The sequence below is a fragment of the Streptosporangium sp. NPDC051023 genome (assembly GCF_040689595.1).
Taxonomy (GTDB): domain Bacteria; phylum Actinomycetota; class Actinomycetes; order Streptosporangiales; family Streptosporangiaceae; genus Streptosporangium.
Map to the genome: position 1 here is coordinate 55,016 of NZ_JBFBCE010000033.1, position 44,989 is coordinate 100,004.

General features: G+C 70.8%; 45 protein-coding genes (1 of these 45 only partly in view). 22 read left to right on the forward strand and 23 right to left on the reverse strand.

Annotated elements, in window-relative coordinates; translation table 11 throughout:
- The 4 genes from AB0395_RS22575 to AB0395_RS22590 all read left to right on the forward strand — a co-directional run.
- A protein-coding gene (locus AB0395_RS22575; protein ID WP_366283352.1) for a hypothetical protein crosses the window boundary here: on the forward strand, window positions 1-58 show its 3' portion. It extends 1,898 nt beyond the left edge of the window; only the last 58 of its 1,956 coding nucleotides appear in the window; its start codon lies beyond the left edge, outside the window; it ends in the stop codon at window positions 56-58.
- 172 nt (window positions 59-230) lie between these two features.
- The gene (locus tag AB0395_RS22580) at window positions 231-3,200 is read left to right on the forward strand and encodes an ATP-binding protein (RefSeq protein WP_366283354.1); all 2,970 of its coding nucleotides are present in this window, start codon (window positions 231-233) and stop codon (window positions 3,198-3,200) included.
- A 183-nt stretch (window positions 3,201-3,383) separates the two neighbouring features.
- Window positions 3,384-4,691 carry a MurT ligase domain-containing protein gene (locus AB0395_RS22585; protein WP_366283356.1) on the forward strand — a complete coding sequence of 436 codons (1,308 nt, stop codon included), beginning with the start codon at window positions 3,384-3,386 and terminating at the stop codon, window positions 4,689-4,691.
- Window positions 4,681-5,397: a glutamine amidotransferase gene (locus AB0395_RS22590; RefSeq protein ID WP_366283358.1), complete on the forward strand. Its 717-nt coding sequence runs from the start codon at window positions 4,681-4,683 to the stop codon at window positions 5,395-5,397. The genes AB0395_RS22585 and AB0395_RS22590 overlap by 11 nt, the downstream gene beginning before the upstream one ends.
- Before the next feature lie 142 nt (window positions 5,398-5,539).
- Here AB0395_RS22590 and AB0395_RS22595 read toward each other — a convergent pair whose 3' ends face one another.
- Entirely contained in the window at window positions 5,540-5,902 is a 363-nt protein-coding gene (locus tag AB0395_RS22595) for a DsrE family protein (protein WP_366283360.1), read from the reverse strand.
- A 68-nt stretch (window positions 5,903-5,970) separates the two neighbouring features.
- Here AB0395_RS22595 and AB0395_RS22600 point away from each other — a divergent pair, with 68 nt between their 5' ends.
- A complete protein-coding gene (locus tag AB0395_RS22600; protein WP_366283361.1) occupies window positions 5,971-6,480 on the forward strand; it encodes an FABP family protein in 510 nt (169 codons plus the stop codon).
- Between the two features lie 134 nt (window positions 6,481-6,614).
- Here the strand turns inward: AB0395_RS22600 and AB0395_RS22605 are convergent, their stop codons facing one another.
- The 5 genes from AB0395_RS22605 to AB0395_RS22625 form a co-directional block, all read right to left on the reverse strand.
- Window positions 6,615-7,145, reverse strand: a complete 531-nt coding sequence (locus AB0395_RS22605) for a peroxiredoxin family protein (protein WP_366283363.1) — start codon at window positions 7,143-7,145, stop codon at window positions 6,615-6,617.
- A gap of 64 nt (window positions 7,146-7,209) precedes the next feature.
- Complete coding sequence (locus tag AB0395_RS22610; protein WP_366283365.1) at window positions 7,210-7,785, reverse strand: RNA polymerase sigma factor; 576 nt, start codon at window positions 7,783-7,785, stop codon at window positions 7,210-7,212.
- Window positions 7,786-7,968: 183 nt separating this feature from the next.
- Window positions 7,969-8,241, reverse strand: coding sequence for a hypothetical protein (locus AB0395_RS22615; protein ID WP_366283367.1), 273 nt, complete (start codon window positions 8,239-8,241; stop codon window positions 7,969-7,971).
- Between the two features lie 229 nt (window positions 8,242-8,470).
- A complete protein-coding gene (locus AB0395_RS22620; RefSeq protein ID WP_366283369.1) occupies window positions 8,471-8,848 on the reverse strand; it encodes a hypothetical protein in 378 nt (125 codons plus the stop codon).
- Window positions 8,845-9,072: a hypothetical protein gene (locus tag AB0395_RS22625; RefSeq protein ID WP_366283370.1), complete on the reverse strand. Its 228-nt coding sequence runs from the start codon at window positions 9,070-9,072 to the stop codon at window positions 8,845-8,847. The genes AB0395_RS22620 and AB0395_RS22625 overlap by 4 nt, the downstream gene beginning before the upstream one ends.
- 173 nt (window positions 9,073-9,245) lie before the next feature.
- Between AB0395_RS22625 and AB0395_RS22630 the strand changes: the two genes are divergently transcribed.
- Complete coding sequence (locus tag AB0395_RS22630; RefSeq protein WP_366283372.1) at window positions 9,246-10,553, forward strand: helix-turn-helix transcriptional regulator; 1,308 nt, start codon at window positions 9,246-9,248, stop codon at window positions 10,551-10,553.
- A gap of 283 nt (window positions 10,554-10,836) precedes the next feature.
- Here the strand turns inward: AB0395_RS22630 and AB0395_RS22635 are convergent, their stop codons facing one another.
- A complete protein-coding gene (locus tag AB0395_RS22635; protein ID WP_366283374.1) occupies window positions 10,837-11,799 on the reverse strand; it encodes a hypothetical protein in 963 nt (320 codons plus the stop codon).
- A gap of 5 nt (window positions 11,800-11,804) precedes the next feature.
- Complete coding sequence (locus AB0395_RS22640) at window positions 11,805-12,035, reverse strand: hypothetical protein (protein ID WP_366283376.1); 231 nt, start codon at window positions 12,033-12,035, stop codon at window positions 11,805-11,807.
- 179 nt (window positions 12,036-12,214) lie between these two features.
- Here AB0395_RS22640 and AB0395_RS22645 point away from each other — a divergent pair, with 179 nt between their 5' ends.
- Window positions 12,215-13,444 (forward strand): histidine kinase, encoded by a 1,230-nt coding sequence (locus AB0395_RS22645; RefSeq protein WP_366283378.1) that lies wholly within the window; start codon window positions 12,215-12,217, stop codon window positions 13,442-13,444.
- Between the two features lie 176 nt (window positions 13,445-13,620).
- Window positions 13,621-13,926, forward strand: a complete 306-nt coding sequence (locus AB0395_RS22650) for a DUF2470 domain-containing protein (RefSeq protein ID WP_366283380.1) — start codon at window positions 13,621-13,623, stop codon at window positions 13,924-13,926.
- Between the two features lie 414 nt (window positions 13,927-14,340).
- On the opposite strand, the gene AB0395_RS22655 is transcribed toward AB0395_RS22650, so the two are convergent.
- Window positions 14,341-15,606: an MFS transporter gene (locus AB0395_RS22655; RefSeq protein WP_366283381.1), complete on the reverse strand. Its 1,266-nt coding sequence runs from the start codon at window positions 15,604-15,606 to the stop codon at window positions 14,341-14,343.
- Between the two features lie 495 nt (window positions 15,607-16,101).
- On the opposite strand from AB0395_RS22655, the gene AB0395_RS22660 reads away from it, so the two are divergent.
- The 8 genes from AB0395_RS22660 (at window position 16,102) to AB0395_RS22695 (ending at window position 24,533) form a co-directional block, all read left to right on the forward strand.
- Window positions 16,102-16,842 (forward strand): TauD/TfdA family dioxygenase, encoded by a 741-nt coding sequence (locus AB0395_RS22660; RefSeq protein WP_366283382.1) that lies wholly within the window; start codon window positions 16,102-16,104, stop codon window positions 16,840-16,842.
- A 74-nt stretch (window positions 16,843-16,916) separates the two neighbouring features.
- Window positions 16,917-17,354, forward strand: coding sequence for an aspartate 1-decarboxylase (gene panD, locus AB0395_RS22665; protein WP_366283383.1), 438 nt, complete (start codon window positions 16,917-16,919; stop codon window positions 17,352-17,354).
- Entirely contained in the window at window positions 17,351-18,715 is a 1,365-nt protein-coding gene (locus AB0395_RS22670) for a DUF6002 family protein (protein ID WP_366283385.1), read from the forward strand. The genes panD and AB0395_RS22670 overlap by 4 nt, the downstream gene beginning before the upstream one ends.
- 24 nt (window positions 18,716-18,739) lie before the next feature.
- Complete coding sequence (locus tag AB0395_RS22675) at window positions 18,740-19,972, forward strand: GNAT family N-acetyltransferase (protein ID WP_366283386.1); 1,233 nt, start codon at window positions 18,740-18,742, stop codon at window positions 19,970-19,972.
- Window positions 19,969-21,069: a hypothetical protein gene (locus AB0395_RS22680; RefSeq protein ID WP_366283387.1), complete on the forward strand. Its 1,101-nt coding sequence runs from the start codon at window positions 19,969-19,971 to the stop codon at window positions 21,067-21,069. The genes AB0395_RS22675 and AB0395_RS22680 overlap by 4 nt, the downstream gene beginning before the upstream one ends.
- A gap of 109 nt (window positions 21,070-21,178) precedes the next feature.
- Window positions 21,179-22,996: an asparagine synthase (glutamine-hydrolyzing) gene (gene asnB, locus AB0395_RS22685; RefSeq protein WP_366283428.1), complete on the forward strand. Its 1,818-nt coding sequence runs from the start codon at window positions 21,179-21,181 to the stop codon at window positions 22,994-22,996.
- 116 nt (window positions 22,997-23,112) lie between these two features.
- On the forward strand, window positions 23,113-23,526 hold the full coding sequence (locus AB0395_RS22690) for a Fur family transcriptional regulator (protein WP_366283389.1): 414 nt from the start codon (window positions 23,113-23,115) through the stop codon (window positions 23,524-23,526).
- A gap of 20 nt (window positions 23,527-23,546) precedes the next feature.
- A complete protein-coding gene (locus tag AB0395_RS22695) occupies window positions 23,547-24,533 on the forward strand; it encodes a glycine cleavage T C-terminal barrel domain-containing protein (protein WP_366283390.1) in 987 nt (328 codons plus the stop codon).
- 130 nt (window positions 24,534-24,663) lie between these two features.
- Here AB0395_RS22695 and AB0395_RS22700 read toward each other — a convergent pair whose 3' ends face one another.
- Window positions 24,664-25,485: a hypothetical protein gene (locus AB0395_RS22700; protein ID WP_366283392.1), complete on the reverse strand. Its 822-nt coding sequence runs from the start codon at window positions 25,483-25,485 to the stop codon at window positions 24,664-24,666.
- 149 nt (window positions 25,486-25,634) lie between these two features.
- Window positions 25,635-26,060, reverse strand: coding sequence for a D-aminoacyl-tRNA deacylase (gene dtd / locus AB0395_RS22705; RefSeq protein ID WP_366283394.1), 426 nt, complete (start codon window positions 26,058-26,060; stop codon window positions 25,635-25,637).
- An 82-nt stretch (window positions 26,061-26,142) separates the two neighbouring features.
- Here dtd and AB0395_RS22710 point away from each other — a divergent pair, with 82 nt between their 5' ends.
- Window positions 26,143-27,087: an asparaginase gene (locus AB0395_RS22710; RefSeq protein WP_366283395.1), complete on the forward strand. Its 945-nt coding sequence runs from the start codon at window positions 26,143-26,145 to the stop codon at window positions 27,085-27,087.
- A gap of 18 nt (window positions 27,088-27,105) precedes the next feature.
- Here AB0395_RS22710 and AB0395_RS22715 read toward each other — a convergent pair whose 3' ends face one another.
- The 3 genes from AB0395_RS22715 to AB0395_RS22725 all read right to left on the reverse strand — a co-directional run bounded on the left by AB0395_RS22715 (window position 27,106) and on the right by AB0395_RS22725 (window position 28,741).
- A complete protein-coding gene (locus AB0395_RS22715; RefSeq protein WP_366283396.1) occupies window positions 27,106-27,525 on the reverse strand; it encodes a hypothetical protein in 420 nt (139 codons plus the stop codon).
- A gap of 203 nt (window positions 27,526-27,728) precedes the next feature.
- Window positions 27,729-28,151 carry an ankyrin repeat domain-containing protein gene (locus AB0395_RS22720; protein ID WP_366283397.1) on the reverse strand — a complete coding sequence of 141 codons (423 nt, stop codon included), beginning with the start codon at window positions 28,149-28,151 and terminating at the stop codon, window positions 27,729-27,731.
- 14 nt (window positions 28,152-28,165) lie between these two features.
- On the reverse strand, window positions 28,166-28,741 hold the full coding sequence (locus tag AB0395_RS22725; RefSeq protein WP_366283399.1) for a heme-binding protein: 576 nt from the start codon (window positions 28,739-28,741) through the stop codon (window positions 28,166-28,168).
- A 406-nt stretch (window positions 28,742-29,147) separates the two neighbouring features.
- On the opposite strand from AB0395_RS22725, the gene AB0395_RS22730 reads away from it, so the two are divergent.
- Entirely contained in the window at window positions 29,148-30,455 is a 1,308-nt protein-coding gene (locus AB0395_RS22730) for a sensor histidine kinase (RefSeq protein WP_366283400.1), read from the forward strand.
- 19 nt (window positions 30,456-30,474) lie between these two features.
- Window positions 30,475-31,098: a response regulator transcription factor gene (locus tag AB0395_RS22735; RefSeq protein WP_366283402.1), complete on the forward strand. Its 624-nt coding sequence runs from the start codon at window positions 30,475-30,477 to the stop codon at window positions 31,096-31,098.
- Between the two features lie 44 nt (window positions 31,099-31,142).
- Here AB0395_RS22735 and AB0395_RS22740 read toward each other — a convergent pair whose 3' ends face one another.
- From AB0395_RS22740 to AB0395_RS22755, 4 genes are all read right to left on the reverse strand, one after another.
- Window positions 31,143-32,519: a serine hydrolase domain-containing protein gene (locus AB0395_RS22740; protein WP_366283403.1), complete on the reverse strand. Its 1,377-nt coding sequence runs from the start codon at window positions 32,517-32,519 to the stop codon at window positions 31,143-31,145.
- Between the two features lie 118 nt (window positions 32,520-32,637).
- On the reverse strand, window positions 32,638-33,573 hold the full coding sequence (locus AB0395_RS22745) for a putative protein N(5)-glutamine methyltransferase (protein WP_366283404.1): 936 nt from the start codon (window positions 33,571-33,573) through the stop codon (window positions 32,638-32,640).
- A gap of 309 nt (window positions 33,574-33,882) precedes the next feature.
- Window positions 33,883-34,584 carry a response regulator transcription factor gene (locus AB0395_RS22750; protein WP_366283406.1) on the reverse strand — a complete coding sequence of 234 codons (702 nt, stop codon included), beginning with the start codon at window positions 34,582-34,584 and terminating at the stop codon, window positions 33,883-33,885.
- Window positions 34,581-35,951: a histidine kinase gene (locus AB0395_RS22755; RefSeq protein ID WP_366283407.1), complete on the reverse strand. Its 1,371-nt coding sequence runs from the start codon at window positions 35,949-35,951 to the stop codon at window positions 34,581-34,583. Before AB0395_RS22755 ends, AB0395_RS22750 begins: the two co-directional genes overlap by 4 nt.
- A 300-nt stretch (window positions 35,952-36,251) precedes the next feature.
- On the opposite strand from AB0395_RS22755, the gene AB0395_RS22760 reads away from it, so the two are divergent.
- Complete coding sequence (locus AB0395_RS22760; RefSeq protein WP_366283408.1) at window positions 36,252-37,499, forward strand: serine hydrolase domain-containing protein; 1,248 nt, start codon at window positions 36,252-36,254, stop codon at window positions 37,497-37,499.
- 78 nt (window positions 37,500-37,577) lie between these two features.
- Here AB0395_RS22760 and erm read toward each other — a convergent pair whose 3' ends face one another.
- Window positions 37,578-38,414, reverse strand: a complete 837-nt coding sequence (gene erm, locus AB0395_RS22765; protein WP_366283410.1) for an ErmE/ErmH/ErmO/ErmR family 23S rRNA (adenine(2058)-N(6))-methyltransferase — start codon at window positions 38,412-38,414, stop codon at window positions 37,578-37,580.
- Window positions 38,415-38,609: 195 nt separating this feature from the next.
- Window positions 38,610-40,283, reverse strand: a complete 1,674-nt coding sequence (locus tag AB0395_RS22770) for a DUF2207 domain-containing protein (RefSeq protein ID WP_366283412.1) — start codon at window positions 40,281-40,283, stop codon at window positions 38,610-38,612.
- A 365-nt stretch (window positions 40,284-40,648) separates the two neighbouring features.
- Between AB0395_RS22770 and AB0395_RS22775 the strand changes: the two genes are divergently transcribed.
- Entirely contained in the window at window positions 40,649-41,638 is a 990-nt protein-coding gene (locus tag AB0395_RS22775; protein ID WP_366283413.1) for a neutral zinc metallopeptidase, read from the forward strand.
- Between the two features lie 337 nt (window positions 41,639-41,975).
- Here AB0395_RS22775 and AB0395_RS22780 read toward each other — a convergent pair whose 3' ends face one another.
- The gene (locus tag AB0395_RS22780; RefSeq protein ID WP_366283415.1) at window positions 41,976-42,122 is read right to left on the reverse strand and encodes a hypothetical protein; all 147 of its coding nucleotides are present in this window, start codon (window positions 42,120-42,122) and stop codon (window positions 41,976-41,978) included.
- A 228-nt stretch (window positions 42,123-42,350) separates the two neighbouring features.
- Between AB0395_RS22780 and AB0395_RS22785 the strand changes: the two genes are divergently transcribed.
- Window positions 42,351-42,983: an SGNH/GDSL hydrolase family protein gene (locus tag AB0395_RS22785; protein ID WP_366283417.1), complete on the forward strand. Its 633-nt coding sequence runs from the start codon at window positions 42,351-42,353 to the stop codon at window positions 42,981-42,983.
- Between the two features lie 135 nt (window positions 42,984-43,118).
- On the opposite strand, the gene AB0395_RS22790 is transcribed toward AB0395_RS22785, so the two are convergent.
- Window positions 43,119-44,054: an NAD-dependent epimerase/dehydratase family protein gene (locus AB0395_RS22790; protein WP_366283418.1), complete on the reverse strand. Its 936-nt coding sequence runs from the start codon at window positions 44,052-44,054 to the stop codon at window positions 43,119-43,121.
- A gap of 232 nt (window positions 44,055-44,286) precedes the next feature.
- Complete coding sequence (locus AB0395_RS22795; RefSeq protein WP_366283419.1) at window positions 44,287-44,895, reverse strand: TetR/AcrR family transcriptional regulator; 609 nt, start codon at window positions 44,893-44,895, stop codon at window positions 44,287-44,289.
- Window positions 44,896-44,989: the final 94 nt, after the last annotated feature.

Below are 44,989 nucleotides of genomic sequence, written 5' to 3' on the forward strand. Positions count from 1 at the left end.
CGCGCCGCCCAACCTCGGGCCGCCCCCGGCCAGGCTCGACTGGCGCAGACGCCAATGAATCGCTCGTTTCTGGTAATGACATCGTCAATGCGGAGGTGCGATCCCCGAGGGAGGTTCGACCTTGGTTGCCGGGGTACCCCGCCCCCGGGTCTCCGCCATCCCGTCCGGCGGAGCGATCCATGAAGCGTCGACCCCCCGGTCTAGAGCCGGGTCCCCCGGGTGGAGAGCAAATGCAACCGAGCGTGTCCCGTCCTCCCAACCCCCTGGCCGGTCCGTGGTACCGGATCCAGGCCATCACCGCCCCCTCGCGCAGCTCGTCGGCGGAGTGGGACTTCGTCACCGTCCTGCCCGCCGTGCTCTCCGCCGCCCAGCGCAACCGGCCCTTCGTGGTCGGCTGGCTCTCCCGGGGCTCCGGCGCCCCGCTGGAACTCATCACCAACGCGGGGCCGCTGACCCCGCCCCGCCCGCCCCGCAGGGCCGCGGCGGAGCCGGAACCGGTGCCCGCGAGCCCCGAGCCGCTGCTGTTCCCCAGCGGCGCGCGAGGCGTGCGGATCGGCGACGAGTGGCTGCGCGACCTGTCCGACCTGGCGTGGGCCGTCTGCCCAGGACGCCAGGCCCCGCCGCTCGGCGGGCGTCGCGAGCCGGACGCCGACGAGATCAAACGGCCGACGCTCTTCGAGTCGACCCTGGTCACGCTCATGTCCCGGCCGTTCGCCTGGCTGGTGATCGCCGAGCAGACCGACCTGCTCGACGCGGAGGTCGCGCACCTGCGGACCCAGCTCAACGTGCTGAGGCAGTACGGCGACGCCTCGGAACGCTCCCGCTACGACGCCGAGCGCGCCGAGCGGCGCATGCAGGAGCTGGACGCCTTCCGCGAGGCGGGGCTGTGGAGCGTGCGGGTGCTGGCCGGCGCCGCGGGACCCGAGGAGCTGCGCCAGATCGCCCCCGTGCTGGTCGGCTCCGCCGAGATGAGCCACCACCCGTACCGGCTGCGCAGCGCCCTGACGGGCCCGGTGCACGGCTTCGTCGAGGCGCTCTCGGTGACCCTGCAGGACCCGGCGGACGGCACCGCGGCCCCGTTCGCGGCCACCGCGGGCGCGCTGGCCGCTCTGGCGGGGCTGCCCCGCAGGGAGGTGCCGGGGGTCAGGGTGCTCGACGCCGGGTTCTTCGACGTGACCAGCGAGGCGGACGTCACACCGGGCGCGCTGACCGTCGAGCTCGGCTCGATCCTGGACGGCCAGGACAGGGCGGTCGGCTCGTTCAAGGTCCCGCTCGCCACCCTGAACCGGCACGCGTTCGTCACCGGAGCGACCGGCTCGGGCAAGTCACAGACCGTCAGGCACCTGCTGGAGCAGCTCACCGGCGCCGGGATCCCCTGGCTGGCCATCGAGCCCGCCAAGTCCGAGTACGCCGCGATGGGCGGCAGGGTCGAGCACCTCGCCCCGGTCACCGTGATCAACCCGTCGGCCCCCGACAGCGTGCCGTTCAGCGTCAACCCGCTGGCCCCCGAGCCCGGCTATCCGGTACAGGCCCACATCGACATGGTGCGGGCGCTGTTCATGGCGGCCTTCGACGCGGAGGAGCCGTTCCCGCAGATCATGTCGCTCGCGCTGCAACGGGTGTACGAGGCCAACGGCTGGGACGTGGTCACCGGGTGGGCCGCGCCCGGGGCGGCCGTGCGGCCCGCCGTACCGACTCTGGAGCAGTTGCAGCAGCACGCCATGGACGTGATCCAGGAGATCGGCTACGGCAAGGAGGTCCAGGCCGACGTCGAGGGCTTCATCTCGCTGCGGCTGCGGTCGCTGCGGGTCGGCTCAGCGGGCCGGTTCTTCGAGGGCGGCCACCCGGCCGACATCGGCGACCTGCTCCAGCGCAACGTGGTGTTCGCGATCGAGGACGTCGCCAACGACGAGGACAAGGCGTTCCTGATGGGCACGCTGATCATCCGGATCGTCGAGCACCTGCGGATGCGGGCGAGGAAGGAGCGCAGCAGCGGCCTGCGGCACGTCATCGTGATCGAGGAGGCGCACCGGCTGCTGCGCGACCGGGGCGCGGGGCGGGCCAGCACGCACGCCGTCGAGCTCCTGGCGGGCATGCTCGCCGAGATCCGCGCGTACGGCGAGGGCATCGTGGTCGCCGAGCAGATCCCCACCAAGCTCGTCTCCGACGTCGTGAAGAACACCGCGCTCAAGGTCGTGCACCGGCTCCCGGCCGAGGACGACCGCCAGCTCGTCGGGGCGGCGATGAACCTGAGCGAGGAGCAGTCCCGGCAGGTCGTCTCGCTCCAGCCGGGCGTCGCCGCGATCTTCGCCGACGGGATGGACCGGCCGCTGCGGGTGCAGGTGCCGCTGGGAGAGGGCCGAGAACGGCTGCTCCCCGGCCACATGCCGCCGATCTGCGGCCGCCGTTCCGCGGCGTGCGGCCAGGAGTGCAGGACGGGACGGGCGTGCACCCTCGTCGAGCTCCGCGAGGCGGACCTGCTCGCCGACGCGCCCGAGTGGGCCTGGCTGCGGATCTGGACCGACACCCTGGTGCTGGCGTTCTGCGCCAACCGTCCGGTGCCGGGGGTCCCCAGGGTGCTCGCCGACCTGTGGGCCGAGCTGCCGCTCAGGCGGCGCGAGTGCCTGCTGGCCACGGCGGTCGAGCGCAGCGTCGGGCGCAGGGCGTGGTCGCTGCGGACCATCGGCGACCCCGCGAAGCTGACCGAGCAGGTCGCGGCGACCGCGACCCGGCTGCTCGGCCCCGACAGGGAGCCGGGCGAGCGGCCGGGCCCCGCCTGGGTCATCCCCCAGGTCCGCTGGCTGCACGAGGTGGACAGACTTTTCCCGTACGGCCAGCCCGCGCCCAACCCGCGCGGTGCCGCGCCGGTCATGGAGTACGTCCTGTTCACCCGCCAGCCCAACGGCACCGAGCTATTGGGCCACCGGGCCAAGGCGCTGCGGCACCACCCGCTGTCCATGGAGGTCGACCGCAACAGGGCGCTGGCCTGGCGGGTCATCCTCGGGGACGACGAGCACGAGCGGGTCGAGCAGGACGTCCTGATGGTGACGATCGGCATCGATCCGGCAGAGCGGCTGCGCCACGTGGCCCAGACGATGGGGGCGGGGTGGCTGGAGAGCGTCCTGTCGTGGCCGCGCCGCTTCGTGCTGCCGTTCGACGCCGCGTCGCCGGAGAGCGCAGAGCTGGCCTTCAGCGAGTGAGAAGCCTGGTGAAGCCAAGAGTCCGGGAGCCGTCCCGAGGCGTGGCGGCGACCCGCCCCGCTGGGTCGTACGACGGTGACCCCGCCCAACCACGGCTAGGATCGGCGACATGAACGATGCGGCCACCCCGGCCCTTCCGGCCGCCGGATCGTCCTGCGACGGGTCGCTACGCGAGGAGACGGCATGACTCAGCTTCCGCTGCGGGCGCAGCTCGCGAGCGCTCTCGGCCGGACGGCCGCGACCCTGTCCAGGGCGACAGGCAGAGGCGACGGATCGGTGATCGGCGGCCGGGTCGGCCTGGCGCTGGAACCCGACCTGCTGCGCAAGCTCGCGCAGGACCGCAAACTGGCGCTGGTGAGCGCGACCAACGGCAAGACCACCACGACCCGGCTGATCACCTCCGCGCTCCAGGAGCTCGGCGACGTCGCCACCAACGCCTTCGGCGCCAACATGCCCGCGGGGCACGTCTCGGCGCTGTCCTCGGCCAAGCACGCCCCCTACGGGGTCCTCGAGGTCGACGAGAAGTACCTCCCCGAGGTGATCGACACCACCGGAGCCGGGGTCGTCGTCCTGATGAACCTCAGCCGTGACCAGATGGACCGGGCCGGGGAGATCTGGCTGCTGGCCCAGAAGTGGCGGCGGGCACTGGCGGGCAAGCCGACCCACGTGATCGCCAACGCCGACGACCCGCTGGTGACCTGGGGCGCCTCGACGGCCGCCAGTGTGACCTGGGTTTCCGCGGGACAGCCGTGGAAGGAAGACTCCTGGTGCTGCCCCGAGTGCGGCGGCCCCCTGGACCGCAAGGGCATGGACTACACCCCGCCGGGCGGCACCGTCGCGGGAGCCGTCCAGGCCCCCGGCACGTTCGTCTCCCGCGCGGCGGAGAACGACTGGGCCTGCCGCGAGTGCACCTTCCGGCGTCCCCAGCCGACCTGGTTCCTCGACGACGACGCGGTGATCGACCCGCGGGGGCAGCGCTGGGTGCTGGACATCCAGCTTCCCGGACGTGCCAACCGGGCCAACGCCGTGATCGCGCTCGCCACCGCGGAGACCTTCGGCCTGCCGGTCCAGCGGGCACTGCCCCGGCTGCGCGAGGTCACCTCCGTCGCCGGCCGCTACACCACCGTCGAGCGTGACGGCAGGCACGCCCGGCTGCTGCTGGCCAAGAACCCGGCGGGCTGGCTTGAGGCGTTCGACGTCCTGGACCGCTCCCTGCCGGTGATCCTCTCGGTGAACGCCCAGGGGCCCGACGGCCGCGACACCTCCTGGCTCTGGGACGTGGACTACCGCGTGCTGCGCGGCAGGCCGGTCTACGTCGCCGGAGAGCGCAAGCTCGACCTGGCCCTCAGGCTGGACATCGCGGGCGTGCCGTTCCAGCTGACCGACTCCTTCGGCGAGGCGCTCGCCGCGCAGCCGCCGGGCAAGGTCGACGTGATCGCCAACTACACCGCCTTCCAGCAGATTCGATCGGAGTTCGGGCGTGCCGTCTGACAGCGTCCTGCGCCTTGTCTGGATATATCCGGACCTGTTGAGCACCTACGGCGACCAGGGCAACGTCCTGGTCCTGGAACAGCGCGCCCAGCGTCGCGGCATCCCGGTCGAGACCTACTACCTGCGCTCGGCCGACCCGGTGCCCGAGGGTGGCGACATCTACCTCATCGGGGGCGGCGAGGACCGGCCGCAGATCCTGGCGGCCGAGCGGCTGCGCAGGGACGGCGGCCTGAACCGGGCCGTGGCCCGCGGCGCGGCCCTGCTGGCCGTCTGCGCCGGTTACCAGATCATGGGCACCACGTTCGGCGGCGAGGAGGGGCAGCCGGTCGACGGCGTCGGGCTGATCGACATCTCCAGCGGTCGCGGCGCGGGCCGCGCCGTCGGCGAGCTGGCCGGTGAGGCCGACCCCGCGCTCGGCATCCCGACGCTGACCGGTTTCGAGAACCACATGGGCGTCACCCAGCTCGGCCCCGGCGTACGGCCGCTGGCGACCACGAGGGTCGGCACCGGCAACGGCAACGGCACCGAGGGCTGCCACGTCGGCAAGGTCGTCGGCACCTACCTGCACGGTCCCGCGCTCGCCCGCAACCCCGCCCTCGCCGATCTCCTGCTGACCTGGGCCATCGGCTCCCAGCTGCCGCCGCTCGACGACGGCTGGTTCGAACGGCTCCGCCAGGAACGGCTGGCGGCCGTGCTTCCCCACTGACCGCGGGCCGGACCCCAGCGGAGCGGATCACACGGCCCCGCCGACCACGGCGGGGCCGTACCCCCTCGTGAGGGGGCCGGTCTCCGAGGGGCGCCGGTTGCCCGGCGCCGTCAGCGGGTTTCGCCGGTTTGTCGCGGGACCGTCAGTAGACGAGGGCCTGGACCCCGTCGCCGAGGACCTCCTCGACGAAGGTGGGGGCGCCTGCGATGCGAACGCCCTCGATCACGTCGTCGACCGTGATGTCCCGCCGGGCCGCGCACTGCGTGCACAGCGTCACCCGCCCACCCGCCAGGACCGCGTCGAGCAGGTCGCCGAGCTGGGCGGCGTGCGGAAGGGTGAACTCCTTGGCCCTGCCGGGAAGGGCGAACCACGCCGACTCCCCGGTCAGCCAGAGCGAGACGGGAACCCCGCTCGCCAACGCCGCCGCCGCGACTGTGAACGCCTGGTTGCAGCGCTCGGGCTCATCCGCCCCCGCGGTCACCTTGATCACCAGTGATCGTGCCATACCCCGAAGCCTATGCGGGGCCGTGTTGTGGGCGCGAGCCGTAGCGGGACGGCTCTAGGCTCGGATTCATGGACGTTCCCGAACTGCATTCCGCCCTTGAGCCGATCGCCTTCCTCCTGGGACGTTGGGAAGGTGCCGGGGTCGGTGGATATCCGACGATCGAGAGCTTCAACTTCGGCCAGGAGATCGTCTTCGGTCACAACGGCAAGCCGTTCCTGACGTACGTCAGCCGTACCTGGCTGCTCGACGAGGCGGGCGACAAGGTCCGCCCGCTGGGCACGGAGACCGGCTTCTGGCGCAGCCTGCCCGATCGCCAGCTCGAGGTGTGCCTGTCGCACCCGACCGGCATCGTGGAGATCTACGTCGGCGAGGTGGTCTTCAACAAGATCGAGCTGCAGACCGACGTGGTCGCCCGCACCGCGACCGCCAAGGAGTACACCGCGGGCCACCGCCTCTACGGCCTGGTCAACGGCAACCTGATGTGGGCCTACGACATGGCGGCCATGGGCAACCCGCTCCAGTCGCACATCTCCGCCGAGCTCAAGAAGGTCGCCGACTTCGTGCCCGAAGCCGACTAGTGCCGCGTCATGCGGCGTTCGCCCTGTTGTGACGTGACGCGCGGTCTGGGGTCTGTCCTGGGCGGCGTGCGGCCCGGTTCACCGCCCCGCGCCACTCACCCTTGACGGCACCGACCACGCCGGTGCCGTCATCCTCACCTCTCCGGTGCGGCGCTGCCCGGTTGGAGATGCCCGGCGAGGCCGTCGCCCTGCTCGATCCGCCCCGGGGCGCGGAGAGAGACAAGGGCCGCGATGATCGCTTTCCTGTTGAGGCCGTTGGTGGGCATGGTGGCGCCGTGGGCGTGGCGGACGATGCCCTGAGAGTCGATCAGGATGCTGCCGGACTGCTGCATCGAACCGAAGATCTTCCTGCTCAGGCCGATCGTCTCGTGCGGGGTACCGCTGCGGCCGGTGAGAACGGTGAACGGGATCCGGTGTTTCGCCTTCCACGCGGCCGCCGTCTCCCGGTCCTCGGGTACCACAAGGAGCACCTGGGCATCGGCGGCCGCCAACTCCTCACCGATCTTGGCGAGTCCACGGACATGCTGGTTGCACACGGGGCAGGACGTCGACCGCAGGAAGTAGAGCAGCAGCGCGTGCTTGCCCTGGTAGTCGGAGAGGCGGACGGTCTGCCCTGCGGTGTCCTCAAGCACCATCTGCGGGGCACGGGATCCGGATGTGAGCATGGCGAAGCTTCCTTTCGCGCTGGGGTTGCAAAAAGCTGGGGTTGCAAAAAGCGGTCGGTTCGGGTCACACCTGCGTGGTTGCGGCGCCGAGGAGGCCTTCGTCGCCCTCGACCGCACACCGCAGGCTGAGCTGGAGCGCGGTCCGGGCCCGGTGCAGCTGGGACTTCATCGCCGGGATGCTCAGACCGAGAGTCTCGGCGACCGTCCGTCCCGAGTGGCCCAGCACGTCACGCATGATCAGCACGCGGCGCTGGAGGTCCGGCAACGCCCGGATCGCCTGCGCGACGCGCTCAGCCTCCAGCCGGGTGAGGACCTCGTCCTCGGCCGACGCCGCAGTGCCGACGCCGAGCTCGACATCGTGGTCGAGCAGCCGTTGGACACGGCGCAGGCACTCGTGCTTGACGATCCGGAACATCCAGGAGGCGAGCGCCGCCGAGGCGCGCAGGGTACCGATCTTGCGATAAAGGACGATCAGCGCTTCCTGTGCCGCATCCTCGGCATCCTGCGGAGATGCGCACAGACGCTGGGCGAAGTGCCGCACGTGCGGATGCGCGCCGTGCACCACCGCGGCGATCGAGTCCACGTCGCCGTCCTGTGCGGCCTTGATCAGCTGCTCGCTCACCCAACCGCGGTCAACCACGGCCACCTCCGCACCGGCACGGCGCATCCATCCCGCTTCTCCCTCCTGGCGTCACCGTAACGTCCATAAGAGTCTCTGGGACCACGAAAGGATTCACCCCTGGCCCGGAGGCGGTCGGCTGGCGGCGTCGCGGGCTTGGGCGACGCCTTCGGCCCATGGGCGTCCCGGGCCGTCCCGCAGGACCTAACCGCCGTTTCGCAGCGCGTTGACCTCGGCTTCCCGATAGCGACGCTGTCCGCCGAGGATCTCGGCGTGGCGGGCGAGCGCGGCGGCCAGGCGTTCCGGGGTGGTGCGGCCGATGGAGGTTCGTGCTCCGGCGGTGTGTTCGGTGGTGGTGACCGGGCGGTGGAGGTGTGCCCACCAGCGGGCGACGCCCGGGGCGTCGGCCACCTGGAAGCGCCAGGCCGGATAGATGCTGCCCAGCAGGGCGATCACCTCAAGGTCGCGTTCAGTCAAGATCGTCTCTTATGCCGGGTGGTGGGTGTGGGAGGTGCCCGGCCGGAAGTCAGGTCCGGCCGGGCACCGAGGGCGCCGGTCTGCGGGGGCATGAGACCGGCGCGGAGCGGTTCCCCTTCCCCGATCCATCGGGAACCGCGAGGGTGTGCGACCCGAGCCCCCTCAGTCCCGGGCCGCACGTCCAGAGGCGCGACGGCGGGGACGGCACTCCCCGCCGCCGCGCCGGTCTTCAGGCCGCGTCCCGGTAGGGACGCCGGGGGTGCTGCGGCGTGACGGCGGGCGCCTGGGAGCGGGTGCCGTCGCGTCTGGTGGGGGCGGGCGGGGGCGCGGGGAGTGCCTGCCAGGTGAAGGTCGTCTCCGCCTCGCGCATCCGCTTTTCCAGTCCTTCGGCGGTGTCGTCGGCGATGATCACCGGTTCTGGCGTCGGCCAGGCGGCCAGGGCGTAGAACCGGCGTTCGCTGAGGCTGTAGAGCACGCTCCACCCCTGGCAGGAACGATCCAATCGCTCCGCTTCTGAACGGGCAGGCCCGTCCCACAGGCGCCGGTACACCTTCGTGGGCGCCTGGCCGTCGCGGTGCCGTCCGCAGCGACGGGACCGCCCGATCACGAGGTCACCTGTCCGGCGACCTGACGGGCGATTTCCTCTTGGCGCTCGACGAGGGCTTGGATCTCGTCGAAGGTGTCGGCGTCCAGGTCCGGTTCGGCACCGGCCCGTCGCGCCGCGATGGGAAAAGGGGTCTCGCGGAAGGCCCAGAACCGGCTTCTGTCGCTGAGGATCAGCCGCCAGCCCGGGATGGTCGGTGAGGGCGCGGGAGCCCTACCATCACTCATGGATCGCACCTCCTTTGCGATCAAGGAACCCCGTATGGCATTGCCCGCCTGCGGGGTTCCGCTTTATCTGACGCTTGCCGGTGCCATAGTTGAAGGCACGCACTGCACAGGACAAGACACGACGCGTTACGGACAGAGCGTGTAAGCCGTGTAACAGGGCCGGGGCGAGGGCAATGGGCGCAGAATCGCAGGAGTGGCAGGAGTTCGGCCGCGCGATACGAAGGTGGCGAGAACAGCGGAAGATGACCCAGCGGCAGCTTGCCGAGCTGATCAGTTGGGCCTACTCGATGGTGAGTCGCTGGGAGTCGGGCGACCTCCGTCCATCTGTCGAGGCGATCGAGGCGATGGATGCCGCGCTTGAGGTCGAGGGGAAGCTGATCTCTCTGGGATTTCGAGCCGCGATGGCCGATAGCAACCGGCTGCGGAGAGGTACCGTCGAGGCAAAAGCCTCAACGCGGGATGAGGATGAAGACATGGAGCGCAGACGATTAATGCGGGATGCCGCCGCCGTCGCTGCCGTAGGCGCTATGGCTCCTGTGCTGACCTCGTTGACTGATGCTTTGGCCATTGCGCAACAGCCTCTGCCGGGCGCGAGCGTTTCCCAGGGGATGATCGACGATTGGGAGCATGCCGCCGATGTACATGAGCAGCGAGCACGCTTCGACTCGCCCGCCGTCGTCCTCGCCGCGCTTGCGGTTGACTACACCGATATGGCCCCTCATCTGGGACGTTCTCAACCGGCTGCCGTACAACGTGATCTTGTTCATGCCGCCGCACGGCATGCGTCCTTGATCGGCGGTAAGTGGTTCGATCTAGGTAATCGCCGAGAGGCGCATCGGTGGTGGGCGCAGACGCGTTTGTTGAGTGAACAGTCCGGAGACGACCTTTTGGTGTCGTGGCTGAGAAGCCGGGAAGCGGGTTACCGGCGACAAGACCCGAATGAGAACCTCGACAACGTGCTTCTCGTGGCGCAGGAGGCGCGTCGCCTTGCGGGAGACGCTCCTAGCGCGCCACTTGTGGCCGCTCTCGGAGTAGAGGCCATGATCCTCGCGAAGGTCGGTCGTCATGCCGAAGCGATCACCACCTTACGTCTGACCGAAGAGACATTCGAGCGGATGCCATCCTCGGGAAACTCACGTCAGGCCCGTGCACTGTGGTATGACCGAACTCTGATTTACACCCTTACAGGGGATCTCAAGCGTGCCGAGCATGCTCGCGACACAGCCGAAAGGCTCTATCCGACGGGTCATCGCTCGGCGACCTTGCTCGCCCTTCACGGCGCGGCGCTTCACGCCCGTACTGACCCAAACGAAGGCACACATCGGGCGTTGCAGCTTCTCGACGCACTACCCGCCGAGCGACGTGACACCCGAGTGATGTCAGCGGGCCGTCTGGTCGTTGAAGTCCTACCGGAGAAAGCTCGCGCTCTGCCCGGTGCACGGGAACTCCGCGCGCTGACCATCGGTAGCCGGTCAGCCTGAGCCGGACACGGCGACGCTCCGCCGGTCGATGATCGGCGGGGCGTTCGTGGTTCTGGCGTGCGCGGGACGATTTCGCGCTCTCGATAACCGGTTGGCTACAGAACCGTATCGCGCTGGTACCTCTACGAAGGTTCCTCTGTCCACACACCGACGCGCCCAAGCCGAGAACCGGTCCCAGCCCACCGATGCATTGGCCTATGACCTGATCGACGATCGCAGGCTGATCCAGGAAAGACGCTATAGCGCTCCGTGCTTCCTCGCCGCTTCCTCGCCGAGGCCTTCTTCACCGGGGTTCCTCGGGGTCGGGGTCCCGGGCCACCGTACGGCCCGCGGCCAGGAGCAGGGCGAGTGCCCCCAGGGCGAGAACCGCCTGGCCCGCGAGGTTGGCGGTGTCCGAGGTGCCCTTGAGGGACAGCAGGAGGAAACCGCCCCAGACGTAGGTCAGCAGCGCGCCACCGGCCAGTGAGAGCCGGTGGGCGGCACCCCAGCCCGTACGGTGCGACCAGCTGGTGACCGCCGCCGCTGTAACGGCGAGCAGTCCGGCCCCCACGGCGACCCCCGCCCAGCTCTCGGGGCGGGCGTAGAACAGGCCGGAGGCGACGAACGCCGCCGCGCCGACCGGCCACGGGCCCGGCACCCACCCGGCCGTCGCGTGCCGGGGGCGGCGGCCGAGGGCGAACGCCGCGCCGATCAGGGCCACGACCACGACGGCGGCGCCGATCCGCTGCGGCGTCGAGGCCATGAACCCCTCGTCCCGCGAGATGCCGCGGAAGATGAGGAAGGAGCCCAGGGCGAAGACGGCGCAGGTGACGGCCAGCGCGGGCCTGCCCAGCCAGGGGGTGGTGCTCCGGCGGGGCACCAGGGCCTCGACGATCGCGATCGGGACGCCGATGCTCCAGATCACGTGGCCGCCGACGAAGCTCAGGGCGTAGACGGCGCTGACGCCCAGCGCCGGAACGGGCGCGGCGCTCTGGAAGTCCTGGCCCTCGAACGAGGGGTTGAACAGCGACTGGTCGATCAGGCACGCTTCGAGCACGCCGTACGCCGCCGCGAGCAGGATCATGGTCGGCCAGCCGCGTCCCGCGCGGCGGGCGGTCTCCCGGACGAGGAGCGCCCCGCCGCCGTACATCGGCGCGAGCACCGGCATGGCGGCGATCTCGGACGCGGGGACGTTGCCGAGCAGGTACTCGGCGACCAGCGGAGCCAGGAAGAACAGCCCGACGGCGGGGGCGAGGCGTCGCATCATGGGCGTCACGACGCCCTGGCCTGGTCCGCGGCGACGAGCAGGACGACGCCCAGGACCGCCAGGGCCAGGTTGGCGAAGAGCTCGTAGCCGGTCAGGAAGTCCAGGCGGCTGACGATCACGCGGTTGAAGAAGTTGAGGAACGCCCCCATGAAGGGCTGGACGGCGACACGGTCGATGGCTCCGCTGACGCCCTGGAAAACCATGAGCATCCCCAGGAGCCGGATGAATTCACGCATGTCCGAACGCTAGGAATCCCCGGCCGCGCCGCGGATCGGTCATCGGGATCCTCCGTCCCGACGGGTGTCGCGACCGCGGGGCGCGGGAGACGACGAAGGTACCGTCCGCCGTGACTTTGGTATCGCCCGCCGGTCAGGAGGGGGCGCGTCAGGCTCCGCGACCGTAGGCTTCCCGGAGGATGAACGAATCGGTGACCGTGCCCGCGCACCGGCGCGGTCTGCGCGACTGGCTTGTGGACACCTGCCTGTTCCTGTTCGCGGTGGCCTCCGGGATCGCCCTGTCCGGCATGCGTCTTGAGACCTTCCCCCGGCCGCCCGCGTGGCTGTTCGACATCGACCAGATCACCGCCGCGCTGGGCTGCGCCGCGCTGTGGCTGCGCCGTCGCAGGCCGGTCGAGCTGGCTTTGGCGCTGGTCGTGGTCTCGACCTTCTCCGAACTGGTCGCCGGTGCGATGCTGGTCGCGCTGTTCACGGTCGCGGTGCACCGCCCTCCCCGGACCGCGATGCTCGTCTTCGGGATGAGCCTGCTGACCGCGCTCGTCTACGTCGTGCTGCGCCCCGAGCCCGACCTTCCCCGGTCCATGGTGTGGGTGTTCGGGGTCACGATCCAGGGCGCCGCGGTCGGCTGGGGCCTGTTCGTCCACCACAGGCGCAGGCTCGTCGTGGCGCTGCGCGAACGTACGGCCCGCGTGGAGACCGAGGCCCGTCTGCGTGCCGAGCAGGCCGGTCACCAGGCCCGTGAGGCGATCGCCAGGGAGATCCACGACGTGCTCGGCCACCGGCTCTCGCTGCTGAGCGTGCACGCGGGCGCGCTGGAGTACCACCCGGACGCGCCCGCGGAGGACATCGCCCGCGCGGCCGCGGTGATCCGGGAGAGCGCCCACCAGGCGTTGCAGGACCTGCGCGATGTCATCGGCGTGCTGCGCGCCCCGGTCGGCGAGCTTCCCCAGCCGACCTTCGCCGACATCCGGCAACTGGTCACCGAGTCGGACAGGGCCGGAATGCGGGTGGACATGCGTGAGGAGTGCACGGGAGTCGTTCCCGACCGGCTCGGCCGTACCGCGTACCGGATCGTGCAGGAGGCCCTGACCAACGTGCGCAAGCACGCGCGAGGGGCCGAGGTGCGCGTACGTGTCGCGGGGGCGCCGGGCGAGGGACTGACCGTCGAGATCGGCAACGGAGCAGGTGACGGAGCAGGTGATGGCGGAGCGGGCGGCGGAGCCGGTGGTGACAGGGCCGGTGATGGGGTGCCCGGTGGGGTGCCGGGTGGTGGGGTGTCCGGTGCGCGGCCGGGCCGGGGGCTGATCGGCCTGGCCGAACGGGTCGCTCTGGTCGAGGGGCGTCTGGAGTACGGCGCGACCGCGACCGGTGGCTGGCGGCTGGCGGCCTGGCTCCCCTGGGCGCCGTGATCGCCGGCCATCGTGGCGGGAAGCCGGAACGACCGGGCGCACAGCCGGAATGACCGGGTGCCCGTCAGCGGCGGAGAGCGTCGGGAGAACGGAGAGCGTCGGAGAAACGGAAGAACGGCGCATCGAGGGCACGGAGAGTATCGGGGGATGCGGAAAGGGTGGATACCATCACGGGCATGAGCACTCCTTTCACTCCCGATGTCGTCGAAGCGATCAAGCGCCACATGAACGACGACCACGGTGACGACGCGCTGCTGATCTGCAGGGCCCTTGGTGGCCGGCCCGAGGCGACCGGCGCCGTCACGTCGGGTGTGGACGCGGAGGCGATCGAGTTCCTCGCGGTGGTCGACGGGGAGAACGTCACGGTCCGGGTCCCGTGGAGCACCACGCTGACCGAGCGCGCCCAGGTCCGCGCCGAGGTGGTTCGCCTGTACCAGGAGGCGTGCGCCGTCATGGGTGTCCCGGCTCGCGGCGAGCACTGAGCTTCTGGAAGGTCTGGACCCGGCAGTTCTGGGAGGTCCGGGACCCGGTGGTTCTGGAAGGTCCGGGAAAGGGAAGAACCCCGGGCCTGCTCCTCCCGTGGAGTGGGAGGGCCAGGTGGACCAAGGGCGGGATCATTCCCGCCGCCCTGGCGGCCCGGGGTTCCGGTGATTGTCGTGGATTCGCCGAACGTCACCAGACGTCCGGACAGAGTCCGGAAGCTGGGGCGTCCTAGCGGACAGCCACCTCGCTAGCCCAACTATGATCAACCATTGTTCGGACCACCTCCTTTCGGCGTATTTGTACGTTATGAAATCCGCGTTGCCAGAGCAAACGAATATTTGAACCCGCTCGCCTCCGCGTCCGACCTCGGGTGAGGGCGCGCGGTGGCGGCCGATCCGGATGACCTGGGCGACTCACCTCCGGTCCGCGGCCGGGTGCCCGCCTCCCCCTCCTTCGGAAGAGGCCGAAACCGTACGGCGGAGCGCGGCCCGGCACAGCCACGCCACCGGCACCGAGCAGACGAGGAACACGACCGCGAGCAGCACCCACCCCGCCGCGTGGGCGCCCGTGACGAGAGTGGTCACGAGCGCTGGCCCGAGGGCGACGACCGCCCCCTCCGTGGTGGCCGCCACCGCCTGGTACTGCCCCTCGGCGTCCTTCCCCATCAGTTTGAGCGACAGGCCCCATCTGGCCGCGACGTAGTAGAGCTCTCCCAGGACGTGCAGCGCGAGGCCGCAGAGCACCAGGGCGACGGCGAGCCAGATGCTCGCGGGCCAGCCCGCGGCGGCGAACACCAGGCAGCAGGCCGCCAGCGCGCCGCCGGAGTGCCGGGCGGCCCGGACCGCGCCGCCGAGGCTCTCTCCCCGCCGGGTCACACGCACCTGGAAGAGCGCGATCAGCAGGGAACTGGCCAGCACCGTCAGGGGGGCGATCCACACGGGAACCACGGTGTCGCGCTGAAGCCACAGGGGCAGGCCGCTGGACAGCAGCGCCCAGCACAGGGCCAGAAGCGCGGTGCTGAACATGATCGCGACGAAGGGCGCATCCCGGATCGCCCTGGTGCTCGCGGTACGCCGAGCGGGCGGGACGGGAGGGACGTGGGGGAGACGCGTCAGGAAGGCCGCGGTGATCAGAAACGTCAGGCCGTTGACGACGACCGCGACGTGATAGGGGGTCGTCGTCTCTGAGGACAGCACCAACGCCGCGGCCCCGGCCCCGGCCGCGTAGAGGAGGTGCTGGACGACCCTGGCCTTCGCCAGGACCGCCATCCGGTGTTCCTCGGGCATCAGCAGGTAGATCATCGTGACCTTCGTGCCCTTCGCGGCCGTCTCCAGGGAGGTGAACAGCGCGGCGGTCACCAGGAGCGGCCAGAAGCTGTGCACAGCCAGGAACGCGAGGGAGAAGCAGGCTCTCAGCACGGTGACGGTCAGGAGGGTCCCACGGGCGCCGAGGTGGTCGGTCAGCACGCCCGAGGGCAGCGCCACCAGGAGCCCGGCCCCGCCGCCCAGCCCCATGGCGAGCCCCATCTGCCCGGCCGGGATGCCCTGGACGTCCGTCAGGTACACGGCCCACATGCTGAACCAGAGCCCGTCCCCGAAGGCCGAGGCGCCCTCACTCCACAGCAGCCTGTGAACGACAGCCTGCTCGGAGAGTGGATTCCGTGACGTCGGCCGGCTCAATTCGGTGGCTCTTCCGGTGGTTGGCTCCGCGGCTTCGACAGGGCGGCCGGGGTGCTTTTACCGTCGACGGCCTGCGGTTTCCAAGGTTCATTTTCGCGGACAGGGCCGCCGGTCACGGACCGTGCGGAAAATGCGGAGACGTGAATCACGGGAGGCCGTCTACCCGGGGCGTCCTGCGGTAAACGCTATTACTTTCTGTTTCGTCCTTCCAGGTGGTGGGGACAGATCAAAAACGGTCACGAGCAGGGTATTGTGACCGTTAGTCATTGTCTGAGTCATGTCATTTGTCGCACTGTGTGAAAAATTTCCCAGCGCTTGACGCACCCGTGTCATCAGTGGTTATGGTGTTGGACGTACGGACATTCCGTGACCGGCGGGCCCCGACACGGCGGCAGGAGCGCTCGCCGTCGCGCATTCATGCGATTCGCGATTTCCCCCGAATCACCTGGGGTCGCGTCGCGTCCTGACCCGACTTAAACGTTTCCTGGAGGAGTCGTGGCACATTCTCCGATCAGCATCCTGTCCCAGGTCGACTTCAATGGCCAGCCACTGACCGACGAATTACTCATGAAGACGTTCCAGCAACTCATCGATGAGCACGGATACGTCCTCATGTGCAATGTTCTCGATGAGTTCGATCCGGTGAAATTCTGCCGACGGCTGGGGCGTTTCGTCCCGAACTACACCGGCGCCGTGGTAGGGGACGTCCGCCCAGAGCCGGGCATGGACGACGTCTACCACGCGGGCAACACCAGGCCCCTCACCCCGCACACCGAGGGCTACGACTTCGCGGTCCTGCCGCCCCGGTACATCGCGCTGTGGTGCGTGACCCCGGCCAGCGGCCCGGGAGGAGAGACCACCCTGGCCGACACGCGTCCGTGGGTCGCCGCCCTGACCGCGGAGGAGCGCGAGAGGCTCGAATCGGCCGAGTACGACTGGAAGACCACCGAAGGGGTGCAGCGGCTCGGCCTGGACCTCAAGACCCGGCACCCCATCCTCGAGGAGAACGAGCAGGGGCTGATCGTCCGCTTCAGCTGCAACAACCTGCTGCGCGACGACGACGACCCGGTCGTGGACCTCCAGCACCGATGGGAGACGGCCTTCGGCGACGAGCACATGGCGATCGAGTACCGCGAGAACGACATGCTCGTCTGGGACAACTGGCGCCTGCTGCACGCGCGCAACGCCTTCAGCGACCGCAGCCGTCATCTGCGGCGCATTCAGATCGCGGCCTGACTCCTCAGCGGCCTGACTCCTCAGCGGCCTGACTTCTCACCCGACAGGGACGACTCACCCGAGAGGGACGACACATGTATCGCACCATGCTGCACAGCAAGATTCACCGTGCCACCGTCACCCAGGCCGACCTGCACTACGTCGGCTCCCTGACCCTGGACAGGGACCTCATCGACGCGGCCGACCTGCTGCCCGGCGAGAAGGTGGACATCGTCGACATCGACAACGGCAACCGCCTCAGCACCTACGTCATCGAGGGCGAGCGCGGCAGCGGAACGATAGGCATCAACGGCGCGGCGGCCAGGCTCATCTCTCCGGGCGACCTGGTGATCATCATCGCCTACCGGACCGTGACCGACGCCGAGGCCCGCGACCTCCGGCCGAACATCGTGTTCGTCGACCGGGACAACCGGCCCGTCGACATCGGCCCCGACCCGGCCCGCGTCCCCGCCGTGCCCGAAGCGGCCCGGCTCGTCCGCGGCGACGCGCTCGTGAAGGGGGGCGCCCGATGACCACGACCACGGCCTCGCCCGTCAGGCCCGCGGAGACGGGCCGTCACGTCCCCAGCGTCCTGACGTACTACTACGACGAGCTGACGCGGGTCCTCGCCGACGCGTCCTCACGGTGGACGGGCGGCGGCTTCAGTCCCGGATGGAGCCTCCCGCCTCTCTCCCCCGAACTGGAGGTCTTCTTCGGGGCTGCGGGCGTCAGCTCGCACACGCTGGAGCCGTACGGGGAGACCCGGCTGAGCCTGCTGAACCTGATGCACAACCCGGGCACCCGCACGACCAAGACCTTCGCGTCTCTGATGATCGTGGCTCGCGCGGTCGCCCACATACAGCGCACCGGCGAAGCCGTAATGATCATTACTCCCTCCAGCGCGAACAAGGCAACCGCCCTGCGGGACGCGGTCCACCGGGCCCACGAAAGCGGTCTGGCCACCCCCGAGCAGCTGAACATCGTCTGCGTCGTGCCGACGGCGTCCCGCCACAAGCTCTGGCGTTCTCCTCTCGCCGACGACCCGTGGTTGCGCCGGCGCAACCCCCTGACCGTTCTCGACACCGCGGAGCCGGGGCGGGTCAAGGAACTGGCGCGCGCGGTGGCCGACCAGGAGGCCGAGCCCCTCCTCACCCGTCATGGCATACGGCTGTGGCACTCGCTCGACCTGGCCAACTACGCCGTCGCGGACGCCGCACGCGCGCTGTTCGAGCGCGACCACCTGCCGGCCGCCCCACGCGTGCACGCCCACTCGGTGTCCAGCGCCTTCGGGCTGCTCGGCCACTTCCACGGCCAGCAGTGGCACACGGGCCGGGAGTGGCCGGAAACGGGAGCCCGGTACTTCCTCGTCCAGCACCTGGGAACCCCCGACATGGTCGCGAGCCTCTATCACGGGAGGTTCGACTACCGGCCCTCCTGGACCGGGCGCGACGGGGTGTTCACCCAGCACGCCGACCCGCACTTCCCCCGGGTGGCCTACGCCCCGGACGAGGAGCTGGACTCGACCTTCTACACCCGGACACCGGTCACCTCGACCCGCATGAACGAGATCATCCGGACCCAGGGCGGCGGCGGAATCGTGGTGTCGCTGGCCGAGTGCCTCGAACGCTACCCGCACATCCGGCGCCTGCTCGAGCCCGCGGGCGTCGTCCTGCCCGCCGACCCGCGGCAGGTCCGCGAATGGTCGCTGGTCATGGCCATCACCGGCGTGCTCAACGCGGCCGACCGGGGACTGCTCGGCCTGCCGGAGGTCCTCATCCACGGCTCGGGGTCCTACCACACCGGTGACTACCAGCCGCCCGAGGCGGACCGGCTCCACCCGATCCGCTCCCACGAGGACCTGCGAGACGCCGTCCACGCGGCGGCCGCCGGGTAGCGACCCACCGTCGAGGAGACGCACATGCCCGTGGACATCTCCGGCCCGCGGCCCGCCGCGGCCCCGCGCCCCGCCCTCTCACCCGCGTCCCTGGCGCGCAGCCTCGTGCCCACACGTGCCCGCCTGGCCTACACGTGGAACAACAGCCCCAGCCCCGCCTGGCGCGCCGCCCGGCGTCTGGCCGACACCCTCGGCGGCTCCGTGCCGATGATCGCCTCCCACACGGAACACGGCGACGTCAGCATCGCCTACCTGGGGCTGCCGATCGGGCAGGCCAACATCCTGCAGCTCCTCGAACACCAGCGCGCGGGACTCGGCCTGACGACCGCGGGCCGCGAAACCGGTTCCGTCCGCTGGCGGGACCTGGCGGAGGGCAGGTGGCCGGACGCCGACCTGGTCGTCGTCGGGGCCGAGGCGCGGCGGCTGAGGGGCCTGCCACCGCAGGGAGGCCTGACGGCCCCCTTCCGCGTCCATCTCGTGGTCGACGTCCCCGGCACGGAGGAGGAGCTGCAGCAACGGATCTCCAAGCGCGAACGGTGGCAGTTCCGCCGCAACCAGCGGGAACATCAATGGACGCTGGAGGAGGACTCCTCGCCCGAGGCCCTCGACTTCTTCTACCGGCGGATGCACCTGCCCACCATGCACCGCAGGCACGGCGACCGCAGCCGCACGGAAAGCCTCGCGGTCGCCAGGCACGCGATCCTCCGGCAGGGAACGATCTTCTTCGTCACCTTGGGGGGCACCCGCGTCGCCGGTGCCCTGTGCCACTGGTCCGAGGACCGGCGGACGCTGACCACCCGCCTCCTGGGCGTCCTCGACGGCCGGGACGAGCACTACGAGAAGGGCGCTTTCAAGGCCGTCTATCACCTTCTCCTGAGGTGGGCGTGCGCCAACCGCGTACCGAGAGTGGACTTCTTCGGCACCGAGGCGTTCGTCAGCAAGGGCATCTTCCAGTGGAAACGGAAGTTCGCCCCGCGCGTCGAACTGCCGCCCAACCACTTCGCCACCAAGCGGATGCGCCTCTACGTGCGCCGCGACACCCCCGCCGTCAGGGACTTCCTCGTCGCCAATCCCCTGCTCAGGATCGACCGGTCGCACGCCCTCACCCCGGTGTACTTCACCGACGCCGGCCGCCCGCCGCGCCTGGACATCAGCGCGCAGTGCCCCGGCCTCCCGGAGCCGGAGATCGTCGACCTGGACGCCTTCCTGAGCTCTTCGGCGGGTCCGGGGGAGACATCCGACGGGGTGCCGCGATGAACCGTACCCGTGACGTCGTTCTCATGGGCACCGGCGCCTTCGCCGGTGCCCTGGCCAGGGCCTTCGCCCAGCGGGCGACCGGCCAGGCCGTCGTGCACGTCGTCAGCCGCGACCCCGGCCGAGCCCGTGATCTCTGCACCCTCGCCAACGCCCACGCCACGCTCGCGGGAACCCGGGCCAGGTTCTCCCCGCACCGCCTCGACCCGGCGGGAGGGGATGACCTGCGCCCCCTCCTGGCCGAGACCAGGCCTCGTGTCCTCGCCGTCTGCGCGTCGGACCAGTCTCCCTCAGAGGCGCGAACCGCGCCGTCCGCGTGGACCGATCTCCTGCGCAGGGCGGGCTTCGGCGTCACGCTGCCGCTCCAGGCGGCCCTGGCGCTGCGCGCCGCGTCGGCGAGCGCCGACGTCGACGAGGGAACGGCCGTGATCAACGCCTGCTTCCCCGACGTGGTCAACGCCGTCGTTCAGGCTGCGGGCGTCCCCGTTCTCTGCGGCCTGGGCAACGTCTCAACCCTCGCCGTCGTGCTCCGCGACGTCCTCCGGCTCCGCGAGGAGTCACGACTCAAGCTTCTGGCGCACCACGCGCATCTGCACGCCCCGCCGACCCCCGGGGAGGACGCGCTGGCCTGGCTCGACGACCGACCGCTCGCCGTTCTCCCCGAGGCGCTCGAACAGGCACGGTCACAGCCCCGTGCCCACCTCAACGAAATCGGGGCCGCGGCGGGCGCGGCCGTACTGGACACCGTCGTCCACGAGACGAACTACTACGTCGGGCACGTGCCGGGACCCCACGGCAGGCCGGGCGGCTATCCGGTCACCATCACCGGCCGTAGCCTCGCCCTGCGCCTTCCGCCCGGGATGTCCGAGCGCCAGGCCATAGCGTGGAACCACGCCCGGTCCGATCTCGACGGCGTCACCGTCGACCAGCACGGCAAGGCGCACCTGACCCCGGCCGCCCTGCGGGTCCTGCGGGACCACTGGCCCGACGTCCCCACCACATTCGGCCCCCAGGACCTCGACGACCTCAGGGCACAACAGCTGCGGCTGCGCCGGCACCTGCGCGACCTGCCGGCACCGGCGACCGCGGAGCGGCGCTGATGCCCCCCGGAGAGCCGGACGGCCGTCGCCGCGTCCTGCCCCGCCACCTCGTTCCCGGCGTCGTGTCCCGTCATCTCGCATCGGAAAGGAAAGACCTGTGTGCGGCATAGTGGGTTGGATCGATTTCACGCGTGACCTGCGGCAGGAAACAGCGACCCTGCATCGGATGACCGGCACCATGGCGCTGCGCGGCCCCGACGCCGAGGGCATGTGGACCGGCCCTCACACGGCGCTCGGTCACCGCAGGCTGTCCATCATCGACCTTGAGGGCGGCGTCCAGCCCGCCGTCGCCGCCCACGGCCCGTACGGCGAGCCCGTGGTCCTGGTGTACAGCGGGGAGATCTACAACTTCCGCGAGCTTCGCGCCACCCTCGCCGCCAGAGGGCACCGCTTCGAGACGCGCTCGGACACCGAGGTCGTCCTGCGTTCCTACATCGAGTGGGGCGCGGCCTGCGTCGAGCACTTCAACGGCATGTTCGCCTTCGCCGTCTGGGACGCCACCCGCGAGGAGCTCCTCCTCGCCCGTGACCGCATCGGCATCAAGCCGCTGTACTACCACGCCTACCCCGGGGGCGTCCTTTTCGCCTCCGAGCCGAAGGGCATCCTCGCCAACCCCCTCTTCACCCCCGTCGTCGAAGAGGAGAGCCTTCCCATCCTGTTCAACGCCCGTCTGGCGCTTCCCGGGGAGACCCCGCTGCGCGGACTGCGGGAGGTCCGTCCCGGCCACCTCGTCCGCTTCTCCCGCGGAGGCGGCCACGAATTCCCCTACTGGCGCCTTGTCGGCCGAGAGCACCGCGACGACCTGAAGACGACCGTGGGCACCGTCAGGGAACTCCTCGAGGACATCGTCGACCGGCAGCTCGTCGCGGACGTCCCCCGGTCCGCCATGCTCTCCGGCGGTCTGGACTCCACCATCATGTCCGCCCTCGCCAACCGCAGCCTCACCAAGGCCGGTGAGGGCCCCCTCAACACCTTCTCCGTCGAGTTCGTCGGCGACGAGGACGACTTCAGGCCGACCGAACTGCGGCCGGAACGCGACGGCCCCTACGCCCGCCTGGCCGCCAGGCACCTGGGGACCGACCACCACGACATCGTGCTGGAGACCGGCGAGCTGCTCGACGCGCTCCCGGCGGCCCGCCGGGCTCGTGACCTGCCGTCCCTCGGACAGTTCGACACCTCCATGTACCTGCTGTTCAAGGCCATCAGGGAGCACTCGACGGTCGCCCTCTCCGGGGAGGCGGCGGACGAGATATTCGGCGGCTACCCCTGGTTCCACGACGAGCGGCTCATCTGGCGGGACCGTTTCCCCTGGATAGGCGACGCCCCCCGGCTGGCCGACTGCTTCGCGCCGGATCTGCACCGCCGGGTCCGCCCCGCCGAGGCGGAGAACGACCGCTACCTCACCCTGAGGTCCGAGATCCCGCGCCTGCCCGGCGAGGAGGGCATGAACGCGCGCATGCGCGAGGTCATGTACTTCAGTCTCAAGGGCCCGCTCGCCTACCTGCTCGACAGGAAGGACAGGATGAGCATGGCGGTCGGCCTGGAGGTCCGCGTCCCCTACTGCGACCACCGGCTGATCGAGTACGTGTGGAACGTGCCCTGGGAGATGAAGAACGCCGACGGCCGCTGGAAGAGCCTTCTACGGCTCGCCTTCGCGGACATCCTGCCTCAGGCGACGCTGGACCGTCCCAAGAGCGGCTACCCGGGGACGCACGACCCGGCGTACGACGCGGAGGTCATGCGGTCCATCGACAAGATCCTCAGCGACCCGGACTCCCCCCTGCACGGGGTGTTCGACCCCCAGCGCGTCGAGAACCTCGTCCAGACCGGTGCCGCGACGATGACCTGGCTCAACGCCAGCCATCTGCTGCTGCCCATCCTCGAGGTCGACGCCTGGATGCGGGAGTACGGCGTCACGCTGGCGTGACGGGGGTGTGACGGGGCGTCCGGCACCTCGTGACGCGCCCCGCACTCCCGTGTCAAATCACGCGCAGGAGGGGAAGCACGAGCGCCGGGACGCCGCGATGCTCCTAGACTCTGGTCATGACCGAGACGTCGTGGCATGAGCAACTGCGGGCGCGCGGTTACCGGGTCACCCCGCAGCGCCAGCTGGTGCTCGAGGCGGTCAAGGCCCTCGAGCACGCCACCCCCGAGGAGATCTGCGCCAAGGTGCGCGAAACCGCTCGCGGGGTCAACATCTCGACCGTTTACCGGACCCTCGAACTGCTCGAGGAACTCGGCATGGTCACCCACAACCATCTGGGGCACGGCGCGCCCACCTATCACCTGGCCGCGGACGCCGACCACGTGCACCTGGTCTGCCACGAGTGCGGGGAGATCAACGAGGTCCGCCCCGAGTTGGTGAGGGACTTCGCGGCCAAGCTCGACGAAGAGCTCGGGTTCGCCGTCAACGTGCACCATCTCACGGTGTTCGGCCGCTGCAGAAAGTGCCGCTGAGGCCTCGTAGGCTTGGGTTCATGCGAAGCCCTCTGCTGGACACCCCCGGCGCGGTCGCGGCCGAGACCCCCGACGCCGACGTGGCCGGACACTACGGCGATCCGTTCGCCGAGCAGCGCGCGTTCCTCGCCGGTGAGGCCATGGTCGACCGAAGCAACCGCGAGGTCGTACGGATCTCCGGGCCCGACCGGCTGAGCTGGCTCAACAGCCTGAGTTCGCAGAAACTCGACGACCTCAAACCCGGCCAGGCCACCCAGACGCTGCTTCTGGACGCCCAGGGCAGGGTCGAGCACCACCTCACGCTCGTCGACGACGGAGAGGCCGTCTGGGCGCACGTGGAGCCGGGCACGTCGGCCGACCTCGTCGCCTTCCTCGACAAGATGCGGTTCATGCTCAGGGTCGAGGTCGCCGATGTCACGTCCGACTACGCGGTGGTCTCCGTGACCGACGCGGGACGGCTCACCCCGCCCCAGGGGGCCATCCTGGTCGGCGACGACGTGCTGCTCCCGCGCGACCTGCTGGCCGGGCGCCTCGGCGGCCTGCGGCTCGCCGGGCTGTGGGCCTACGAGGCGTTGCGCATCGAGGAGCACCGTCCGCGTCTTGGCTTCGAGACCGACCACAAGACCATCCCGCACGAGGTCGGCTGGATCGGTACGGCCCTGCACCTGAACAAGGGCTGCTACAAGGGCCAGGAAACCGTGGCCCGGGTCCACAACCTCGGCCACCCCCCGCGCCGCCTGGTCTTCCTGCACCTGGACGGCAGCGTCGACACCCTGCCAGCGCACGGCACCCCCGTCGTCCACGACGGCGCCGAGGTCGGTTTCGTCGGCAGCTCCGCGCGTCACCACGAGCTGGGCCCGATCGCGCTGGCCGTGGTCAAGCGGACGGTTCCGGTGGACGCCACGCTGCAGGCCGGAGAGGTCGCGGCGTCCCAGGAGGTCATCGTGCCGCCGGACGCGGGGCGCAACGTCCAGATCGATCCGGCGCTGCGCCGCCGCATCCGCTGAGCGCCGCATTCGTTGAGCCGTCGCGCCGCCGCGTCCGTTGAACCACCGCGTCGGCGCGTCGGCGTGTCCGTTGAGCCGCCGCGTCCGCTGAGCGGGCGCTTACGCGGAGCGGGCGCTTACGCGGAGAAGGTCAGCTCTTCGCCCAGAGGGCCGTGTAGCGGCCCTCCTCAACGTCCAGCTGCGTGGGGAAGAAGCCCTTCGCCTTCAGCTCGTCGAAGCGCTTCTGGTAGCCGCTCGAGGTCATGCCGGTGTACTCGTACCAGGCGGGGCCGCCGTCCTTCACCCAGACGGTCGTGTAGGTCTCGCCGGGGCCGACGGTGACCAGCGAGGGCTTCTCACCGTTCTTGGTGCGGGTGAGGAACTCCGCGTGGTGCTCGCTGAAGGTCTTGCCGGTGGTGACGGACCAGGCCTGTGAACCCTGTGTCCAGACACCGGCGTAGCGCGGCTCGTCGGCGGTGCCGTAGACGTTGGCCGCGGTGAGGACGTAGCCCCGCCTGGCCGCGTCGGCATTGGCCGCGGCGAACTGGTCGGCGCCGATGCCGTGCTTGGCGAAGAACTTGCCCGACACCTTCTCGAAGATCGCGGCGAAGACGGCGTCGTCTCCGGAACCGGTGGCGCTCACGGTCGTCGGGCGGTAGCCCTGGGCGAGGTAGTCGTTGAAGCGCTTCTGGTAGCCGCTCGGCGACATGCCCTGGATCATCGCCCAGGCCGGGCCGGACTCCTTGACCCAGACGGCGCCGTAGCGCGGCGAGGACGCGTCGTCGACCGTGAAGGTGATCGGCCGGTAGCCCTGGCCGCGTAGCGTGGTGAAACGCTCGGTCTGCTGCTCACCGGTGACGCCGTGGTAGGCGCTGAAAGCGGGTGCGGCCTGTGCGTCGGCCGTGGGCCCCGTCACGGCGACCAGGGCGGCGGCGATGGACGTGGCGGCGGCGATGGACGCGAAGGTGCGCATGGCCCTCCCCATGGGTGCGGCTTTTCGGGTGATTCATCACGTACAGATGGATTCATCACGGACAAGCGGTGACCCTAGCGGGATCATTTCGGCCGGGAGCGTTACTTCACGTTACCTTGGATCTTTCGACAGACGCGGCCGAGCAGCTCTCAGACCTCCAAGATCAGTGTGATCGGGCCATCATTGGTCAGCCCGACCTGCATGTCCGCGCCGAACACTCCCGTCTCGACGTGTGCGCCCAGCGCGCGCAGCTCGGCGCAGACGGCCTCGACCAGCGGTTCGGCGACCGGCCCCGGTGCCGCGGCCTGCCAGGTGGGGCGGCGGCCCTTGCGTGCGTCGCCGTACAGGGTGAACTGGCTGACCACGAGCAGCGGCGCGCCGATGTCGGAGCAGGACTTCTCGCCGGACAGGATCCGCAGGCCCCAGAGCTTGGCGGCGAGCCTGGCCGCCTGCGCCGCGGTGTCGGTGTGGGTCACCCCGACCAGCACCAGCAGCCCTGGCTCGTCGATCGCCCCGACCGTCTCCCCGTCCACCTTCACCGAAGCGGAGTTCACCCGCTGTACCACCGCACGCATGCCCCCCATCATCCCGCCTTCTCCTACCGCGTGGAAAACCTGAGCTCTGATCTCCATAGAATCCTCGCGAAAGGAGACAAAGGTGTCTGCTGAGTCGCTGGTTGTCGAAGTCGTCCGCTCGGGGTTCGTCGAGTCGACCCACCGGGCGCGCATGCTGGCCGTCGACGCGGCCGGTTCGCCGGTACGGGTGCACGGCGCGGTCGACGCCCTGGCCTCGCCCCGCTCGTCGCTGAAGCCGCTACAGGCGCTCGGCATGGTGCGCGCCGGGCTGGCCCTCGATGGCGAACTGCTCGCGCTGGCGTGCGCCAGCCACACGGGGGAGCCGTTCCACGTGGAGGGGGCCAGGAAGATTCTTTCTCAGGCCGGGCTTGACGAGGGCGCGTTGCGCTGCCCGGAGGACCTGCCGGAGCACACAGGCTCCCGCGACGAGGTGCTGCGCTCAGGAGGCGGTCCCGCGTCGATCTACATGAACTGCTCGGGGAAGCACTCGGCGATGCTCGCCACCTGCGTGGTCAACGACTGGCCTCTTGAGACCTACCTCGATCCGGCGCACCCGCTGCAGCGGACCATCCGCGACACGGTCGAGGAGCTGACCCGCGAGCGCGTCGCGGCCACCGGGGTCGACGGCTGCGGCGCGCCGCTGTTCTTCGTGTCGATGGTCGGTGTGACCAGGGCGTTCCGCGCCCTCGTCCAGGCGGAAGCCGGCACCTCGGAGCGCCGCGTCGCCGACGCCTTCCGCGCCCACCCCGAATGGACGTCGGGCACGACCAGGCCTGAGGCCCGGCTGATGCGGGCGATCCCCGGGCTGATGGTCAAGGCCGGGGCCGAGGCGTTCGAGGCCTTCGTGTTCGCCGACGGCCGCGCGGGAACCGTCAAGATCGAGGACGGCGGCTATCGGGCCAGGACGCCGGTCACCGTCGCGGCCCTGCGCGCCCTCGGTTTCGAGGCCGCGGAGCTGGAGGAACTCGCCACAGGCACGCTGCTCGGTGGCGGCCGTCAGGTCGGTGAGATCCGCCTGCGCCAGTGAGGGCGCGCCGCGCGTTGATCAGGCGCGGGAGAGCTCCTCGGCCACCAGGCTCGCACCGATGCCCAGCAGCCAGACGTCCTTGGCGAGGCCGAGGCCCTCCTGGGTGGGGCGGAGGCTTCCCTCCTGGCGCATGCCCGGCGTCCTCAGGTAGAGGCCGACCAGTCCTCCGGCGAAGGCGGTGAGCGCGGCGCCCGCCAGCAGCGACGGCACCACCGGGATCAGCAGGGCCGCGCCGACGGCGATCTCGGCCCTGGCCAGCCAGCGCGCGAACTCCTCCGGGTCGAGGTCCTTCAGGAAGGGGTAGGCGTGCGCAGCCATCCCGTGTACGGCGGTCGCGTTGTCCGGGCCTGCGGCGGCCATGCTGAGCCCGGCGTTCAGGACGAACGCGCCCGCGGCGAGCCGGACGGGAAGCTGGTGTGGACGAACCAAGATCCTCATGAGCGCTCACAAAGGTCGATGGGCCGGGAATCATGCTCCTTCCCGCCGTTTGTCCTGCTCATCCGTATATCGCCAGTTTCTTGAAGGTCGGAGAACCTTCCGGCCGATCGCCCTTACCTCCTTGCCCGCCTGTTTGCCGGTGTGCCGACCAGGCATGCGTGATCGCTCGCCGTACGGCGCCGCGGCCGTCCACGGCGGGACGGTCAGCGGCCTCCCGCGGCCCAGAGCAGGTCGGCGACCTCGAACCGGTCGGCGCCGACCGCGTGCTTCAGCGGGGTGAGGCCGTCGCGGTCGGGCAGGTCGACGTCGGCGCCCGCCGCGATCAGCGCCTCGACGATCTCGATGTGTCCGGCCTCCGCCGCGAGCAGCAGGGCCGTACGGTCCCGCGCATCACGGGCGTCGACGGCGGCTCCCGCCTCCAGCGCCTCCCCGACCTCGGCCGCCTCGCCACGCGCGGCGGCGTTCAGCAGCCGCTCGTCCAGCCTGCCCGGCTCTCTCGGCCCGGTGCTCCCGCACACCGCGAGCAGCAGCCCGAACCCGGAGACCAGAAGTCCCTCGCACCTGATCCGCCCCGTCCCGGCGGCAGGCCGCCCGTGGTGGGACCGTCCCCTCCTCAGCCGGCTCAACGGGCTCACCCGGCTCAACCGAGCTGACCGGCGACGGCCTCAAGGCCCGCCTGGGCGATGGCCTCGTCGATGTCGCCGCTGGGAGCGCCGCCGACGCCGATGCCCGCGACGGGGACGCCGCCGGAGGCCACGGGAACCCCACCTGCGAGGAAGAGGGTGCCCGGGATGTCGGCGATGGTCGGGCCGTCACCGGAGACGCTCTTGCCCAGCTCGCTGGTCGCCTTGCCGAAGGACACCGCGGTGAAGGCCTTGCGCCTGGCCGACTCCTCGCTCTGCGGGCCCGTACCGTCGCCCTTCAGCACCAGCCGGGTCGCGCCGGAGCGGTCGACGATCACTACGGTGACGCGCTGGTTACGCTTGGCGGCCTCCTTGCGCACGGCGTCGGCGACCCTCAGGGCCGCGTCCGCGGACAGCGTCCCGGTCTGCACGACGGCCTGCGGGGCGCGGGCCGCCTCCGTGGGAGCCGCCTGTGCGAAGGAGGTCTCCGCGGAGGCCGTCTGGGCGGCGGCGACGTAGGCGCCGCCGGTCACGATGGCGAGCCCCGCGAGGGAGGCGGCGAGGGCACGGGGGCGGAGGGAGCGGACCTTCATGGTGTTTCTCCAGTTCAGCGTGTTCACGGTGTTTCCCGGGGGCGTGCGGTGCCTTCCGGGTCGGCGTCTGCGCGCGATGCGCTTCCGGGGAGTCTTCCTCGCGCGGGGCTCGGCGCCGTCCTGCCGCGGGTTCCGCGGCTTCCCGTGGGTTGCCCCGCACCGACAAGGGTGCCTGTGGCGTCGCCGTACGCCATCGGCCGCACGGTCGAAGCACGGGCGCGGGGAGGTTGAGGCGAGGATCAACCGATCGGTTGACGCGTGCCCCCGCCGCGGGCGCCATCCTCTGCGGGGGACCTTTTCCCCGGGCACGGTCCCGGGCGTCGCCCCGCGGTCCTTCGGCGGGATTCCCCGTCGTGCGCGGTCCGTTATGGGGGATAGCGTCTGAGCAGACCAAACGGGGGCGGTGATGAGGGAGAACGTCTGGCTCAACCGAGCCATGCATCTGGGGTTCTACCTGCTGCTCGCGGCCTCGGCCTCGCGGCTGCTGTCCCAGCACGGCCTGAACTCCAGGATCGTCGCCCTGCTGGGCCTGTCCGGCCTGCTCGCGGTGGTCTACGCCGTCGGCACCGTCTTCTGGGACGAGCTCGGCCGGGGGCGGGTCGTCTGGCTGGGGACGGTGGTCGCCGTCTGGTTGGTGCTGGTGGCGCTCGCGCCGTCGTTCAGCTGGTGTGCGGTCCCGCTGCTCTTTCTGTGCCTGCGGCTGCTGACCCCGCGCGGCGTCGTGGTGGCGACCGTGGCACTCACGGTCATTGTGATCGCCGCGCAGATCAAGATCGAGAGGGAGATCGATCCCAGCCTGATCCTCGCGCCGATCGGTGTCGCGGTTGTGACCGCGGTGGTCTTCAGGGAGCTCCAGCGCGAGAGCGCCACGAGGCAGCGGCTCATCGACGACCTGATCCGCACACGGGGCACGCTGGCCGAGTCGAAGCACCGCACCGGTGTCCTCGAGGAACGCGAACGGCTGGCCAGGGAGATCCACGACACCCTCGCCCAGGGGCTGACCAGCATGGGCATTCTCCTGCAGGCCGCCGATCGGATGTGGGCCTCCGATCCGGACCTGGCCCACGCCCACGTACGGCGGGCGGCTGCGGCCGCCGCGGAGAACCTGGACGAGGCCCGGCGGTTCGTCCGTGACCTCAGGCCGCCGGGCCTTGAGGGCGTTCCGCTGCCCGAGGCGCTCGCCCGGCTGTGCGAGAGCGCCGGTCAGGACACGGGACTCGAGGTGCGTTTCCGGTGCGAGGGCGAGTCCTACTCACTGGAGGCGGCCATCCAGGCGGTGCTGCTCAGGGTGGCCCAGGGAGCGCTGGCCAACGTGCGCGACCACGCCAACGCGGAGAAGGCCATGGTCACGCTGTCCTACCTCGGCGGTGAGGTCACGCTGGACGTGTTCGACGACGGGATCGGGTTCGCCGATCCGGCTCCGGCCCCGGGCAGGGGGTACGGCCTGCGGGCGATGCGTGACCGGCTGGCGGAGGTCGGCGGTTCTCTGGTCGTCGAGAGCGCTCCCGGCGAGGGGACGGCGGTCGCGGCGGCCGTACCGGCCGGTTGGCCACCCACCGCGCCGCCCCCGCCCCCGCCCCCGCCCCCGAGCCCGCCTCCGTCCCCGCCCCTGTCCCCAGGCCAAGGACGGGGCCGGGGGCCCGAAGGTGGCCCGGACCCGGATTCCGCCTCCGACGGCGGTCCGGGGACAGGACGGCGGGGCGAGGCGTCGTGACGGGAGGAAAGGAGGATCGATGAGGCTGTTTCTGGTGGACGACCACCCGGTGGTCAGAGCCGGGCTGGTCGCGTTGCTCGGCGGCGAGAACGACATGGAGGTCGTCGGCGAGGCCGCGGACGGGCACGCGGCTTTGCGGGGCATCGCCTCGGGTGAGCCCGACGTCGTGCTGATGGACCTGCAACTCGGCGACGGCCTCGACGGGGTCGAGGTCACCCGGCGCGTCAGGCTGCTGCCCGCCCCGCCCCAGGTGCTGGTGCTGACGACCTACGAGACCGACGCGGACATCGTGCGGGCCATCGACGCGGGGGCGACCGGTTACCTGCTCAAGGCGTGTCCGCCGGAGGAACTGTTCCAGGGCATCAGGGCGGCGGCGAGAGGTGAGACGGTGCTGTCTCCCAAGGTGGCCACCAGGATGATGCGGCGGATGCGCGATCCCGGCCCCGCGCTGAGCACCCGGGAGGTCGAGATCCTGGAACTGCTGGCCAGCGGCGCAGGCAATCGTGAGATGGCCAGGCGGCTCTTCATCACCGAGGCGACGGTAAAGACGCATCTGGTGCACATCTACGGCAAACTCGGGGTGGAGACACGGACCGCAGCGGTCGCCGTCGCCGTCGAGCGGCGCCTCATCCGCCTGTTCTGAGCCTCGCTTCTTTCGCGCGTCTCATCCGGTCGTCCCGGGGCGGCTCAGACCGGCGCGACCTCGCACCAGTGGCTGAGGCAGTTGCCGAGCCAGCCGTCGCCTTCGCCGTTCTTCATCGCCCTGGCGGCGCCGATGAGGCGGCCGTGGCGCGCGTTGAGTTCCAAGACAAGCTGGGGGCTGTTCACGCGCGCGTCCGTGGTGGGAATCTGCAGCGGGGCGCTGACACGCAGGTCCCAGTCGTCCGAAGCCGTGACGAAGTCCGCCCGCACCGCCTCGCCGCCGTCGAGCCCGACCTCCACCTGGGCATCCGGTCCCACCCGCAAGACCAGCGGTACGGCGCCCGTGTCGGTGTGCACGTGCCCCTCCCAGGTCCCCTGCGGGACCGCGACCGCACACTCAGGGGAGACGCTGGGCGGGAGGGAGGCGGGGGTGAAGTCCGGCACCAGCTGGGTCATGACATGGTTGACGACCGAGGTGCGGGTCTCTGCTCCGGTGTGGTTGGTGAGCACGCAGACCGAGAGCCGGAGGTCGGGTACGACCGCCAGCAGCGCGGAGACGCCGCCCATGCCGCCGCTGTGGCTGACGACCGGCTGCGGGCCGCCGCGTGAGACGAACCAGCCGAGGCCGTAGCCGTGGTGGGCGTTGACGGGGAGCGCGGTGCGCATGGCCGCCGCCGTCTCCGGCTTGAGGACCGTCCGCCCTCCCGCCTGCGACAGTCCGAACATCGCCAGGTCGGCCGCGGTTCCCCAGGCGAGGGAGGCGCCGCGGTGAGTGGTGTCGTACACCGGGTACGGGCGGCCGTCGGCGGAGTATCGCAGTGCCTCCCGCCCCGCCTCGCGGTACGAGGGGCCGAGGTGACAGCTCGTCAGCCCCAGCGGGCCGAAGACCTGGTCCCCGACGAAGTCACCCGCGCTCTGGCCGGTGGCCGCCTCCAGGACCGTGTCGAGGATCCCGTATCCGAGGTTGGAGTACTCGAAACGGGAACCCGGCTCGCGGTACAGCGTCCCGTAGCGCTCGATGCTCTGCCAGGTCGTCGAAACGGCCGCGGGCGAGGCGGCGTAGGCGAAGTCGTAGTGGCTCGCGAACCCGGCCCGATGCTGGAGGACCTGCCGCAGGGTCGGCGCGCTGTAGTCGCGGTACCGGGGGAGGCGGAAACCGGGGAGATACTTCTCGACCGGCTCCTCCAGGTTCAGCAGTCCCCTGTCCGCGGCCACACAGACGGCGGTCGCCGTGATCGGCTTGGTCACGGACGCGATCAGATACGCCGTTTCGCTCGTGGCGGCCCGGCCCTCCGCGACGTCCGCCAGGCCGTAGGCCTCGGCGAAGACCACGCGGTCCAGGTGGGCGACCGCGACGGAGACCGAGGCGCAGCCGTACGCGGCCATTGTCTCGGCACAGTGATCGGCGAGTCCTTCAAGCATGGTTTTCGAACATCCTTTCCGCCCTCCGGCCGCTTCAGACTCTAAGCCCTGGCACAGGCTCCCGGACGGGGAGCGGGCCGACGCCGGCAAGCGGCGCGCGACCCGGTGACCTCCCCGGTTACCGTGAGGCGTCGCCGGGGCCGCTCCGGGGGCCAGGACGGGTCCCGATGACAACGGTGGCGTTCAGCTTGTCGCAACCGGCCACCCGCGGGATCAGCCCGTTGCGCGCGATGGCCTCGATGGTCTCCGGCGCCTGCCGTTCGCTCGTCTCGACCAGCAGGCAGCCGCCGGGCGCCAGCCACAGGGGCGCCGCGGCGGTCACCCGCCGCACGACGTCGAGTCCGTCCGCGCCGCCGTCGAGCGCCACCCGTGGCTCGTGTACGCGGGCCTCGGCGGGCAGCAGCCTGATCGCCTCGGTGGGCACGTAGGGCGGGCTGGCGACCAGGACGTCGACGCGGCCCCGCAGCGTGGCGGGCAGCGGCTCGTAGAGATCACCCTCGTACACCTGACCGCCGACGGCGGCGACGTTGCGGCGCGCGCACTGTACCGCGGCGGGGTCGATGTCGACGGCGTGCAACTCGATCCGGCCGAGCGCGGCGGCCAGCGCGGCGCCAACGGCGCCCGAGCCGCAGCACAGGTCGACGACGACGATCCGCGCCCCGTCGGGGGCACCGGCCCGACCGTCCGGACCTGTGGCCTGACCGTCCGGGCGTGTGGCGTGACCGTCTGACTCCGTGGCCTGGCGGGCAAGGGCGGTGGCCTGGTGGATGAGGAACTCGGTGCGGCGCCGGGGGACGAAGACTCCGGGAACCACGTCTATCCGCAGGCCGCAGAACTCCGCCCAGCCCAGGACGTGCTCGAGGGGTAGCCCCTCGACACGCCGTTCGACCATGAGGGCGAGACCGGCCGGGGTGCGTGCCGTTGAGACGAGCAGATGCGCCTCGTCCTCGGCGAAGACGCAGCCCGCGGCCCTGAGCCTGGTGACGACGTCGGGCAGGGAGAGCGACGGGGAGGCGTCGACGGAGCGGGAGAGCGGGGGAGGGGAAGCCGACATGGGAAACCTTTCGGGACGCCTATGGGCGCTCCCTCGGTCACCTGTGTCAGATGGACCGCACGGCCGTGGATGGGAGCACCCGACCTGATACAGCGGTAATGGGTCTCACCTCCTCGGTACGGCTCACTGCTGGGGGCGGTAACTCTATCTGATCCGGTTCGGGACACGTCAACCCGGTTCCGTCCCGCGCGGCGCCCCGCCCCCTCACCGCGACGGGGCACCGTGACCGTTGGTCGACGGGGTGCCGGGGATGTCCTCCGGCCCTCGCCGCGCTCCGCCCGTCCCCGCCCGCTCGCGGTACGGCGTGGATCATCTGCCGAGCAGGCCCGCCTCGCGAGCGAGGATCGCCGCCTGGACGCGGTTCTCCAGGCCGAGCCGGGTGAGGATGCGGTTGACCCGGCTCTTCACCCCCGCTTCGGACAGGTCGAGGCTCCTGGCGATCTGGGCGTTCGACAGCCCCCTGGCGACCAGCACCAGCACCTCGAGCTCGCGCCTGGTGAGCGCGTCGAGCGGACCCGCGCGGTCCTCCGGCCCCGTGCCGGGGGACGGTGACCGCTCAACCAGGGCGGGCGGGAGGGCGGCGAAGGTGTCGATGAGGCGGTTGGTCACGCTCGGCGCGAGCGTGGCCTCGCCCGCGGCGACCACCCGGATCGCGTCGGCGAGCTGGTCGGGTGAGACGTTCTTCAGAATGAAGCCGCTGGCGCCCGCGCGCAGGCAGGCGTGCACGTACTCGTCGAGGTCGAAGGTGGTCAACACCAGCACGCGAGGGCGGGGTTCCTCGTACGGCCAGCCCTCGACGATGCGCTCCGTCGCCTCGACGCCGGTCATGCCGGGCATGCGAACGTCCATCAGCACCACGTCGGGTCGCAGCTCGAAGGCCGCGGCAACCGCCTGCTCGCCGTCCGAGGCCTCTCCCACGACCCGCAGGTCGGCGCGCCGGTCGAGCATGATCCGCAACGCGGTGCGAACCAGCTCCTGGTCGTCGGCGACCAGCACTCTGATCGGCCTCACCTCTGCCGCCCGCACCGGAACGTGGCCTCGATCCGCCACCCGCCCTCGTCACGGGGACCGGCCCGCAGGGTGCCGCCGAACAGCGCGGCGCGCTCGCGCATACCGACCAGCCCGAGCCCCGAGCCGGTCATGGGCAGGTGGGACCGTGCCCTGGGGCCGTTCTCGACCATGACGGTGAGCTTCTCGCCCGCCTGCCGTACGTCGATCAGGACGTCGGTTGCGCCTGCGTGTTTCATGACGTTGGTGAGCGCCTCCTGAATGACGCGGTAGGCCGAAACCTGCACCGCGGGCGGGACGTCCGGCCCCGGCTCGGTGCGCACCTCGACCCGGCACCCGGCGGCCCTGGCGGCGGCGGCGAGCCGGTCGAGGTGGCGCAGCGACGGCTCTGGGCGTAGGACGGGCGAGTCCTTCGGAGGCCACGGCTGCCGCGGGCTCCGGGGGTCCTGCGGCTCCCGGGACGCCGACGGGCCGGACACGGCTGACGTGGCTGCCGGATCCGACGAATCCCGGGGCTCGCCGCCGCCGCCGCTACCGCCGTCGGCGTCGGCGTCGGCGAGCAGGCCGAGCAGCCTGCGCATCTCGACCAGCGCGGCATCGGCAGCGGTGCCGATCCCGGCCACCCCCCGGCCCGCCAGGCGAGGGTCCTCGGACATCACCTCGGCGGTCGCGCGGGCCTGCATGGCGATCGCGCTGACGTGGTGGGCGACCAGGTCGTGCAGATCGCGGGCGATCCTGGCCCGCTCGGCCGTGACCGCCCGGCGGGCACTGACCTCCTGCTCGGCGCGCAGCCGCGCCGCCAGATCCCGCAGCCGGGCCGCGTCGTCGTGGATGTGGCGCTGGGAATTGCCGAGCAGCCACGGCACCCACGACAACCCGGCCACCAGGGCCATCTCGACGGGCCTGAGCCGCAGCTCGGCGGGGAACGGCAGGCCGAGCAACGGCCGCAGCGCGTCGGAGGCCAGCAACGTCACCGTGGTCACGCCGACGGCCGCCAGGCTCTTCGGCGCCCGCGTGTAGCGGGCGACGGCATAGGCGGCGAACACGACGTACAGCTCGTCCCTGAGCGCGATCATGGGATCGACCAGTTCGTACACCACGTAGGTGACGCTCACCGCCGCCATGACCGGCCACGGGTGCGACCGGCGCCATGCCAGCGGCAGGGCCTGGGCCAGCAGCAGCGCCGTCACGAGGACCGTGGTCGCCGGGTCCTCGGGAATGCCCTCGGTCAGCCTGATCAGCAACGCCGCCACCGTCAGGACGGCCGCGAGCAGGAGGTCGGCGATCCGGGGGTGGGCGGCGAACCATCGGCGGGCCGCGGCGGGCGACCCGACGGTGCGCTCGCGCACCGCGTTGATGTGACCGCGCATCGATTCTGACCGCTCGATTCTGACCGCTCCCGCGCCCGGCGCGCCGTTCCCGGTGGGGACGGACGCCCTCGTTCGGCCGCCTCCCCGCCCCCTTCGGTGTCTCCGCCGCCCAGACTAGGATCGGTCACGGCCCGCGCCGACCATACACAACCAAAGTTGCGTCCGGCCGGGACCGATCCTCCCGAGGGGGCACGAGGAGGCCACGCTCATGGCCGATGCCCGAGGCGGGCCGCCTTCCTAGGGTCGAGATGTGAGCCGGAACGCCCCGGCGTCCATTCCCCGTCCCCTCTTGGAGAACCCATGTCCCATATCGTCTCCGGACGTCCCACGACACGGGAGCGGAGGGCCGCCGCACGGTGTGCGGCGCTGCTCGCCACCGCCGCGGTGTTCGCCGCCTCGGCGGCGGTGTCCCCCGCGACCGCCGCCGAGACCTCGGCCCCGGCTGGCGCGGGGACCTCGGTCTCCGCGGGCGCCGCGGCGAGCCCGAAGTACGGCAGAGCCAACCTGCAACGTGACGTCGACGCCATCCGCGCGATCGGGATCAGCGGAGTCCAGGCACGCGTGAGCACCTCGGACGGCCGGCAGCTGGTCGCGACGAGCGGGGTCGCCGACCTCGCGACCAAACGTCCCGTCCCGGCGAACGGCTACTTCAGGATCGCCAGCACCACCAAGTCCTTCGTGGCGACCGTGGTCCTGCAGCTCGTCGCCGAGGGCAGGCTCTCCCTGGACGACACCGTGGAGAGCAGGCTGCCCGGGGTGGTGCGGGGCAACGGCAACGACGGCAACAAGATCACGATCCGGCAGCTGCTCCAGCACACCAGCGGCATCCACGAGGGCTACCCGGCCTACACCTCCGTCGAGGACTTCCTCAAGCACCGGTACGACCCGTTCACGGACGAGCAGATCGTGGCCAAGGCCGTCAGCCAGAAGCCGGACTTCGAGCCGGGCAAGGAGTGGCTGTACTCCAACACCGGCTACGTGCTGCTCAGCATGATCATCAAGAAGGTCACCGGGAATCCCTGGTACGAGGAGGTCGACGAGCGCATCAGCAGGCCTCTCGGGCTGAGCCGTACGATCTGGTCGGGCGACTCCCTTGGCGTGCCCAACCCGCACGCCAAGGGCTACCTGCTGCTGCCGCCCGACGGGCCGATCGACGCCACCAGGCACTTCGACGGGGACGCCGCGGGCGGCCTGCTGTCCACCACCAGGGACGTCAACCGGTTCTACCTGGCGCTGCTGGGCGGCAGGCTGCTGCCCGCCGAGCAACTGGCGGAGATGCAGAAGACCATCCCGGCCCCGCCCTGGCAGGACACCTGGCCCGGCTCCCGTTACGGCCTCGGCCTCAGCTCCCGCCCGCTGTCCTGCGGAGGGGTTTACTGGCAGCACGGCGGTGACGACTACGGCTACAAGACCAGGATGGGCGTCACCGCGGACGGCAGGCGCAGCGTCACGGTCTCGATGACCACGCAGATCGGCGACGAGCGCGCGCTGCGCCAGGAGAAGGCCGCCGGAGAGCTCGTCGACAGGGCGCTCTGCGGCACGCGTTAGCGACTTTCCCCGGCCGAGGCCCCGTTTCCGAGACGAGGCCTCGTCCGGGGCGGCCCCGGCCGGCCCTGGATCCGGTGGTCAGTCGACGTTCCCGAGGTGGCCGAGGTGGTCGAACAGGATCCGCCACTGGTCGGGATGGACGTACGCGACGACCGTGCCCCCGGCGATGCCGGCGGCGGCGAAGGCGGCCTCTACCTGGGCCGCGGGGTGGCGCAGCCGCATGGTCGCGTCCAGGGAGCCGCCCAGGCCGGTGAAACCGTAACCGACGAAGGCCTGGTAACCCGGCAGATCGGGCGCCTCTGGTCGGCGTTCGATCCGCAGGATGGCCGAGTCGACCGCGGGTACGGGCCGGAAGGCCTCCCGGTCGATGCGGTCCAGCATCTCCCAGCCGTACCACGGCCAGGTCTGTACGGTCAGCATGCTCCACCGGCCGAAGTCACCGGTGCGTTTGCGGACATACTCCAGCTGGGCGGTCAGGGTGGCCGAGGTGAGCGCGGGCGCCCCCAGACACCAGTCAACGATCTTCGAGGTGATCGAGTAAGGGATGTTCCCGACCACCGCGAACGGCTCGCGCGGCGCGCGGGCGGACAGGAAGTCCCCCCTGACGATCCGGACGCGGGCGTCGTCCCGGGTACGGGCGGCCAGCCTTCCGGCCAGCAGCGGATCGATCTCGTAGCCCACGACCTGGCCACAGGTCTCGGCAAGCGCCCTGGTCAGGACGCCCTCTCCCGCGCCGGGCTCCAACACCAGGTCATGCGGGCCCGCGGCCCTGACGACCTTGGCGACGACCTCCCGATCGACGAGGAAGTTCTGCGACAGAGCACGTCTTGCCTGGTCTCGACCGGTTCTGCCGCCACCGGTCCTGGCCTTCTTCTGGGTGTGCGAATAGTTTCCGTGAGCGAATGACTGCGCCACAGATGCCGCCCTTTCGGGTCCGAGAGGAAATGGTCTCGGAGGCCCGGGGCACGCGCAGAGAAAAGCGGTTCTCCCTCTCTAGCGGCCCTGGACCGGGCCGCGACGTATGCGCATGAAGAACTGCGGAGCGTGACACATGAGCGACATGCCCCCCAGGCTAGGGAACGGCTCACCGGCCGCACAAACGATTTTCCCCTAGAGAGAGCGGAACTGGCGGGTTGAGGAGATCGCGCCCGAGGTCGTCATGGTGAACGTCCGCATCGAGTCGGCGAACTTCGACAGGTCCCACTCCGCCGGACCGTGGTACCAGTACAGGTGGTCGGCCTGTCCGCCGTTGCCGGTGATCGAGGAGACCACGCGGGCCCAGCGGTCCACGCTGTCGAAGATCACGGCATAGGGCAGGTAGCGGGAGAACAGCTCGACCCGCTGGGCGGGAGGGATGGCCCCGCTGACGTCACCGGAGGCCAGATACTCCCGGAAGCCCAGCGTGTGGGCCAGGGCGCCCGCGCCCTTCGAGGTCTTGGCCGGCATGTACTGGCCGCCGACGGACAGAGCGGCTCCGGCGATGATCACGGCCAGGCCGATGAGGCCGTACGTGGTGAACCAGGCGAGCGCGACGGTGCCGAGGACCCCGGCCGCCGTGAGCAGCACGCCGAGGGTCGTCCAGCGAGTGCGGACGGAATCGGGGCGGCGGGCGAACCAGCCCTGCGCGACCACGTCGCGGTAGAGGGCGTCGCGGACCTTGCCGAGCTTGGACCCGAACGAGCCCTTCAGGTGTGACAGCAGAACCCCGTCGTGGCCGTCGAAGATGGCGTCGTAGAGGGCGCGCTCGTAGGACAGCAGCGCGTTGAGATCGGCGCCGGGCAGCCGCACCAGCATCCAGTCCGGCGTGTCGTAGGTCTGCCGGGGCTGCTCGTCGATCCTGAGGTACCCCCGCACCGCCAGGTCGACGATCGTCGCGGTCACGTCGATCACGTCGGCCTGCTCGTCCATGAGCGTGCCGATCTGGCCGGGCCGTACGCCGTCGGGCGGGGCGAAGTGCCCGTTCTCGACCCCGCTGAGCGAGCCCGACTCGTGGCCCACCACGCGGGCGTCGCGGCCCCGTGTCCAGTACAGCAGGCCGAGGCCGCCGAGCATCAGGACGAGCAGGCCCGCCAGGGCGCCGCCGGTGACGGCGTTCAGCGTGAAGGCGTTGGCCAGTTCGAAGCGGCGCTCCAGGATCGGCGCGCCCTTGGTCGCGTCGAGCGGATAGCCGATGATCACCGTGAGGACCTCGTTCTGGCCCAGTCCCTGCTGCTCGAACTCGGCCTCGATCCCGGTGTGGTCCGGTGACGCGGTGGTGCAGCCGATCGCCGAGGCCAGCACCCCTGCGAAGCAGGACAGGCTCTGGAGCTGCGCGGGCCCCGTCACCTTCACCTTGGCCAGGTCGACCGGCACCGACCAGCCGCCCGCGGCGTACCACCGCAGCTCTTGGACGTCGCCGAGCGGGGTGACTGCGCCCTTGACCTCGTACTCGAGCTTGGCGGTTCCCGAGCCCTTCAGTGTGATCGAGTCACCGGTGAGGGTGCCGTCGCCCTTGAGGTTGACGACCTGGTAGAGCCGGTCGTTGCCGTCGTCGTAGCGGGTCCGGTCGACCAGTTTCCTGGTCGGCGCGTCGCCGTCGAACGTGACAGTCTCCTTGACTCGCAGCACGCCGTCCGTGCGCAGTTCGAGCTCGAGCGCGTCGCTCGTGATCTTGCCCGCCAGGGCGGACGTGGCGCCCGCCGTACCCGACACGTCTGCCGTGCCGGTCGCCGCGCGTACCGTGCCCGCGACCGTGCGCACCGTGCCCGATGTGGTGCCCGCCGCCGTGCCTGACGTGCCAGTCACGGTGTGCACCGTGACCGACGCTGTGTTCGAATCTGTGTTCGAAGTCGTGTCTGACGCCATGCCGGCCGCGAGGGCCGGTGAGGCGCTCAGGGCCAGCGTGAAGGTGGCGACCGTGGCCACGCTTCCGACCGCTCGGCGCGCGCTCGCGGCCGCTCGGTGCAATAGGGATCCCGCCATGGCCCGGGAGCCTACCCATAACCACCGACGTGTGACGGCAACCCCCCCTTCCATATTTTTCGGTCAATAAACGTTTATGTGCTGATATCCGCTAGATTGCCGCCCGAAGATCCCCTGTTTGGAGAGGCGGTCGCATGCGCCCACGCGGATCAACCCCCCTGGCCTTTGGCGTTTTCGGTGTTCTCGCCATGACGTTCGCGGCGGTCGTGGTGATCGCCGGGCTGGCGGGGAGCGAGGACGCCGATGTTCCGGCCAGTCCTGAAAGTGGTCCCGTAGCGACCAGAAACAGCGAACCCATGCCTGCCGAGGGGGCCCAGGTCTCCCCGCCAAGCTTCAAGCCTCCGCAGAAGCTCCGCCTCGGCTCGATGGGCGGCGCCGAGATCGAACTGGCCGCGCGCAGTGACGCCGTGGCCCGCCGAAGCATGGGCGTCGACCTGCGCTACATGCGGCGCTCGGACACCACCGCCAGGCTCAAGCGCAACCCGCTGTACGGCACCGGCCTCATGCGCCCGACCGCGTGCCGCGCGCCCCGCCCCTCGACCCAGCCCGGCGACATGCTCGGTTACCTCAACGCCGTCACCGGGTGCCTCGACCGGGCGTGGGCCGGGAAGTTCTCCCAGGCCGGAGCCGTCTTCCTGGCCCCACGCCGGGTCTACTGGACCCGTCCCGGCCGGGGCCCGTGCGGCACCTACCCGGCCTCAGGGGCCGCCGCCTACTACTGCCCGACCAACCGGGGCATGTACATCGGCCTGAACCATCTCATCCGGGAGACCGGCGGGATCGATCCCGCGGAGAACCACGTCCCCTACCTGTCCGTGCTCGCCCACGAGTACGGCCATCACGTGCAGTCCATGGCCGGTATCGGCGCCGCCTGGTGGTGGGAGGTGTCCACCAAGTCGAAGGCGGCGCAGGATGCTCACTCCCGGCGCTCCGAGCTTCAGGCGCAGTGTTTCGCCGGACTCTTCGTCCGCACCGTCAGGATCCCGCTCGGCGTCACCGCCGCCCGCTGGCAGTCCGTGCTGGAGACGGAGTACAGCAGGGGCGACGACCAGAACGGCCTGGGCAGGGCGGACCACGGCAACGGCGACCACTACGCGGGCTGGCTCAACCAGGGCTGGAAGTACGCCCGCATCGCCTACTGCAACACCTGGAGCGTCCCGGCCTCCTACGTCAGCTGAGCGACGGCCGCGGCGACGATTTCAGGATCGTCGAACCGGTGCCCGGCGGGGCCCGGGATGGTTCAGACTGGCGGAGCCGGGGGTCCACACGGGGTCGCGAGGGTTCGGGGGAAGACGCGCATGACGGTTTCGTTCAACCGGATCGGCCGCGTCAGCCAGATCAGTCACATGACCGGCTCCGGATCGGGGATGACGTCGTGCGCCATCGGTCCGGGACCGCTCTCGTTTCCTGTCAACCCGAGGGCGGTCCCACGCCCCGTCAGCTGCCCACCTCGATGCGGAGCCTGCGGAAGCCACCGCCCCTGCTCTCGATCCTGGCCATCCGGGCGCGGCCGATCTACCTGGTCGAGGCGACGTGGGTACCGCCGTCCGCCCGGCAGTCGAGGCCCGCGGTGTCGATGATCCAGACCTCCTCGACCGTCTCGGGGATTCTGTGATCCGCGGGCTGGCCGCCCCCGCCTGGATAGAATGCCGACCTGCTCAAGACGATCCCCTCGGGTGACGAGGCCAGGACGACCGCGTCGAAGGAACGGAGATCCTGGCCGGCGAGTTCGAGCCGCTGCGTTCGTCAGTGGAGATCGGTGCTCATATCGGCAGCTTAGGACCTCCCCGAGGTGGCATGCGCGGGCCTGTACGTCGACGATCCCGAGCGTCCGGGGTTGCGCTTTCTATGGTGATTTCCTGTCTTATTTCGGGATGTAGTAGTGGGGTAGTGGTCGGTTCGAGCCCGATTCCCGCACCCACCATCGACCTGCCTCCCGCCCCGGAGAGCCACCCGATCAGGGCTCCACTGGTCATGGTGATCGGAGACAGCTTCACTGTCGGATCGGGCCCGGTGCGGGGCTGGGAGAGCTATGCGGCGCGGGCCGCGCGCGAGTTGGGCTGGCAGCTCGTTACGGCGGGCGCCGCGGGGACGGGTTTCGTCAATCCCGGCAGGGTGCGCAGGACGTTCCAGAGGTCGTTCGAGGAGGAGCTCTCCTGGCGCCCCGCCCCTGACCTGCTGATCGTCTCTGGCGGGCACAACGACCGCACCGTGCCCGGCAGGGTGCACAGGGCCGCCAGGCAGCTGCTGGCGGCGGTCAGGTCCCGGTGGCCGCAGACCCGGGTCGTGGTGGTCGGCCCCATCTGGATGGGCAGGGCACCCCGCTGGGCCTATGGCGTCAGGGACGCCATCGCGGTCGCCGCGGGCGAGGAGGCGACGGTCTTCCTCGACCCGCTCGGCCGTACCTGGGGCCGGGGGGCGATCCTCGGCGACGGCGTCCACCCCACCTCGCGGGGCCACGTACGGCTCGCGCACTGGCTGGTCACGGCACTACGCGAGCACGGCGCCGGAGCAGACGGGTAAGCGCAGCGTACGGCGGGCCGTCCCGCCCTCTCCCGGGTCCGTCACGGCCCGCCTCACCCTGGCCCGTCACGGTCCAGGGTGGGACCCGTGATGAGGTCCGGGGCGGGACCTGGAAAGGAGCCGTCGCCGAACCGCTCATCGTGCCGCCGCCACCGAGGCCAACGTCGCGGCCACTCCCTCGCGGTAGGACGGATAGCGTGGCTCGAAGCCCGTCTCGACCAGCGCCGACGGGTCGGCCGCGGTGTCCAGGGTGAGGGCCTGCACGGCGATCCCGCCCGCGAACGGCCCCGCCAGCCACCGGGGCAGCCTGAGGGGCGCGGGTACGCCGAGCAGCCTGGCCGTCTCGTCGAACAGCTCGCCCAGCGTCGTGGTTGCGCCGTCGGTCGCGACGAAGCTGCGTCCCGCAACCTCGGGCAGCCCCGCCACGTGCGTCAGCGCCCGCGCGGCGTCCTCGACGTGGATGATTGGCAGCCGGTTCTTTCCCGTGCCGGGCACCGGCATCCGCCGTCTCGCCAGTCCGGGCACGATCAGGTCGCCGAACCCCTTGCCGGGGCCGTAGACCATGTTTCCCAGATAAACGTGCACGGCGGGCATTCCCGACTCCTCGATCATCCGTCGCACCGGCAGCCCGATGTGGGCGAACCCGACGGGAACCGTGCGGAGCGGGGAGGTGTGGGAGACCGTACGGCCCGGCCCGGGGTCGAGGCCGTCCATCCCGCTGACCGACACCAGCAGGGGCCGTTCCCCGGGAGGCAGGGAGCGTAGCGTCCGCAGCACCCCGGCGGTGGTCTCCTGGCGGACGGCGCTGACTCGGCCGACGGTCCGCCGGGTCAGCCGTCGCGGCAGGCTCGGCTGGATGAGGTCGATGACGGCACGCGCTCCCTGGGCGACCTCGGCCCAGGTCGAGGGGTCCCCGACGGAGAAGCGGTGCGGGGTTCCCCCCGCCTCCTCGACCCGCAGGGCGGCCTCCTCGCTCCTGACCAGGCCGACGGCCTGCCAGCCCGCGGCGGCGGCCTCGCGGATCGCGGTGCGCCCGATGAAGCCTCCGGCGCCGAGTACGAGCAGTTTCACGGTTCCTCCAGAAAGGATGGTTAGCATTTGCTAACTCGATGGGCGGTGAAAACGCCCCGGAAGGGGTGGTGAACCTCGATGTCCGGCCCGCTGCCCGTGGGGAGACGGGACTCCGGTGCCGGCAGGGGGGGGCGGGGACCGCGAGGGAAGTGCGCGGGGACTCTGTGGGGGACTGCGCGAGGACTCTGCGGGGTCGGGGTCGAGGGTCGGCGGAGCGGAGAGTGACGGGATCTCAGGGGGCGATCATGCGGATGACCAGGGGTTCCAGGACGGAGCTCGCCGTTCCCGGGGGCAGCTCGCCGAAGTGACGCATCCGGGCGTACTGCGCGACGGTGCCGGAGAGCGCGGCCACCAGTAGGTCGACCGAGATCGCCGTGGTGACCTCTCCCGAGGCCACCCCGTCGCCGAGCAGCCCGCGCAGCAGCCCGATCAGCGACGTCTTCCTCTCGGCCGGGGTGAGCCGGGGCCAGTAGACGCGGAGGTTGTCCTGCACGAAGAGCAGCACCTCGGGCTCCTCATCCAGGATTTGGCCGAAGGTGCGCATCAGCGAGCCGAGCCGCTCGCCGAACGGCCGCCCCGGCGCGCCGGCGAGCGAGGCCCGCTCGCCCAGGCGGGTGTAGCACCTGCCGAACAGGTGCAGCGCCAGCTCCTCCTTCGAGGCGAAGAACTTGAACAGGGCGGGGTTGCTGTAACCGCTCGCCCTCGCGATGTCGCGCACGGTCGTGCCGTCGACGCCGTGCTCGACGAACAGGCGCAGGGCCTCGACCAGGATGCGCCGCTTCGACGGCGGGTCCCGGTCGTCCGTCAGGAACGACTCGACGTTCGCGAGGGTCTCGGTCACGAATCGAAGTTAGCATTTGCTAACCGCTTCCGCCAAGAGGCGGGGGGGGGCGGTTTGCGCCGCCCCCCCCCCCCCCCCCCGCCCCCCCCCCCCC

Coding starts and splice junctions, on each gene's coding strand:
- AB0395_RS22580 (WP_366283354.1), top strand. CDS start 231: ATGCAACCGAGCGTGTCCCGTCCTCCCAACCCCCTGGCCGGTCCGTGG.
- AB0395_RS22585 (WP_366283356.1), top strand. CDS start 3,384: ATGACTCAGCTTCCGCTGCGGGCGCAGCTCGCGAGCGCTCTCGGCCGG.
- AB0395_RS22595 (WP_366283360.1), bottom strand. CDS start 5,902: ATGGCACGATCACTGGTGATCAAGGTGACCGCGGGGGCGGATGAGCCC.
- AB0395_RS22600 (WP_366283361.1), top strand. CDS start 5,971: ATGGACGTTCCCGAACTGCATTCCGCCCTTGAGCCGATCGCCTTCCTC.
- AB0395_RS22605 (WP_366283363.1), bottom strand. CDS start 7,145: ATGCTCACATCCGGATCCCGTGCCCCGCAGATGGTGCTTGAGGACACC.
- AB0395_RS22625 (WP_366283370.1), bottom strand. CDS start 9,072: ATGAGTGATGGTAGGGCTCCCGCGCCCTCACCGACCATCCCGGGCTGG.
- AB0395_RS22630 (WP_366283372.1), top strand. CDS start 9,246: ATGGGCGCAGAATCGCAGGAGTGGCAGGAGTTCGGCCGCGCGATACGA.
- AB0395_RS22635 (WP_366283374.1), bottom strand. CDS start 11,799: ATGATGCGACGCCTCGCCCCCGCCGTCGGGCTGTTCTTCCTGGCTCCG.
- AB0395_RS22640 (WP_366283376.1), bottom strand. CDS start 12,035: ATGCGTGAATTCATCCGGCTCCTGGGGATGCTCATGGTTTTCCAGGGC.
- AB0395_RS22645 (WP_366283378.1), top strand. CDS start 12,215: ATGAACGAATCGGTGACCGTGCCCGCGCACCGGCGCGGTCTGCGCGAC.
- AB0395_RS22650 (WP_366283380.1), top strand. CDS start 13,621: ATGAGCACTCCTTTCACTCCCGATGTCGTCGAAGCGATCAAGCGCCAC.
- panD (WP_366283383.1), top strand. CDS start 16,917: ATGTATCGCACCATGCTGCACAGCAAGATTCACCGTGCCACCGTCACC.
- AB0395_RS22670 (WP_366283385.1), top strand. CDS start 17,351: ATGACCACGACCACGGCCTCGCCCGTCAGGCCCGCGGAGACGGGCCGT.
- AB0395_RS22675 (WP_366283386.1), top strand. CDS start 18,740: ATGCCCGTGGACATCTCCGGCCCGCGGCCCGCCGCGGCCCCGCGCCCC.
- AB0395_RS22680 (WP_366283387.1), top strand. CDS start 19,969: ATGAACCGTACCCGTGACGTCGTTCTCATGGGCACCGGCGCCTTCGCC.
- AB0395_RS22690 (WP_366283389.1), top strand. CDS start 23,113: ATGACCGAGACGTCGTGGCATGAGCAACTGCGGGCGCGCGGTTACCGG.
- AB0395_RS22695 (WP_366283390.1), top strand. CDS start 23,547: ATGCGAAGCCCTCTGCTGGACACCCCCGGCGCGGTCGCGGCCGAGACC.
- AB0395_RS22700 (WP_366283392.1), bottom strand. CDS start 25,485: ATGCGCACCTTCGCGTCCATCGCCGCCGCCACGTCCATCGCCGCCGCC.
- dtd (WP_366283394.1), bottom strand. CDS start 26,060: ATGCGTGCGGTGGTACAGCGGGTGAACTCCGCTTCGGTGAAGGTGGAC.
- AB0395_RS22715 (WP_366283396.1), bottom strand. CDS start 27,525: ATGAGGATCTTGGTTCGTCCACACCAGCTTCCCGTCCGGCTCGCCGCG.
- AB0395_RS22725 (WP_366283399.1), bottom strand. CDS start 28,741: ATGAAGGTCCGCTCCCTCCGCCCCCGTGCCCTCGCCGCCTCCCTCGCG.
- AB0395_RS22730 (WP_366283400.1), top strand. CDS start 29,148: ATGAGGGAGAACGTCTGGCTCAACCGAGCCATGCATCTGGGGTTCTAC.
- AB0395_RS22735 (WP_366283402.1), top strand. CDS start 30,475: ATGAGGCTGTTTCTGGTGGACGACCACCCGGTGGTCAGAGCCGGGCTG.
- AB0395_RS22740 (WP_366283403.1), bottom strand. CDS start 32,519: ATGCTTGAAGGACTCGCCGATCACTGTGCCGAGACAATGGCCGCGTAC.
- AB0395_RS22745 (WP_366283404.1), bottom strand. CDS start 33,573: ATGTCGGCTTCCCCTCCCCCGCTCTCCCGCTCCGTCGACGCCTCCCCG.
- AB0395_RS22755 (WP_366283407.1), bottom strand. CDS start 35,951: ATGCGCGGTCACATCAACGCGGTGCGCGAGCGCACCGTCGGGTCGCCC.
- AB0395_RS22760 (WP_366283408.1), top strand. CDS start 36,252: ATGTCCCATATCGTCTCCGGACGTCCCACGACACGGGAGCGGAGGGCC.
- AB0395_RS22775 (WP_366283413.1), top strand. CDS start 40,649: ATGACGTTCGCGGCGGTCGTGGTGATCGCCGGGCTGGCGGGGAGCGAG.